Below are 57,671 nucleotides of genomic sequence, written 5' to 3'. Positions count from 1 at the left end.
CCCACCGCCCCTCGGTCACCGTCACGGCGTCGACCGGTCCACCCGCACCGGCCCGCCCGACCACCGTGATCGGCCGCTCCGGCCCGCCGTGATCGTTGGCCGGGGTGATCGTCGCGGTCGGGAACGGGCCGGCCGCCGCCGCGACCCCGGCGGCTCGCGCGGACGCCGACAGTTGCGCCGCCGCGGCCCTGGCTCCGTCGAACTGTACGGTCAGGTGCGCGCCGTTCTGCTGGGCGAACGCCCGCTCGAAGGGAGCCGTGGAGGCCACCATCAGCGACCCGCCGAGTACGGCGGCGGTCACCGCGATCATCACCACCAGCCCGACCACCACCGTCTGCACCCGGCGACGCCCCACGCCGGACCGGACCACCCCGCCCAGCGCACTCATCGGACCGGCTCCATCGTGCTGTCGGCGGCGACCCGGCCGTCGACGAGCCGGACGGTCCGGGTCGCGCACGACTGCGCCAGGGCCAGGTCGTGGGTGACCAGGACGATGGTCTGGCCCTCGGCGTGCAGGTCGCCCAGTAGGCGCCGGACCTCCTCGCCGGAGGCGGTGTCCAGCGCACCGGTCGGTTCGTCGGCGAGCAGCAGCGCCGGTCGGTTGACCAGGGCTCTGGCCACCGCGACGCGCTGTCGCTCACCGCCGGAGAGCCGCCCCGGGTAGGCGGCGGCGTGCCGGTCGACGCCGAGCATGCCGAGCAGTTCCATGGCGCGCCGCCGGGCGGTGCCACGGGCCGTCCCGGCCAACTGCGCCGGCAGCATGACGTTGTCGACGACGGTCAGGTCGTCGAGGAGGTTGAAGAACTGGAACACCATGCCGATCTTCGCCCGCCGGTACCGGGCGGAGCCGGCCTCACCCAACTCGTCGACGCGGACACCGGCCACGGTCACCGTGCCGCCGCTCGGCCGGTCCAGCCCGGCGACCAGGTTCAGCAGCGTGGACTTGCCGCTGCCCGACGGCCCCAGGACCGCGACCGATTCCCCGGCGGCGATCCGCAGCGACACGGCGTCCAGCGCCGGTGGCCCCTCGTCGTACCTGCGGCTCACGTCGTGCAACTCGATCACCGGTGCGGTCATGGCGGATCTCCTTCTGACTCGTGCGGCTCTGGCCGCTCGAAGCTAGGTCCGCACCGGGACCGCGGGCGTCGGCCACCGGAGTCAAATCCGGTACCGCCCCGGGATGAGACGGGTCCGGGTCATCCCTGCGGCGTAGTCCATCGAGGTAGCCCGGGTGGTTAGCTCGGCGGATGTCGCGAGCCGGCAACGGTGGGCAAGAATGACCAGGTGATGAAGGGGGCGACGGCCGGCCGGCTGTGGGCCTGGCTGAGGCTGCTGCTGCAGCCGTCGGGTCCGCTGCCGACGCTCTCGTGGCGCGGCCGGGCGTTCGACGTGATCGTGGCGCTGGGCCTCCTGCTCGCCGCGATCCGGGAGGGTGACAGCCAGGACCGGGAACACCGTGCACCCGCGGTCAGCTTCGACAACCAGGACCTGGCCGAGCCGATCCCGCCGCTGGAGCCGGATCCGCCCCGGGGCCCGGTCCCGCCGATGCCGGACCCGTTCCTGCCGATCGAGGACTACGAGATCGGCTCGACGGTCGTCATGCTCGTCGTGGTGGTGCTGCCGTTGGTGCTCCGCCGCCGCTATCCGCTCGCGGTGCTCTGGACCGTCCTCGTCACGGCCCCGCTGGCCAGCGACTACAACGCCGCGCTGCGGGTTTCCTTCTACGCCTGCGTCATCGCCGCCTACACGGCCGCCGTGTACAGCCCGTACCGGGTGCCGGCGCTGGCGAGCCTGCCCGTGGCGGCGTTCCTCTACACCCAGATCCGGGAATCGGCGGTGCCCACCGTCCCGGACAACGCCGTCCCGTTCCTGATTCTCATCCCGATCGTCCTCGCGGCCAATGGCCTGCGCCGGTGGAAACGGCGGGCCGACGAGGACCGTGCCCGGCTGTCCAGACTCGAACACGAGCAGGCCGAGGCGCTGCGTCGCGCCGCCGAGCACGAACGCGCCCGCATCGCCCGGGAACTGCACGACGTGGTGACCCACAACGTGAGCGTCATGGTCATCCAGGCCGGAGCGGCCCGCAAGGTCATGCGGACCAGCCCCGACCAGGCCCACGACGCGCTGCTCTCCGTCGAGGCCGGCGGTCGGGCCGCGATGGCCGAACTGCGCCACGTCATGGGGCTGCTCACCATGGACAGCGACGGCGGGGACCCGGCCGGCACGGGCGGCCTGACCCCACAGCCGGGCCTCGACCGGCTGGAAGCACTGGTGCAGCGGGTGCGCGATGCCGGGACACCGGTCGAGCTGACCGTGTCCGGCCAACCCCGTCCGCTGCTGCCGGGAATCGAGCTGACCGCCTACCGGGTGGTCCAGGAGGCGCTGACCAACACGGTCAAGCACGCCACCGGGGCGAGCGCGACAGTCCTGGTGGAGTACGGCACCGAGCAGCTCCGGGTCGAGGCCACCGACACCGGCGGCACCCCCGGCGTCGCGGCCGGCACCGGCAACGGGCACGGCCTGATCGGCCTGCGTGAGCGGTTGGCGGTCTACGGCGGGACCCTGCGCGCCGGGCCACGCCTGCGCGGGGGCTACCGGGTCACCGCACGAATCCCGCTGGAGGCACCATGACCGCGCGGCTGCGCGTCGTCGTCGCGGACGACCAGGCGCTGGTCCGTACCGGCTTCCGGATGATCCTGACCGCCGACGGCATCGACGTGGTCGCCGAGGTGACCAACGGTGCCGAGGCCGTCGACGCGGTCCGGCGTACCCTGCCGGACGTCGTCCTGATGGATGTCCGGATGCCGGAGATGGACGGGCTGGAAGCCACCCGGCGCATCCTCACCGGTGGCACCGGCGATCCACGCGTGATCATCCTGACCACCTTCGACCTCGACCACTATGTCTACGCGGCGCTGTCCGCCGGCGCCAGCGGCTTCCTGCTCAAGGACGTCACACCCGAACATCTGGTCGCCGCCGTCCGGATGGTCCGGTCCGGCGACGCGCTGCTGGCCCCCACCATCACCCGGCGGCTCGTCGAGCGGTTCGCCAGTCGCAGCGCCGATCCCGCCGCACCGCACCGCGACCTGTCCACGCTGACCCCACGCGAACTCGAGGTGCTGCGGCTGCTGGCGCAGGGCCTGAGCAACGCCGAACTCGCCGCCCGCCTCCACCTCTCCGAGGCGACCGTCAAGACCCACGTCGCTCGCATCCTCGGCAAACTCGGGCTCCGCGACCGCGTCCAAGCCGTCGTCGTCGCCTACGAGACCGGCCTGGTCAGCCCCGGCGGCGGATAGCACGGCCCAGGGCGCCGGTGAGGGTGCGGGCGGTGGTCTCCCGCCACCGGTTCGGCCCCCGGGAGTCGTTCCCGGGGGCCGGGTTCGGTCAGAGGTCCCGGCACTGCCCGGTGGCCGGGCCACGCACCGTGTTGGGTACGCCGTTGTCCACCGGTGCCGGGGTGTTGCCGGTGCAGACCAGCGGACCGCCGATGGTGTTGCCGGCGATCACCGGCGCCGGGCCGGTGCCGGTGCCGGTGACCACGAGCGGGCCGCCGACCCGTACGCCCTCGATGCCGAGTTGTCCGGTGGTGCCGGTGACGGTCACCGGACCGGCGACCGAGCCGCCGAGCAGTTCCAGGGTGGTCGCGCCGCTCGCCTGCACCGGCCCCCGGACCGACGCCGCGGTGGCGATCAGCGAGCCGCCCGGCCGGACGGTCACCGGGCCGGTGACGGTGGCGCCGGCCAGGCAGGTCACCCCGGCCCCGACCACCAGCGGGCCGCTGTGCCGGCCGGACAGCCGGCTGGTGCAGGTGTCGACGGTGACGCTGAACCGGGCGCTGCTGGTGACGCCGCCCGGCCGGGTCGCGGTGACGGTGGCCCGGTAGACGCCGTCCCGGGCGTACCGGTGGCTGGCGGTGGCGGTGTAGAGGCCGTTGACCCTGGTGACGGTGCCCGCCGTGCCGCTGACCGTGGCCGGGGAGCTGCTGCCGTCGCCCCAGTCGACGGTCGCGGTCACCTGGTCGGGCGCGACCCCCGGCGCGGAGATCGAGGCGAGCGCGCCGCCGACCGTACGCGTGTCGCTGTGCACGTCCGGCGCCGCCACGTCGACCCGCCACGGCACCTGCGGGGACGGGTGGAAGTTCTGGCCCTGGAGCTGCCAGCGCGGGCCGTGCCCGGCCAGCCGGTCGACGAAGGAGGCCAGGTTGCGTTCCGGGTGGACGTTCGGCGACCAGCCGATCTCCGCCGTCGCCGGCAGCCGGGGGAACGCCTGGAACTCGATGTCGGCGCCGGTGAGCAGCGTCTCGGACCAGATCGGCGCCTCGACGCCCAGGATGTGCGCGTCGGTCACCGCCGGCAGGGTCTCGCCGTTCACGGTGCGGGCCGGGATGTAACTGCCGGGGTCGCTGCTGGTACCGGACCAGTGGTAGAAGTGCGACACGTCCAGGGTGCCGGCCCAGCCGAGCCCGAGCGGGCTGCCCGGCCACTGCCGCATGTCCAGATAGGTGTGGTTGGCCGGGGACATGATGACCCGCATGCCCTTCTGCACGGCCCGGCGGGCCGTGTCGCCGCCGGCGCCGGCCGGGTTGCCGTTGTTCCAGAACTGGGCGATTGCCGGGGCGGCGCCGGGCCGGTCGAAGTTCGCCTGGGAGATCTCGGCCCAGCCGATCGCGGTCTTGCCCTGCGCCGTGACCAGGTCGGCCAAGCGGTCGACGAAGCCGACGAACCGGTCGTGCGAGAGTATGGACGCCGGCACCTCGTCGCCGCCGAGGTGGTAGTACGGCCCGGGGGTCAGGGCGCTGAGCTGCGCGACGATGTCGGTGAGGATGGCCCAGGTGTTCGGGCTCTCCGGGCAGAGCGCGCTGTAGCCGACGGCCCCGGTGAGGTTCCAGACCGGAGGCGTACGGTTGCTGCAGTTGACGTCCGGCAGCACCGGATCCGCCTCCGGGCCGGCGTACGACATGATGATTGCGTTGGTGTGCCCGGGCGTGTCGACCTCGGGGATGACGGTCATGAAGCGTTCCGCCGCATAGGTGACGACGTCGACGTACTCGGCCTGGGTCCAGTGGCCGCCCGGGTCGTTGTTGATGGAGAACTGCGCCCCGATCTCGGTGAGTTCCGGTCGGCCGTCGATCGCGATCCGGAAGCCCTGGTCGTCGCCGACGTGCAGGTGCAAGGTATTGATCTTGTATGCTGCGGCCTGGTCGATCAGCCGCTTGACCACGGCCGGCGGCTGGAAGTGCCGGGCGATGTCGAGCATCACGCCCCGGTAGCCGTACCGGGGGACGTCCTCGATCCGGACCCCGGAGACCGTCCACGGTCCGGGTCGGACCGTCCGGCTCTCGATCCACGGCGGAAGCAACTGCCGCAGCGTCTGTACGCCGTAGAAGAGACCGGCCGGGCGGGCCGCCGCCAGCCGTACCCCGGCGGCGGTGATGTCGAGCCGGTATCCCTCGTCGCCGAGTTCGGCGGCGGCCACCAGGCGCAGCTCGATGTCGCCGCGGCGCGGCGCGGCGGCGGTGACCGGTAGCGGATAGCCGGTGGACGGCCGCAGCAGCGCCGCCAGTCCGTCCGCGACTCCGGCGGTCTCCGCGTCGCCGTCGGGCCCGACCACGATCCGGCTCTGCGGAGCGAGCGTGAAGGTCTCGCCCGGCACCGGGACCGCGCTGGCCGGTACCGGGACGACCTGGGCCGCCCCGCCCGGCACGGCGACCGCCCGGGCCGCCGGGGCGGCGAGTTGGCCGGCCAGCGCGACGCTGGAGACCACGAGGGTGATGCCGAGGACGGCCCGGCCGAGCCGGCCCGGCCCGCTCCGGGCGGTACGCCTGGGTCTGGGTGGTGTCGACCAATCCGGCCGGTGCGTCGCACCTTTCTCGACCTCCCGGTGCGGTCGGCCGTGGCCGCAGGTAAAAGTCGGGGTGCGTCCGCCGCGCTGTCCAGGGTGGAAAAGGCTCATTGTCACGCCCTCCTGCTCCGGCTGGGCGGCGTCCGCCAGGCACCGGCACGTCCCGGTGACCCGGGACGTTGCGGGCGCGGACGGCGGTCGATCGCCACGGATCTGGGTCATCGACGAAAGAACGTTCGCCGAATGATAGGGACCGGGCGGCCATACTGTAAAGAGTCCTAACACTGTCGCACCGAGCACCGTCGATCGAGGACGGCGAGAATGTCGACATGGCCGAACCCCCGGCCCGGCGCGGGCCACTGACCTGGAGCCAACAACTGCTCTGGTCGGTGTACCAGGACGTGCCCGTGTCGCGGCGGCACACCATGAACCTGACGAGCATCGTGGAGATCCCTCCCGAGATCGCCATCTCGCCGGCGGCCGTACGCGGCGCCTTCGACGGACTGGTCGACCGGCACGAGACGCTGCGCACCACGTACGGGCTGGACGAGGCCGGCGAGCCGGTCCAGGTCGTCCAGCCGCCCGGACCCGCACCACTGCTGCTCTGTCGGGCCGAGGCCGGGGGCACGATCGAGGAACTCCGGCAGCGGGTCACCGGCACCGGCCTGGACATCGAGGCCGAGTGGCCGTTCTTCGGCGCCGCTCTGCTGGCCGGTGACCGGGTTGTCGCGATCGGACTCGCCGCCCACCACATCGCGGTGGACGGCTGGGGAATGGCCGCGCTCTGCCGCGAGCTGCGTGACCGGCTCGGCGGATCCGTTACGGCGGATCCGGACCCGTGGCAGCCGCTCGACCAGGCCCGGTTCGAGCGATCGCCGCGCGGGCGACGGCTCAACCGCCGGTCGCTGGCCTACTGGGCACGGGAACTCGGTCGGATTCCGCACCAGATGTTCCCGCTCGTCGACGACGAGCCACGGTTCCACTCGGCGGTGCTGCGTTGTCCGGAGCTGCCGACGGCGGTGGCCCGGCTCGCCGACCGAACCGGCGTCTCCTATCCGGCCGTGGTGCTCGCGGCCTTCGTCGCAGTACTGGCCCGGGTCTCCGGCCACCCGCGCTGTGCCCTGCTGACCATGTGGTCCAACCGGCGTACGCCGCGCAGCTATCCGGCGGTGGGCTGCCTCTTCCAGCCGGTGCTGCTCTCGGTCGAGGTGAGCGCCGAGTCGACGCTCGGACAACTGGTCGCGGCGACGGCCCGGGCCTACGCGACCGCCACCGCGCACGGACAGTTCGCCCTCGACGAGATGAAGGAACTCAGTGCCCAGGTCGCGCAGGCGCGCGGGATCGGGGGTTTCCGCACCGGTGTGACGTTCAACTTCCTGCCGGAGGACGCGCCCGCGCCGGCGGACGACGTACGGGACGCCGGGGCGGCGCGGCCGTACGAGTGCGAGGTGCGCCCGCTGGAGATGTCGGACGCCGCCACCGACCTGGCCCTGACGGTGCACCCCGGATCGAGCCAGCTCCGGCTCGTCGCCCGGGCCGACGTCCTCCCCGCGGACCGGGTGGACCGCTTCCTGCTCGACGTCCGTAAGCTGCTGCTGACCGCCGCCGAGCGTGAGGTGCGCCTCTCGGAGCTGGCTGCCATCGGGACGCTCGCACCACCCCGACGCTCGCCGGACTGGGTGTACCTGGACCACTGCTGGATCGACCTCCGGCAGGTGGAGGCCGCGCTCCGGTCCCATCCCGCCGTCACGTCGGCGACGGTCTTCGTCGACGGGCCGCCGCCCCGGGCCGTCCTCACCGCCGAGATCACCACCGACGGCCGCACGCCGACTCCGACTCCGCGCGACCTCGCCCTGCATGTGCTGCACGAGGCGCGGCACGGCGGCCCGATCCTCGCGCCCGCCCGATACACGTGCCGGCCCGGCCCACCGATCGGGACCCGCTCTTCGGGGCAGAGCCCTTCGCCGGTGCCCGAACCGGCGCGGGGCGGCGGAGCACCGTGGCGACCGGGGTCGGCGCCCGCGCCGGACCAGGCCGCAGCGCGGTGTGCGCTGCTGGCGGCGGTCGCCAGATACCACCCGGAGGTGACGCCGACGCTGGCCGCGAGCTATCTCCAGCAGGGTGGCCGGCTGCGACGGGCCGTGGCGGTCGTCCGGGAGCTGCGCCGGCTGGGCTACACCGGGATATCGGCCGAGGTGTTCGCCGGCCCCCGGCGCCTCGCCGACGTCGCCACCGAGCTGCACCCGAGCACTGCCGACCGGTACGGCGGAGTCGAAAGTCCACTATGGAGGAAATAGGGGCGCCTTGTCCGCGATCGGAATGGTATTTAGACTCGCCGATGTATATGGGCACTCGCCCATGGCCGTTGTGCTGACGTCGGAGGGGGACGGATGAGGCACGGCACGGCGCTGACCATGCCGCACTCCTGGCGTCACCCGACCGCCGCCCGCCGGGAGCGGCCGTGCCGATGATGCACGACCTGCTGGCCACCGCCGCCGCACGGTCGCCGTCGGCGCCGGCCGTCCGGGACGCCGAGGGCGGCTGGAGCTACCGTCAACTCGACGAGCACAGCCGGCGGTTCGCCGCCTGGCTGGGCCGGATCGGGGTGTCGGCCGGTGACCGGGTGGTGGTACAGCACGGACGCGACCGGCGGATCGTGGCCATGCTGCACGGCACGTCGTACCAGGGAGGGGTCTTCGTGCCGGTCAACCCGGCAGCGGGCGACCTGTGGCTGCCCACCGTGGTGGCCGACGCCGAGCCGGCGGTCGTGCTGACCACCGATGCCGGCGCCACCGCGCTGGCCGGTCGGGGCGGCGCCACGGTGATGACCGCGACGGACGCCTGGCGGCAGGCTCTCGACACCCCGGCCCTGCCGGTCGGCGCCTCGGTGCCCGGGGCCGACCAGGACGGCCTGGCGCTGCTGATGTACACCTCCGGCAGCACCGCGGCGCCGAAGGGGGTCATGTGTGCACACCGGCAGGTGGTCTTCGCCACCGGGGCCATCGGGCAACGGTTGGGCTACACCGCCGACGACCGGGTTCTCTGCGCCCTGCCGATGTCCTTCGACTACGGGCTCTACCAGGCGCTGCTCTGCGCACTCGGCGGCAGTGAGCTGCAACTCGCCCCCGAGGGACGCGAGGTCGAACTACTCCGGCGGATCCGGGACTGGCAGTCCTCGGTCGTTCCGGTCGTACCCTCCCTGGCCACCATGATCGTGAACCTGGCCCGACGTCGGCCGGACCGGAGCACCCCGGTACGCCTGCTCACCAACACCGGCGAGGCGCTCGGGCCCGGACTGCTCCGCGACCTCCGCGCGTCGTTCCCGGGCGCACAGGTCTGCCTGATGTTCGGCGTGACCGAGTGCAAGCGCATCTCCATCCTGGAGCCGGACGGCGACCGGGCCCGCCCCGGATCGGTCGGGCGCCCCCTCGCCGGCACGGAGGTGCTGGTGACCGACCCGGACGGCCGACCGCTGCCGCCGGGCGAGGTGGGCGAGTTCGTGGTACGCGGCCCGCACCTGGCGGCGGGCTACTGGCGTGCGCCGGAGCTGACCGCCCGCCGGTTCCCGCCCGGCCCGGACCAGGCACCTGAGCTGCACACCGGCGACTTCGGATACGCCGACCCGGACGGCTACCTCTATTTCGTGGGCCGCCGGGACGACATCTTCAAGCGACGGGGGGTACGGATGAGCGTCACCGAGATCGAGGCAGCGGCCGGCACCATCGACGGCGTCACCGGGGCGGGCCTGGTCCGGCCGGACGGCCGGTACGACCTCGCGCTCTTCGTGACCGGCAGCCGCAGCCCGGCCGAGGTGCTGCGGGAGCTGCGCCGGCTGCTGGAGCCGGCGAAGACACCGGCCGTCTGCCGTCGCCTCGCCGAGCTGCCGTTGACCGCGAACGGGAAGGTCGACCGACGCGCGCTGGCCGCCCTGCGCGAGCCGGCCACCGCCCCCGGTCCCGCGGCGGCATGAGCCGGGACGGCGTCGCCGACCGGTCGCACCTGGCTCGCCGGTACGGCACACCGCTGTACGTGTACGACGCGGCGCGGATCCACCGGGCCGCCGACCGGCTGCGCGCCGCACTTCCGTCTCCACACCGGCTGTACTACTCGGTGAAGGCCAACCCCAGCCCGGCCGTGCTGCGCCAGCTCACCGGGCTGGGCCTGCCGGCCGAGGTGAGCTCGGCGGGTGAACTCGCGGTCGCGCTGGACGCGGGTCAGCCGGCCGGGCAGGTCCTGTACACCGGCCCCGGCAAGACTCCGACCGAGGTCACCGAGGCGATCGCGGCGGGCGTACGGCTGTTCTCGGTCGAGTCGGCCGAGGACCACCGACGGCTGGCGGCCGCGGCGGCCGAGCACGGCACGACGGTCGAATACCTGATCCGGGTGAACGGTCTTCCGTCCCGGCCGGCCGGCGGCCTCCGGATGACCGGCCGGCCGTCGCAGTTCGGCATCGACCTCGACGCGCTCTGGTCCGTCCCGGGACTGTTCACCGGAACGCCGGCAGCCAGGCCGGTCGGGCTGCACTTCTTCCCGGTCACCAACATGACCGACGAGGCGGCGCTGGCCGCCGAGTTCACCGCCAGCGCCCAGACGGCGGCGGCCGTCCTGCACCGGTCCGGGCTGGACGCCACCGTGCTGGACCTCGGCGGCGGCTTCGCGGCGCCGTTCGCCCGGCCCGGAGAGTCTCCGGGATACCAGCGGCTCGCGGCCACCCTGGCGGAGACGCTCGACACCCGTCTCGCCGGTTGGCGGGCCGGGCGGCCGGTGGTCGCGTTCGAGGCCGGGCGGTACCTGGTCGCCGAGTGCGGCACCCTGCTGTCGACGGTACTGGACGTCAAGCGGAGCGGCGGACGGACGTTCGTGGTCCTCGACGCCGGGATCAACAACCTCGGCGGGGTCTCCGCCACCGGCCGGCTGCTGCCGCCGTCGGCGCAACCCACCGGCCCGGACGCCCCGGACGCCGAGCCGGTCACCCTGGTCGGACCGCTCTGCACCCCGCTGGACGTCCTCGGCCGCGACGCCCGGCTCCCGGACCCGCGGGTGGGTGACGTGGTGGCCATCCCGAACGTCGGTGCGTACGGGCTGACGGCGAGCGTGCTCGGGTTCCTCAGCCGGCCGCCGCCGACCGAGGTCCTCGTCGACGCGACGGACCGGGTCGTGGCCGTGACCACCTGGTCCGTCCGGGCCGTCGAGCAGCCAGGCCCGGCCGGCGGAGCCGCACCGTGAGCACCGGGCCGGAGACCCTTCCCGACCTGGTGCTGGTCGGGGTCCGGGACCACCCGGACCGGGCGGCGGTGGACTTCGGCACCCACCGGTTGACCTACCGGGAGCTGTGGGAACTGGCCGGGGTGGTCGCGGGGCACCTGCTGCACCGGATCGGCCCGGGAGTACCCGTCGGGCTCTGTGTGACACGCACGCCGCTGGCGTACGCCGGATATCTCGCGGCAGCCCGGCTCGGCTCCCCGGTGGTGCCGCTCCAGCCGACGCACCCGGTCGCCCGCACCACGCTCACGTGCCGGTCGGCCGGGGTCGGGCTGGTGCTCGTGGACGACGAGGCCGCCGACCGGCTGGTGGGCAGCGGCCTGCCCGTCGGCCCGTGGTCACAGGTACGCCAGGGCCACCCCGTCCAGCAGCCGGCGGACCGGCGGCCGGAGCCGGACGACACCGCCTACATCCTGTTCACCTCCGGATCGACCGGCACGCCGAAGGGGGTACCGATCCGGCACCGCAGCGCCGCCGCGTACCTGCGGCACGTCGTCGAGCGGTACGAGGTGGGGCCCGGCAGCCGGCTGTCACACACCTTCGACCTGACGTTCGACCCGTCGGTCTTCGACCTCTTCGCCGCCTGGAGCGGCGGTGGCACGCTCGTCGTACCGCAGGGCAACGAGCTGGTCCAGCCCGCCCGGCACATCCGGGAACGCGGCGTCACACACTGGTTCTCGGTGCCGTCCGCCGTCACCCTGGCCCGCGCGCTGCGGGGCATCCCGCCCGGCGCCATGCCGGAGCTGCGCTGGTCGATGTTCATCGGCGACCAGTTCAGCTGGGAACAGGCGGCGGCGTGGCGGGCCGCCGCGCCGGCCGGCGTCATCGAGAACGTGTACGGGCCGACCGAGCTGACCGTCGCCTGCACCGGTTACCGGGTGCCGGCCGACCCGGCCGACTGGATCGAGACCAGCAACGGCACCGTGCCGATCGGCCCGGTCTACCCGCACCTGGAGCATCTGGTGCTGGACGGCACCGGACGGCCGGCGGACGAGGGCGAACTCTGCGTACGGGGCGTGCAGCGGTTCGGCGGTTATCTGGATCCCGCCCACGACCGGGGCAGCTTCCTCGACCGCCGGGACGGCCGCACGGTGCGGTACGACGGGGCGGACAAGCTCACCGCCGGGCACTGGTACCGCACCGGGGACCGGGTCCGGTTCGAGCACGGCGAACTGGTGCACCTCGGCCGGATGGACCGCCAGGTGCAGGTCAACGGCTGCCGGGTGGAACTGGGCGAGGTGGAGGCGGTGCTGCGCCGGCACCCGACGGTGGCGGACGCGGCCGTGGTGCCGGCGGAGGGCCGGGCCGGGCTGTGGGCGTACTGCACCGGGTCGGCCGCGGATCCGGCGATGCTGTCGGCCTGGCTGCGGGACCACCTGCCGTCGTACATGGTGCCGTCGCGGATCCGGATCCTGGCCCGGCTGCCGTTGAACGAGAACGGCAAGGTCGACCGGCGGCAACTGCTGGCCCGGGACTGACCGGCCTCAGCGGACCAGCCCGGCGATCCGGCGTACGCAGTCGCGTTCCTCGGCGAACGCCTCGGCCAGCCGGTCGGTCAGCCGGCCCAGGTGTTCCCGGGGGCGGCGCCCGGCGGACGCGCCGAAGAAGAAGACGGCACGCAGCTTGTCCAGCCGCTCGGAGAGCGCCCGGAACCGGTCCGCCACCTCGGTCAGGTCCACCCCGGCACGGTCGCCGACCAGCTCGATGAAGAAGGCGTTCTGCCGCCGCTGCTTCGCCAGCGAGCCGAAGAAGCTCACCCCGTGCACGATGAGCGCGTCGCCGATCGCCGTCGCGGTTCCGGCGTACTCGCGCACGTCGGCCAGGAACCGGTCGGCCGCGTACCGGCCGGCCGGGGCCTCCGGTTGGTCGGAACCGGTCAGGTACGCCTCGACGTTCTCCACCAGCGCCGCCCGCAGCGCGGCCGTCGACGGCGGGGCGACCGCGGCCGGCCGGGGCAGGTCGACCGAGCAGTGCGACCCGCCGACGGCGGTGAAGTGTTCGGCGAGGGCCCGGCTGCCGATCGCCGCCGTCAACCCGTCGGTCTCCATCCAGCCCCGGAAGGGCCGGCCGGGCAGTTCGTCGAGGATGTACACCGCGCCGGGCCGGAGGTCGGTCACCACGACCCGGTGCAGGTGGTGGATGCGCTGGTGGAAGAGGGAGGGTGGATAGGCGAAGGTGTCCACCTGGAGGGCGACGTGCCGCCCGTCGTCCAGGGTGTGGCGGACGTGCTCCCACAGCGCGTCCATACCGGGATGGGTGATCCGGCGCTCGTCGATGCCGTACCAGCGGGAGATGGCCTCACCGTAGCTGTGCCGGTTGATGCGCAGGCGCATGAACGGCGCCTCGCTGCCGGGCTGTGCGGCGACGTAGCGGTAGCCCCAGTCGTCGCCGAGCACCCGGGCGTCGATGCCGAGGTTCGACAGCAGCAGGGTGTAGGTGTCGGCGAAGCAGTCCAGGCCGTTGTCGTAGGCCTGTAACCGGGGCATCGGGGCGGCGCCTCTCTGGCCCGTACGCTACGGCGCGCCGTCGACCGGGCCGCCCGGTGCCGCCGGGGGCAGCAGCTCGGACAGCGCCGCCCACAGCGAGCCGACGGTGGCGAAGGTTTCCGCGGTGAGCGCCTCGTCCGGGAAGCTGACGTCGAAGCCGCTCTCCAGCGCGACCAGCAACTCGACCGTGCCGAACGAATCCAGGCCGAGCTCGAACAGCGTGTCGGTGGCGGAGAGCGGAACATCGGTCGTGGTCTCCGGCAGATGCGCCCGCAGCACCTCCTCGAAGGCCGGTGGCCACTGGCCCGGTGCCCGGTGGGCCCGCGTATCGGTCATCACTGCGCCCCGTCGATAAAGTGCACACAGTTGCCGGCCCGGTCCCGGACCGCGAACTCCCGACCCCACGGCCGGTCGGAGATCTCCGTCATGGCCGGTCCCGACGGATCGGCGAAGCTGCCGGGCACCCCAACCGTCCACTCCGCGTGCAGCCCGTCCAGGTCGGCCACGCCGATCCACGCCTGGGTGCCGTCGGCGACCGCCTGGTCGTCCACGGCCGAGATGTAGAGCTGTACGCCGTCCCGCGCGACGCCGGCGAACCCGTCGACGCTGAACAGCAGGCCGAAGCCGAGCGTGTTGACCCAGAACGCGACGTCCGCCGGAACGTCGCGGGCGGCCAGTACCGGAATCGCGTGCAGAAGCTCGGGCACCACGCCTCCATCTCGACGGCCGCCGGCCTGGGCTATCCGGTGTCGTCCCCGACTTCCGTCGCCGATTGAATCGATGCACATCATATGGATCGCGCTCGGCCCCCGGCAAGCGTACGACCTCCGGCGCGGCCTCGACGAGGGGCGAAACAGTCGCAGTTGTTGACATGCGTCAATGCACTCGGGAAGGATGGGAAACACCTGACGGCAGCAATGCGCATCCGACACCACGCAGCGGTCGGAGAGCGCTCGGGGCCAGGCCCGGTCCGGACGAGCAGGCCGTCCCCGGTGCGTCGCGTTCGGACAGTCCACACCGGAGTCAGGGGGTCCTCCGTGTCGATCACACCCGACGGGCTGGCCGTGGAGTCGGCCGTCGTCACCACCTTCACCTGGGACTACACGTCGAAGGATCCGAAGCTGCGCGCGCTCTACGAGAAGGGCAAGGCCGCACAGTGGAACGCGGCCACCGACATCGACTGGTCGCCCGAGCTGCACTTCGGCGCGCCCCTGCCGGAGATCGACGATGTCACCGGGCTGAGTTCCCGGCGGCCGCCGAACTGCCCGGTGCCGCCGGAGCTGTGGAACGCCTACCGCTGGGAGTACCACTCCTGGATGACGAGCCAGTTCCTGCACGGCGAGCAGGGTGCGCTACTGGCCACGTCCCGCCTCGTGGAGACCGTCCCGGACCTCGACGACAAGCTCTACGCCGCCAGCCAGGTGACCGACGAGGCGCGGCACGTCGAGGCGTTCTCCCGGTACGTGCAGCGGCTCGGTTCGTCGTACCCGATCAATCCCGCGCTGCGGACCCTGCTCGGCAACGTCGTCTCCGAGCGGCGCTGGGACATCATCTACCTGGGCATGCAGATCATCGTCGAAGGGCTGGCCCTGGCCGTCTTCCGGCTCGGCCACGCGACCACCTTCGACCCGGTCATCCGGCAGATCACCGACCTGGTGGCCCGGGACGAGGCCCGGCACGTGGCGTTCGGCGTGCTCGCCCTGGAGGGCCTCCAGGACCAGCTGACCAGCCGGGAGCGGGCCGAACGCGAGGAGTTCATCAAGGAGGCGTCGCTGCTGATGTCCCGCCGGTTCCGGATGGAGGAGGTGTGGCAGCGGATGGACCTCGACGTGGCCGCCGGCGTCGAGTACGTCCTCACCGACTCGGCGATGCGGGACTTCCGCCGGCTGATGTTCGCCAAGATCTTCTCCAACCTGACCCGGCTGGGTCTGGTCTCCGACGAACTGCGCGCGCACTTCCAGGAACTGGCGCTGCTGCGGCCCGGGCAGGTCCGGGCGTGGCGCCGATGACCCGCCCGGCGAGGCTCGGCCGGAATCGAGAGGATGCCCCATGACCGACGAGGTACGCACCGTCGAGCCGGCGGCGGCGCAGCGGCGGATCACCGAGATCGTGCTCCGCGTGGTCGGTACCCTCGCGCCCGATCCCGTCGACCGGCCCACCCCGGCCCAGGCACTCGTGGCCGACCTCGGCTACCACTCGCTCCGGCTGGTGGAGCTGGCCTTCACCCTGGAGGAACTGTTCGGGTTGGACGCGATGGCGGTGGACAGTTCGCTGCCGATCGGCACCGTCGGCGACGTGCTGGCGTACGTGCTGGCCGAGGTCGGGCCGGACAACGTGCTGCCCACCACCGAAGAGGTCGACGACTATCTCAGGGACGCCTGAGCCGCCCGTGCCGGAGAACCCGACGATGACGGTCCGGTCGCCGGACGGGCCGGCCACGGCCGACGTGTCCGCGCTGGTGGCCAAGCTGCGCCGGATCCCGGACTCGGCCCGGCGGTTCGTGGAGACCCCGGCGTCGGCCCGGGCCCGGTTCCTGCTGCGTCCGGCAGTGCTGGACCTGCTGACCGACGCCGGCCTGCCGGTGCGGCGGATCGACGGGACACCGCACTACGACCGGCACGACCTGACGAACTGTTCGCTGCACCTCTCGGTCGGGGCGGCGGCCCGGACCGCCCGCCGGTTCTGGCCGGCGGCGCTACGTCGGGTGGCCGACGCCGGGCAGGCCCGCTACGAGGTCCAGTACCAGATCCGCTGCCCGGCTCCGGGACACGCCGCGACCTGCTCGTTCGTCCTCGTACTGCCCGGCGGTCGGGTGTTGGAGCGCACCGTCGCGGACGGCAGCGGCCTGCGGATCGCCGTGCAGGTGTCGGTCGAGGGGCGGTGGCCCGACCTGCCGGCCGCCGTCCGCAGGCTCCTCGACGACGCCGTGGCCGAGGTGGAGTTCATGATGCTGCCCACCGAGGTCCGGTACGACACGGGCTTCGTCCGGGCCAGCGGGCTGGGCGACTGTGCCGGCGTCACCAGGCTGCTGGTGCGGCGGGGCCGGGCCGCCGGGCTCGCCGCCCGTCCGGCGTTCGGGCTGATCGTGGCTCCGCCGTTCGCGGCCGAACACTTCTGGGCGGAGTTCCTGGTCGACGGGCGGTGGGTGCCGGTCGATCCGGTCCTGATCCGCACCATGCTCGGCTGGGGCGTGCTCGATCCGGCGGAGTGGCATCCGCACCGGTCCATCGGGGCGATCCTGTCCCGGATCGCCGACGACGGCGTGGTGCTCGCGGCCCACGACGGCTGGGCGGTGCCGTTCACGTTGCCGACCCAACTTCTTCCCGAGGAGCCCCGGTGAGTCCTCCGGCGACCCCTGACGACGCGGTACTGCGCACGCTGCGGGCACTCTCCGCCGAAGGTCCACCGGTGCCGGTGCCGGAACTCGTGACCCAGTTGCACCGGGTCAACGCCGCGCTGTGGCGGCTGGAGGACGAGGCCCGGGCCGCCGCCGACGACGAGCAGCTCGGCAGGGCCAAGCGGGAGGTGGATCGGCAGAACATGCGGCGGGCCGACCTGGTCTCGGAGATCGACCGGGTCGTCGCGGCGGTCCTGCCGTCCGGCAGGCCGGAGACGGCGCCGCTGTCCTGCTCGGTCGGCGCCTCGCTCGACCGGCTGACCGTGGCGGCCCTGCGCGTGGCGGTCTTCGCCGCCGCCGGAGACCACCGGACGGTGGACGCCCGGCGACAACTCGACGACCTGCGGGCGGCCACCGAGGCCGACTGGCTGGACCTGCGCCGGGGGCGCCGGCGACTGCCGCAGGCCGGCGTGCTCAAGCGGTACGCCCCGAGGCAGTCGTCCACGGCACCGGCGTGACGGCGCCGGATACCTGCGCGGCCGGTGCCCGGGCCGTCCGTCCGCCTCGCCGGCACCGGTGCGGACCGCGCGTCGGTCACCGGTCCTGCGGGCCGGTGGTGACCGTCCGGCGGACGTCGACGTAGATCGTCTCGTCGTTCCGGACGGCCCGGTCCAACGCCGCGAGGTGCGGCAGGGCGCTGCGACCGAACGACCGGACCGAGATCGCGTCCGGGTCGAAGCCCGCGGTGCCGAGGGCGTGGCGCAGCTCGTCCAGGTCGTAGATCCACTTGTGCCCGTGGAACTGGAAGATCTGGTTGACCATGAACGCCTTCCGCTCCGGAAGGTCCTCGGGCTTCGCGCCGAGGCTCATCAGCCGGCGCCGGTGCCGGGCGAAGAACCCGTTGGCGCCGTCGTCGAGGTATCCGGCCACGTACCGGTGCAGGTCAGGCGTGGTCAGCCGGAGCCATCCGCCGACGGCGAGGATCCGCCGCACCTCGCGCAGCCAGCCGATGCCCTCGGCCAGGGTCAGGTGCTCGATGAAGTGCTCGGCGTACGCCCAGTCCACGCAGCCGTCGGCCAGCGGCAGCGGGTCGCGGGCGTCGAGCCGCACGAAGTACGCGCGTCCGTCCACTCTGTACACCCGGCCCGGCTCGGTCCGGGTGTCCCCGGCCACCAGCCCGATCACGTCGGTGTTGAGGCAGCCCGGGTCCCGCCCGTCCCACGAGCCGAACTGGATGCCGGTCACGCCGATACCCGCCAGCCCGGCCCGGTCCAACGGCGACGTCAGCCCGGTCGCTTCCAGCCGGCGGCACGGCGCGTGCCAGCCGGGGTCGGGCTCGTCCCAGGTCCACTCCGCAGGCTCGGACCCGGTCTGCCACTCGGCGTTCTGCGTCAAGGACTGCACTCCCGGTTCGTCGCAGGGGTACGGGCGGGTCCGCCGGACGGGTACGAGCCCCCGGGCGGGTACGCCGGCCGGACCGGTCAGAGTTCCGCCCGTGCCGGTTCGGCTCCGGTCACCGGCGCCCGGCGGTCGGCCGCGACCAGTGGCTCGGCCAGCAGGACGGCGAGCGCGGCGGCGACCAGTACGCCGCCGACCAGTGCGGTGCCCCGGACGCCCAGCGTGGGCAGGATGCCGGCCCCGAGCAGCGATCCGCCGGCGATGCCCACGTTGTAGGCGGCGGAGTTGCCGGCCGCGGCCAGGTCGGAGCTGCCCGGGGCGACCTCCAGCACCCGGTTCTGCAGAGCCGGAGTCAGCGCACCCATGGCGAATCCCGAAACGGCCAGCAGGGCGGCGGCCACCAGCGCCACCTCGGCCAGCAGGAACATGCCGACCAGGGCGAGCGCCAGCAGTGACACCGCCGACACCATGGCGAGCCGCTGCCGGCGGTCGCTGAGGATGCCGCCGGCAGCGATGCCGGCGAAGTCCGCCAAGCCGCGGACCAGCAGCAGCACCCCGATGGCCGCCGGGGCGAACCCGCTGACCTCGGTCAGGAAGACGGCGGTGTAGGTGAAGGCGGTGAAGAGGCCGCCGACCGAGAGCACGGTGGCGACGACCACGATCCAGTACCGGCGGGCATCCGGGCTGGTCCCGGTCGCGGCGTGCGTCTGACCGACCGGGACCGACGGCATGAGCAGCACGATCGCCACGAACGCGAGCAGCGCGAGCCCGGCCAGCATGAGGAAGGCGGCCCGCCAGCCCGCCTGCTGGCCGATCCAGGTGCCGGCCGGTACCCCGAGCATCGGACCCAGCGAGGCGCCGGCGAAGACGACGGAGGTGACCCTGCCGCGTACGTGCACCGGGAACATCCCCGCCGCCGCCGGCGCCACCACCGCCCAGAACAGCGCCTGGGTGAACGCGACGACCACCCTGGCGGCGAAGAGCACCTCGTACTCCTGGGCTGTCGCGGAGAAGACCGTGGCGAGTACCAGCACGGCCAGCAGCCCGGCCAGCAGGCGTCGGCGCGGAATGCGGGCGGTGACGTACGTCAGCGGCACGGAGACGACCGCGACGGCGACGGCGTACCCGGTGACGAGCAGCCCGGTCTGCGACAGCGACACCTCCAGGTCGGCGGAGACCAGCGTGAGGATGCCGATCGGCAGGGTCTCCATCGCGACGTAGCAGAACGCCGAAACGGAGAGCGCGGCCAGCGCGCCGATCGCGCGCATCGACACGGTCGCACCCGGGGTGACCGGCGCCGGCTCAGCCATCCGACCTCCCCCGTCCCTCCGCCACCCGGTCGTACGCGGCCAGCACGATCTTCTCCGGCACCGCACTGAGCGGCTGGCCGCTCGCCTGTGTCACCGGTACGCCCGGAGCCGCCAGCAGCACCATCGGGATCTCCTCCGCGTCGCAGGCGAGATAGCCGCGCTTGTTGTCGCCCCGCAGTACCGTGCGCAGCGCCGTCCGGTCCACCGGCCCCAGCCTGGCGCCCGGCGGCGGGAGTCGCAGCCGCGCCAGCAGCCGGTGATGGCGGTCCACCTCGGCCCGGTCCAGATAGCCGAGCATGGCGCTCGCCTCCGCCGCGACCAGCATCCCCCAGGCGATCGCCTCACCGTGGCTGAAGTCCCCGTCGGTCACGATCTCCAGCGCGTGCCCCACGGTGTGGCCGTACTCGAAGATCACCGCCTCGCCCCGCTCCCGTGGGTCCCGGACGAGCATCGGCAGCTTCGCCTCGATGCCGAGCCGGCACAGCGCCACGAACGAGTCGACCGGCCGGTGCTCCAGCCCGGCCACCGCGCGGAGGAAGGTCGACTCCTCGTGCGGAACCATCGCCAGGACGTTCTTCGCCATCTCGGCGATCCCGGTCAGCAGGTCACCGCGCGGGATGGAGGTGAGCCAGGTCAGGTCACAGCCGATCAGCGACGGCGGCAGGTAGGTCCCGCCGAGGTTCTTCCCGGCGCTCAGGTTGACCGCCTGCTTCTGGGACAGTACGGAGTCGAAGGCGGCGACCGGGGTGGTGGGAAGGTGGACGAGCCGGATGCCCCGGAAGAGCAGGGCGGCGGCGAGCCCGGCGACGTTTCCGGTCAGCCCGCCGCCCATCGCGACCACCAGCGAGCGGCGGTCGGCGCCCCGGTCGACCGCGTACTCGAGAATCGCTTCGACGACGGAGAGCCGCTTGCGCCGCTCCGCCGCGTCGAGCACGAAACGGTGCACCGCCATCCGCCGCCCCAGTCCGGCCAGCACCGGTTCGGCGTGTGCCAGCACCTGCCGGTCGACGACGAAGACCACCGACTCGGCACCCTCGGCCAACCGGGTGACCGCCTCGACGATCTGGTCGACGCAGTCGACGCCGTACAGATAACTGGTGCCGCGCTCGCCGAACCTCACGTCCGCGACCTGCAAGGTGCTGCCTCCCCGTCGCTCATTCATCGGTGTCGCCGCCCGTGGAGCGGAAGCCGGCGAACAGCAGGTCCGGCCGGCGGAGCTGCACGGCAGCCACCACCGCGCCGGCATCGAACGCGTACTCCAGTGCCGCGCAGGCGACCGCGTCCGCGACACCGCGCACCGAGTCGCCCGGCCGGCGGCGCCGCCAGGCCCGCAGCCCGAGCCCCACTCCGGCGGTCAGCGGCACGAGCAGGGCGCTGCGCCCCCGGGTACGACCCAGCGTCGCCACCGCCACGCCGCCGGCCAGCCCGAGCACGGCCACCGGGTTACACCGCGTCGTACGCCGTTCCGGGTGGACGGTGGCGAGCCACTGCTCCGAGCGTCCGTAGCCGAACAACCGGCGCCAGATGGACCGGACGGAATCGCTGCTCGTCCGGTCGTGCGTCACCGTCGCGTCCGGGTCGGCGCGGATCGTGAAGCCCTGCCCCGTCAGCCGGAGTCCCAGGTCGACGTCCTCGCCCGACACCACGGTGAGGGACTTCTCGACGAATCCGCCGACCGCGCGGAAGGCGTCGCGTCGCAGCAACAGGTTGCTGGTGGTGGCCCACGGCAGCGACCGACCGGCCCGGGGCATCTCCAGGTCCCCGTTGAGCAGGTGCGAGCGCCGCATGATCCGGAACACCGCCGTCCGGCTCTCCTCCACCAGGGTGGGGCCGGCGATCCCGGCCACCCCGGCCGGGGCCCGCCGGATGCCGGTCACGTACCTGCGCAACAGCTCCGGCGAGACCCGGCAGTCCGAGTCGGTGAAGAGCAGCAGGTCGTGCCGCGCGTGGGACACCCCGAGGTTCCGCTTCGCCCCGACGTGCCGGGGGCCACGAACGTACCGGGCACCGTGCCGGGCGCAGTTGGCCCGGTGCGCCCGCGCGTCGTCCGGCATCGAGTCGTCCACGACCACGACGTCGACGGGTTCCGGGCACCGGGCGGCGGCGACGGCGAGGCTGCCGAGCAGCCGGGCCGTCTCGTCGACCCGGCCCCGCACCGGTACGACCACCGAAACACCCGGGGTGACCGTTGCGCGCTCCGCCTCCGGCGGCCGGTCCACCTCCTCAGTCGTCATTCCCGCCCGCCTTCCGCAAGGTGTCCGGCGACCTTGGCGATACCCCGTGCCAGGTCGAGCATGTCGCTCTCCGGCCCCAGGAACGCGCTGTGGTGCAGCAGCACCGCGTGCCGGGCGAGATGGTCCGCACCGGGGAAGTCCCGCCCGCGGTGCCGGGCGACGAAGCGCTCGGAGAGCGGTGCCAGCGCCGGCTTGGTCCACGGACGCAGCAGTGGACTGCGCTGCAGCGGCGCCCGGGGCGGATAGGCCCGCATCCCGACCTCCGCGGTGAGGGCCGCCGCCACCCAGGAGTTGTCCCGGTGCGGAGGCAGCGGGTCGAAGACCACCGGCACCTCGTAGAGCGAGATCCGGTCCTGTTCCGGCCGTCGGCTGAGCAACCGGACTCCCGGTACGTCGGCGAGCAGCTCGCGGAGCCGCTCGTAGTTCCGCTCCCGGACGGTGTTCTGCGCGTCGAGCTGCGGCAGTTGGGCGCAGAGCAGGGCGGCGCCGAACTCGCTCAGGCAGAAGTTCGAGCCCATCACCGTGGCGCTCTCCCGCAGGTCCAGTTCGCCCGGGCGGGCGTCGTCCCGCCAGCTCCGCGAGTCGGCGCGCAGTTCCTCCAGCCGGGTCAGCAGCGCGTCGTCGTCGGTGACGACCGCACCGCCCTCGCCGCAGGTGAGCACCTTCGAGTGCTGCATGCTGAAGCAGCCCAGCCGGCCGAGCGAGCCGGCCGGGCGGCCGAGCCAGCGGGCACCGTGCGCCTGTGCCGCGTCCTCGACCACCTCGACCCCCCGGGTGGAGGCGAACTGCTGGATCGCCGGGATGTCGGCCATCGTGCACGCCCAGTGCACCGCGACGACCGCCCGTACGTCGTCGTTGGCGCGCAGCGCCGACACGTCCAGACAGCCGGTCTCCGGGTCGACGTCCGCGAGTACCGGCAGCAGGCCGGCCCGCAGCACGGCGGTGGCGCAGGCCGTCCAGGTGAGCGCCGGCACCAGGACCGGGTCGCCGTACGCCAGGCCCAGTGACTCCAGGGCGATCACCAGGGCACTCGAACCGTGGTCGGTCGGTACGCAGTGCCGGGTGCCGACGTACTCGGCGAACATCCGGGCGAACCTGCGTTCGAAGAGCTCGCCACGGCGTGGACTGGTGATCGCCCAACGCCCTCCGTGCAGGACCTCGGCGAGGTGGCTCTCGGCGGCCGGTGCCGGTAGGGGCCAGTCGGGCCAGGCCCGCTCCGGACCGCGTACGGCGGGCCCACCGCCGATCGCCAGCGTCGTGCCGGGGTCCACCCGTACGCCCGTCAAAGCCCGAACCCGAAGGCACGGATCTCGCGGCCGACCCGCCGGGCCTCGGCCACGAGGTCGAGGTTCCACCGGTCCCAGAGCCCGGTCAGCCGGGACGTCATCAGCACGACGTCCACCGACTGCTCCGGCAGCGGGGTCCGCACGCCGATCGCGTGGTGGCCGACCCGGCCGCCTCCGGCGAGCGCCTGCCGCAGCAGCTCCTCGTCGAAGTCCACCAGCACCGCCGAGGAGAGTTCCGCGGGTACGCTGCCCCCGGAGCCGAAGACCGCCACCCGCTCGCCGGGGCGCAGTCCCGCCGCCGCCCCGCGCAGTTCCGCGGTCACGTCGAGGTCCCGGGCCCGCGCCGTCCAGTCCAGCAGCGCCTGGTAGTCGTCCTCCCACGGCCAGTACAGGTCCTTGGTGATCAGGGACCAGCCGATCTCCGCGACCGGTTCGGGGTGCTTGCCGAGCAGGACCCCGATGTTGTGGTGGTTGCCCTGCCGGTTGCCCTCCCAGTCCCGGTCGTGCGGCGCCTCGATGACCCAGGCGGACCGGCTGACCACGAACTCCACGCCCCGGCGGTGCAGGCGCAGGCCGATTTCCATGTCCTCGACGCCCCAGCGCTGGAAGTCCTCGTCGAAACCGCCGACGGCCCAGTAGTCCTCGGTGCGGATGGAACAGTTCGTGGCCCACAGGAGGATCCACGGCACCACCAGGCGGCCGGGATCGAAGCCGCACCGGAGGAAGGCGCCGTGCCGGATGTCGAAGATGGACGGATCGTTCGCGTACGCCGTCAGGACCCGCTCGGGCAGCAGCCGCCCGACCATCTCCGCCAGGCCGGGCGTCGGGTCCTCCGGCCGGTACGCGTACGCGTAGCCGATCACCGCACGGCGTGCGGAGCCGTCGCCGTGCGCCGCGAGGTGTTCGCGGAGGTAGTCCGGCCCGACCAGCGCGCCGGTGTCCAGGAACACCAGGATCGGTGCGCTGGCCAGCCGGGCACCGGCGTTGCGGGCGGCGGCGACCCGGAAGCCATGATCCTCCTGGAAGTGGTAGCGCAGTCGCAGCCGGTCGGAGAAGGACTTGACGACGGCGGCGGTCGCGTCGGAGGAGCCGTCGTCGGCGACGACGACCTCGAACTCCTCCGTCGGCAAGCTCTGTCGGGCAAGGCCCCGCAGGGCCTCGGCAAGCAGCTCACAGCGGTTGTAGGTAGGTAGGATGACGGAGACTTTCACGTCGCGGGACGACTCGGCAGAGATCGTTGCACCCCCGTTCAGGTAGCGGCGGATCGGCCGGACGAGACCGGATGTCAAGGAGTCGGAGGATCGCCCGCACGGCGGTGGCGCCGACCGGACCCATCGGGCACCGGAGGGCGCGAAGCATTGCCCACCATGGAACCCCCGTTCGCCGAACGCCTTCCGGAGGCGGCCCCGCACGCTGGGCGGGTGGCCGAACTCTCGTCCTGGACGACGTCCGCCGGCCGTTCGGCGGTAGGTGACCGGCCGGTATCTGGACCCTATCCAGAGTGGCGCGGTCGAATCAAGGGCGTCGATGCCCCTGCCGGGCCGGACGAACTATGACCCCGGTCTCTCTGCCGCATACCGCCGGGAGCGCCGATCCGCTCAGGCCAGCTCCGCCGAATCGCGTTCGACGAGCAGCGCGTCGAGCCGTTCCGCGACCCCGGAGCGCTCCTTCGCCGCGAAGTACCAGTCGACGGTGCGCCGGATCCCCTCGGTCAGGGTCACCCGTGGCGCGTAGCCGAGCAGCGCCCGGGCCCGGCCGATGTCCGCCGTCCGGCACAGCGGTCCGGTCGGCATCTCCGGTCGGGTCCGGATCGCCGCCCGGTGCCCGGTCGCCCGGAGCACCATCTCCGCCGCCTCCCGGACGGTGTGCTCCTCCTCGGTGGCCACGTTCACCGCCTCGCCGTCGTCGACCCGCCGCGCCGCCAGCAGGGTCATCCGGACCACGTCGTCGACGTGGATCCAGGTGCGGATCTGCTCGCCGTCGCCCCACAGCTCGAACGGGTCGGCCCGGACGAACGCGCGGGCGATCATCGCCATGATGGCGTGCGACTCGCCGCACCGGGGGCCGTACGCGGTGAAGTACCGGCAGACCGCCGCGCCGATGCCGTGCTCCCGGGCGAGGCTGCGCAGCACGAGTTCCCCGCAGAGCTTGGCCATCCCGTAGAGGCCGTCCGGGTCGTACGGCGGGCCGACGAGGTCCTCGCGCAGCCGGGTACGCACCGTCACGTCCCGTTGCAGCCCTTCCGGATAGACGCAGGCGGACGAGGCGAAGACGACCTTCGCCACGCCCGCGCGCACCGCCGCCCGGAAGACGTGCTGGTCGACGAGCATGTTCTCGGCACAGGCGGCGGGGTGGCTGTCGATGTAGCCCCGGCCACCGTGCGCGGCGGCCAGGTGGAAGACCAGTTCGGCCCCGGCACACGCCTCGGCGGCGGCCTCCGGCCGGCGCAGGTCGAGACGGCGGATCTCCACGTCGCGGGCTACCGCGTCGAGGTTCGCCATCGAACCGCTGGAGAAGTCGTCCGCCACCCGGACCACCGCACCGGCCGCCACCAGCGCCTCGCACAGATGCGATCCGATGAACGACGCGCCGCCGGTCACCGTCACCCGCCGCCCGGCGAGGTATCCGCCTCCGGTCACCGTCGCACCCCTTCCAGCACGGCCCGGACCGCCGCGACCACCTCGTCCTGGGCCGGACGGATGAACAGATGCGGTCCGGGAAAGAGCCGTTCGGCGAAGCCGCCGACGGTGTAGTGCCGCCACTCGCGGACCGCCGCCCAGGGAACCCGGGTGTCCCGGTCGCCGCCGAAGGCGGTCAACGGAGAGTGCAGCGGGCGGGCCGGGTCGGGAAAATACGCCTCGGCCATCCGCACGTCGGCGCGGAGCGTCGGCAGGAACAGCTCCATCAGCCGCGCCGACGCCGCCAGCTCGGTCGGCAGGCCGCCGTGCCCGCCGATCGCTGCCACGAAGTCGTCGTCCGGGAGGTGGCCGATGCGCCGCCGGGGCAGTGGGCGGTCCGAGGGCTGGCAGCCGGAGACGACGACGTGCGCGGCCGGCCGACCGGCCGCCGCCAGCAGCCCGGCGAGGGCGTACGCCAGCAGCCCGCCCATGCTGTGTCCGAAGAGGACCACCGGGGCCCGCCCGGCGCGGGCGAGTACGTACGGGGCGAGTATCTCGGCCGCGGTCGCCAGGTCGGTCAGCGGTCGCTCGCGCCAGCGCCCCTCCCGACCCGGGAGCTGCACCGCGTCGAGCGCGACGTCGCCCGGCAGCAGCGAGCGCCAGCCGGCGAAGTGGGACATCCCGGCACCGGCGTGCGGTACGCACACCAGCCGGATCGGCGCCTCGGCCGGGCCGAACGTGTGCAGCCAGAGTTGGTCGTCGGACAACGGGCATCCACCCTCTCGGTCAGCCGGGCCCGCTCACCACCAGCGCATGGCCCTCCGGCAGCCGGAGGCGGAACTCCGTCCGCCCCCACGGCATCTCCTCGGCCGGCCCGTCGAGCCGGCCACCGGCCGCCTCGACCCGGGCCTGTAGATCCCGGACCGGCGCACCGCAGTGCAGGTAGACCATGGCCGGGGCGATCTGCGGCCGATCGCCGGCCGAGATCAACTGGAATCCCAGGCTGCTGGTCCACGGCCCCGTCCGGACACCGGCCCGGAACGGCGGGTCACCGGCGACGAAGCCGACCTCACAGCCGAGCGCGGCGCAGAGGAACTCCAGCGTCGCCGACACGTCCCGGACCGGAAGGACCGCCTCGGCCGCGTACAACTGCTGTGGCCGGTCCGCCCGGAGCCGGCCCAGCACCACCGTCTCGTAGGGTCGCCCGTCCGGGTGCCGGGCGGCGAACCGTCCCCGCTCGGCGAGACCACAGCGCCGGGCCACCCGGATCGAGGCGATGTTGCCGCGCTCCGCCCAGGCCTCCACCCGGCCCAGGCCGCCCGCCCCGAGGAGGTGCTCCACCACGGCCGGCGCCGCCTCCCCCATCACCCCCTGCCGCCAGGCCGCCCGGCGCAGCATCCAGGACAGTCCCGGCGGGGTGGTGCCGCCGATCAGCTCGACCAGGCCGAGCACCGTCTCGGAGCCGTGCCGCCGGACCGACCAGAGCCGGGCGCCGTCCGCGTCGCGCCGTTCAACCAGTCGGCGCCGGGTCTCGTCGAGGTCGGCCGACGCGTCCTGGTGCAGCCACGCGCCCATCACCAGCGGGTCGGCGTACGCCTCGTGCAGGTCGCCCAGGTCGCGGTCGAGATCGAGCGAGGTCAGTCGAAAATGCTCAGTGAGCAGGTCCAACGCTGTCTTCCTCCGCCTGGTCAGGACAGAACTTCATACTGTACAGCTCGCCGAAGAGCGGCAGGACGTACGGCGGCTCACCCCGGCTCAGGGCATCGACGTCGGCGCGTACCCGGTCCGCCAGGCTCACCGCCGGACCGGGCCAGGTCAGCCGGACGACGTTCACTCCGGCACCGGTGACCGCCGCCGGCACGGCGAACTCGCTGTCGGACCAACCGGTGCCGGAGACGAACCGGCCCAGTTCCGTGCCGTTCACGTCGAGGCGTACCGGATCACCGGCACCGCCGCGCCGCCGGTGGGTCACCCGGAGCGTGCCGGCGGTCGGCGCCGGCAACGCGAACCGGACCTCGGTGGCCCGCAGGTTCGCCTGGAGGTAGCAGCGCGGCGCGGTGTAGTTGCGCACCGCGCCCACCCCCAGCATCGTGCTGGAGATGTCGAGCAGCTCGGCCTCCGCTGCCGCACCCGCCGCGGCCACGGTCACCGGGCCGGCGCCGAGGACCTCGGCCAGCGCCTCCCGCAGCGTCCACAGCCGGGACTGGTGCGGCCGGTAGTCGCTGAGCCGCTCGAACATCACCGAGGCGTTCGGCTCCCGGGCCAGCACCGCCAGGTCCGGGCTGGCCCAGACCGGCCCCGGGCGGGCCAGCAGCCGCTCCAGCGCCGCCATCAGCTCGCGCACCCGCCCGGAGGCGTCGAGCGCGCGGCGCAGATATCCGTGCACCACCTCCCGTGGCTGGCCGCAAAACGAGTTGTAGGTGGCGGCCAGCACCAGGCTCACCGCCCGGGTCCAGCCGTCCACCGGCGGCACAACGCCGGCCGCCGGACTCGGACGGCCGGTCAACCGCTCCGCCACCGCCGCCATCGTGCGCTCGATGCCGGTGTCGCTGAGATGGCAGTAGTCGAGGAAGTACTCCGGATCGGGCAGCTCGGGTGCGTCCGCCCGGCCCAGTAGCCGGCGCAGGTCGACGCAGTCGACGTCGTTGGCCGCGCAGAACTCGACGAGCCGGTCCTGCACCACCCGGGGAGTCCGGGGCAGGTACTTCACCACCAGCCCGCAGAGGCTGTCCCGGGCCTGCTCGTACGCGGCCCGGGCACCGCCGTGGTCGCCCTCGGCCGCCAGCGCGGAACCGAGCAGGTACCCCGGCACCGGGCTCAGCCCGCCGTCGAGTTCGGTCATCGCCGCCGCGGCGGTACGCACCTCGGCCCACGCCCCGGCACGTGCCGCCGACACCGCCCGGGCCCGCAACCCGTACCAGCCCGACAGCGCGTCGTCGGGCAGCATCGGCACGTCGACCGCATCCACCGGGCCGATCGGCGACCAGCCGGCCAGGTTGAACTCGGGTACCACGACGACGAGGCGGGTACCGGCGCGGTCCCGCAGCCGCAGCAGGTCGGCGAGCAGCTCGTCCACCTGCGGCAGCAGGATCCGGTCGAGGGTCACCCGGCGCATTCCCGGATAGCCCTCCCCGCGCAGTCCCCCGGCCAGCAGGGCCGGATCCTCCGGACCGGCGAGGTCGTACGCCGAGATCGTCCAGTTGTTGCCGGCGAACATCACCAGGACGTCGGTCTCCAGGTGCGCCGCCGACCGGACCAGGTGCCGCAGGTGCGCCACGTCGACGCTGGTGTGCGCGAGGTCGACACACTGGAACCCGGCCCCGTCCGGTACGGCGTCCAGCCGCCGTTGCAGAGCGAACGCGGGATTGAAGACCGGATCCAGCAGGTAGCCCCGGGCCGCCGACTCGCCCACCAGCACCACGCGCTGCCGGCCTCCCTTGCCCGGCACCTGCTCGACCGCCGACCAGGTGCTGCTCTCCCCGGGCGCTATCCCGGTACGGCGCCGGAGCCCCCGACCCAGGTCCGTCTCGACGATGTCCCAGACGCCGATCCGGCCGGGCCGGACCGGGAACCCGGGCCGCCCGATGCCGCGCCGCCCGCCGGAGGACCGCCGGTACGCGTCGGAGAACGTCCGCAGGGCCCGGATCGTCGCGGCACCCCGCTCGTCGCCCAGCAGCTCGGCCAGGTCGTCGGCGGCCCGGATCGCGTTCCGGTGTGGGTCCACACACGCCTCCTAGACGAAGAAGGTGTAGCTGTCGTTGTGGGTGTCGACCCGCCGGGGCCCGGCCGAGCGGCTCAGGTGCCGCGACCACACCGGGGGCACCGCCTCCCGCCGCACCAGCAGGTCACCGACGGCGAGGGCGTCCACGCCGGCCCGGACGAAGCAGGAGAGCGCGTCGACCTCGTCGCACACGATCGGCTCGCCGGCCACGTTGAACGAGGTGTTCAGCAGCAGCGGCGTACCGGTCAGCTCGCCGAACCGGATCAGCAGCCGGTGGAAGCGCGGGTCGACGTGCCGGTCGACGGTCTGCACCCGGGCGGAGCCGTCCACGTGGGTGATCGCGGGCAGCGCGGTGCCGGCGCGTACCGCGACGGTCTCCAGCATGAACGGCGACGGTACGTCCAGGTCGAAGAAGTCGGCGGCCCGCTCCGCGACGACGGCCGGCGCGAACGGGCGGAACTCCTCGCGCTTCTTCACCAGCCGGTTGATCCGGTCCCGCATCCCCGGATCGCGGGGATCGGCCAGGATCGAGCGACCGCCCAGCGCCCGGGGCCCGAACTCCATCCGGCCCTGGTGCCAGCCGACGATCGCGCCACCGGCGAGCAGCTCCGCCACCCGGTCCAGCAGCTCCGGCTCACGGCCGGTGAAGTCCTGGTACTCGACGCCGGCGGCGGTCAGCACCTCGGCGAGTACGGTTCCCCGGTGTGCCGGGCCCAGCCGGGCGTCGGTCAACCGGGCGAGCCGGCGGGTGCCGGTCAGGCGGTGGTGCACCAGCAGCGCCGCGCCGGCCGCGGATCCCGCGTCGCCCGGTGCCGGCGGGACGAACCAGTCGCGGAACTTCGCCCGCCGCCGCAGCCTGGTGTTCGCCACGCAGTTCAGCGCCACACCACCGGCGTAGCACAGGTTGTCCGAGGGTCGGAGCTGGTAGAGGTGGTCGAGCTTTTCCAGCAGCAGTTCCTCCAGCAGGGACTGGACGCTGCTGGCCAGGTCACGGTGCGCCGGGGTGAGGTCGCCGCCCGGGGCGCGCGGTGGCACGCCGAGCAGTTCCGCCAGCTCGGGGGTGTACAGCCGGCCGCCGGCCTGCGGGGCCAGGTAGCGGGTGTCCAGCCGGAACTGGCCGCCGGGACCGGAGCTGACCACCTGGTCCAGCGCGCTGCGGTACCTCGGCCGGCCGTACGAGGCCAGGCCCATCACCTTGTATTCGTCGCTGTTCACCGAGAACCCCAGATACGAGGTGAGCGCGCTGTACAGCAGGCCGAGCGAGTGCGGGAACGGCACGTCCTCGAGCAGGCGGATACCGTCGTCGTCGCCCGCGCCGTAGCTCGTGGTGGTCCACTCGCCGACCGCGTCGGCGGTGAAGAGCGCGGCCTCCCGGTAGCCGGAGCAGTAGAAGGCGCTCGCCGCGTGCGCCTCGTGGTGCTCGACGGCGAGGAACCGGCCGTCGTACCCGAGCCGTTCCCGGATCTGCCGCTCCGGATGGCTCGCGTCCAGCACGTGTGCCGGCCCGTCGCCAGCGCCCATTCCGGGCAGCTCCATCCAGAGCTGCCGGCTGAGTTTCCGGACCGGGTTCTCGTAGTAGGCGAGACAGTCGACGTCGGCCGGGCCGATCCCGGCCTCGTCCAGGCAGGAGCGGTACGCGTAGAGCGGCACGTCGCGGTCGTACCGGCGGCGGGTGAACCGCTCCTCCTGCGCCGCGGCGACCAGCCGGCCGTCCTGCACCACCGCCACCGCGGAGTCGTGGTAGAACGCGGAGACGCCAACGACGATCATCCGTCGCCCCCTCCCCCGGCCGGCGGCCCGCCGTCCCGGACCGTCTCCTGGTACTGGTCGATCAGTGTCTGCACGTACGGTGCGTCGAGCAGCCGTTCCAGGTCCACGTCGAGTTCCAGGTCCGTCTCCAACTGGGCGACCGCCCGGATGATCTCCAGCGAGGTGGCGCCGACCTCGAACAGGTTGGTCCGCAGGCCGAGGTTGGCCACTCCGAGCCCCCGGGCGACGGTCCGCAGGATCCGCGCCGCGCCGCTCCCCGCCGTCGGCCCGCTATCCGGCTCGGCGGGCGTGTCCGGGCCGGTCGACGTCGCCATGGCGGCGAGCCGGGCGCGGTCCACCACTCCGGACGGGGTCACCGGCAGGGTCGGGACGGCGACGACCCGGGCCGGCGACCACTCCGGTGGCACCCGGCCGCGCAGGTACCCCCGCAGCGCCCCGCCGTCCACCCGGGCACCGCTGGCGGTCTCGACGTAGAGCACCAACTCGCCGTCCGGCGCCGTCACGACCCGCGCCAGCCGGACGTCGCCCCAGGTCTCGGCCACCACCTCCACCTCAGCCGGGTCGGCCGGTCCGGCGGAGTGCTGGGCGTCCGGTCCGGCAGAGCCCGGGCCGTCCGGGCCGGCGGAGTGCTGGGCGCCCGGGGCTGCGGAGCCCGGGGCGTCCGGCAGGCGCCCGTGCAGCGGCCGGATCCGGCCGTCCGGCAGGACCCGGGCCGGAACCCCGGTCCGGTAGCGGCGTCCGCCGTCCGGACCGGTGTCGAAGTGGCGACCGTCCAGGTCGGGACGGCCGACGTACCCGGCCGCCACCGACGGCCCGACACAGCACAGCTCGGTGGAGCCCGCCGAGCTGTCCGGACCGACCTCGATCCGCTGTTCGCCAAGCGGCTCCCCGAGCACCTCGTCGAGGCCGCCGGTCGCCGCGATCACCCCGGCCTCGGCGGCGCCCCAGGCCACCACCAGCTCCCGGTCCCGCCGGGTGACCAGGTCCAACACCGCCGGCAGCCAGCGCGGTATCCGGTCCCGCAACAGCAGCACCAGCCGCAGGCCGGAGAGCTGGATGCCGTCGTCGGCGGCGGTCTCGGCCAGTACGCCGACCGCGCGCGGCGGCGCGGCCAGCACCGTCACCCGGTGCCGCTCGACGATCCGGCGCAACCGGTCACCCTCGACGACCGGCCGGCCGGCCGACACCGCCGTACCGCCGCGGAGCAGGATGGCCAGCAGGGTCAGCAGGGTGACGTCGGTGTGCGGCAGGGCAGCCGTCAGCACCCGGTCGGTGCTGCCGAGGCGGAGCCGCTCGGCCAGGGCGGCGACCGACGCGCCGAAGCCGTCCGGGCGGAGCACGACGACGGCGTCGTGCCGCTCGGAGTCGACCGCCACGGCCGTCCCGCCGCCCACGTCGGCCAGCTCGCCGCCCGGGGTCAGCTCGTCGAGCTGGATCACCGTGCGGTCGCCGAGCCAGTGCCCGGCGGGATAACCGGCGAGGACGACCACGCGGGCACCGACCAGATCCAGCCGCGCGGCGAGGTCGGCGCCGAGGTCCAGCGGGTACGGCAGCACCGCCAGCCCGGCCGCCGCGACCGAGGCGACCGCCACGTCGCCAAGGCTCAGCCCGGCCACCGGCACGATCTCGCCCGGGGCGACGCCCGCCTCCCGCAGGGCGCGCTGCAGCCCGGCCGCCTGCCCGGCCAGTTCCCGGTAGGTCAGCGCCATGCCCGGCTCGTCCACGGCCAGCGTGTCCGGGGCCGTCCGGGCGTACGCCGCCACGGCGCGCACCACCGACACCCGGTTCGATTCCGTCCGCATCCGCACCCCCACTCCCGCCTCCGGCCTCAGCCCTCGCCGCCGGGCGTGGCGGCCGCCCGCACCCGCAGTACGCCCTGGCGCAGCTCCACCGACTCGAGCTGCCGGGTCTCCAGGTACGACCGGATGAACTCGACCATCGACGGCGCGAAGGTGACCTTCACGTCCGCGCCCACCCGGGTGATCCGGCGCAGCCGCATGGCGGTCATGAAGGTGAGCATCTCGTCCGCCCGGTTCGCCTGCTCCTGCCGCACCACCCGCTCGCCGTCGACCAGGTACGGGTTCGGAGCGTCGAGGATCAGCACCACCCTCGGCACCTCGCCGTCGTGCCAGACCTCGTGCTCGTACGAGTCGTCGAAGACGAAGCACCGGCCCTCGTCCCAGCCGCGTACCTGGTCGCCGACCCGGATCCGGGCCCGGGCGTCACCCCGGACACAGAAGTGGGTCCGCGCCTTCACGTTCGTCGGTCCGCAGTGTGGTGCGATCCAGGTGCCGGGCTCCAGCCAGGACACCATCACGAACCCGGTCCCCCGGGCGGTCACGTCCGGGATCGCGGAGAGCACCTCGGCGGTACCGGGCAGCAGCCCGCAGGCCCGCTCGAACCGGCGCCCCCGGTCCCAGAGCATCAACTGGTGCCATCGGCCACCCCGCACGCTGGAGCCGTCCATTCCGGCGGTGGAGAAGCCCGCGCGGGCCGGTTCCTCGATCGCGTCGATCTCGGCCCGGATCAGGTCCCAGTGCCGTTCCAGGTGCGAGGTGAACCAGAAGTCGGCCGGGTCGAGGAAGGGCCGGCTCTGCGTGGTCGGATGCAGTTCGATCGGCCGGTGCAGCCGCTCCGGCCACAGACCCTGCGCGACGGCCGTGTCGGCGACCGCGTACCCGGAGTCGGTCAGTCCCTCACCGAGCAGGTCGCTGATCAGGCCCTCGTACTGCTTGCGCAGCCGGGCCACCAGCTCCGGCGCCATCGGCCGGTCCGCCTGCCGCGCCGCCGATCGGCGGTCAGTCGCCGGTTCCATCGGACTCACCCTCGTCGTCGACGGCTGCGTGCGGGACGGCCAGGCTCAGGTCGTCCGGGACGACGAATCCCAGGCTCTCGCGGCAGTACCGCGCCCACTCCGGGGAGGTGCTCGCGAAGAGCACGTCCTCGCCGTGCCAGCCGGAGCGGGTGACCGTCAGGTCGTCGTGGACGTACACGACCTCGTCGTCGTGCTGCCCGTCCGGCCAGCCCGGAAAGCCCGCCAGCTCGCCGCGGCGGTACGCCCGGCAGTACGGCCGCCACGCGTGGTCCGGCGCGGTGCCCGGCTCGGAGGGCTCCGCCGCGCGCAGTGCGGTGGCCGCCGCCAGGTGCCCCGCGGCGAGCGCGATGTCGTACGCGGTCCGGCCGTCGGGCCCCGCGTCGAGCGGGTCGGCCCCGTCCGCCAGCAGCCGGCCGAGTCCGGCCAGGTCCCCTCGGCCGGCCGCATGGTCCAGCGCGCTCCAGCCGGCGGCGTCCCGAGAGGCCGGGGCGCCACCAGCCTGGCCGCCCCCGGCTCCGCTCACCGGTCCACCGCCGTCCGGTCCTCGCCGGCCGCCGCACTGTCGGGCTGGAACAGCAGTCTGCCGTCGCGCAGCTCGACGCTGTCCGCACCGTAGCCGCGCAGATAGCGGCTGACCTGGCGGGCACTCGGCTGGTCGAGTTCGACCCGTACCTCCTCGGCGTCCCCGAGCTGCACCCGGGACAGGCCGTGCTCGGCGAGGAACCTGGTGGCCCGCTCCTCGAACGAGATCCGGCCGGCCAGCATCACGTCCCGGTCGGCCGGGTCGAGTTCCGGGTGGCACACGTCCATCAGCAGCACCACCCGGGGCCGGTCTCCGTCGTGCCACACCTCGTGCTCGAACGAGTCGTCGAAGACGATGCACCGGCCCTCCTGCCAGCCGAGGACCTGGTCACCGACGCGGAGCCGGGCACCGTCCGGCACCTGAAGCCCGAGGTGGACCCGCAGCCGGGCGTTGGATCCGCCGCAGTGCGGCACGATCCGGGTGCCCGGGTACAGCCAGGAGAGCGTCACCACGCCGATGCCCGCCGCCGCGGCCTCCGGGATGCCCTCAACGATCGACGAGGTGACCGGAAACCTGGCGCAGGTGTCGTCGAACCGGTGCCCCGCCTCGTAGAACGTGATCTCCTCCCAGCGGCCGGCGCCCAGCATCGACTCCTCGACCGGGAGGAAGCCGGACGCGGCGGGGTCGGTGACCGCGTCCAGCTCCGCGCGGATCTGCGGGTAGTTCTCTTCCAGGTAGGCGCAGAACCAGAAGTCGGCCGGGTCGTAGACCGGGCGGGGCGGCAACGACGAGAGGTAGTGCACGGGTCGTTGCAGCGGGTGGCGCCAGACACCCTGCTCCACCGCGAGGTCGGCGCACTGCCGGGCGACCTCGGGCGCGCCCTCCGTGCTCAGGGCGTCGACCAGTTGCGAGTAGGACCGGCGGACGACCTCCGGCCATCGTACGGTTGTGGTTGCCATCGGTACTCCTTCCTGCGCCGTCGGGCCACCGCTAACCCCGGGCCAGCGCCAACCCGTGCGACATCGTGTACGCGAGGTGCGTGATGTACGCCTCGTGGATGACCTCGCGATCCATCCGGAACCCGACCGCGTCCTCGACGAACCGGCCACCGCACTCCGCCAGCAGGCCGAGCCAGGAGGCGAAGTGCGGAGTCTCGCGCAGGTCTGCGAAGTGCAGCCCGGTCAGCCGGTGGAACCGGCCGTAGTCGACCCCCTCCCGGGTCATCAGTGCCCCGCCGACGAGCGCGGTCAGCCGCTGCGGCCGGGCCAGCGAAAACCTCTCCACCAGCCCGAACTCGCGCGGCGCCCGCAGGTAGTCGGCGTACCGGGCGTTCTCGTTGAGCAGCAGGTGGTGGCCGAGGATGGACTCCGTCCCGCTGCCGAAGCCGATCTTGTCGCCAGCCAGGTCGTACTTGTAGTTGCCGTCGAGGTCCTCGTGCTCCGGGTGCCGCACCCAGTACCCGTGGCAGTACTCGTGGTACCCGGCCTCGGTCAGCATCCGCATCGCCAACTCGTACGCCCGGACCATGCTCCGGACGTCCCAGGCACGCAGCCGGTCCCGATCGAGCTGCATCGCCATCACCGTCTTCGGAGTGGCCCGGTACGGATAGACCGAGACGTGCGGCGGGTCCATCCCGAGCACCTCGTCCAGCGTCCTGGCCAGCTCGTCCGGCCCGCTCTCGGTGGGGAAACTGCTGATCAGGTCGATGTTGAAGTTGTCGATGCCGGCCCTGCGCAACGCCCCGACCGCCGCCACCGCCTGCTCCCGGGTGTGCCCCCGGCCCGCCCGGCGGAGCTGGTGCGGATCGAGCGACTGCACCCCGACGCTCACCCGGGTCACCCCGAGCGCCCGCATCGCCGCGAGCCGGTCGTCGGTGAGGTCGTTGGGGGTGGTCTCCACCGACCACTGCACCAGGTCGGAGAGGTCGAACGCCTCGTCGAGCGCGTCCCGGACCAGGCGCATCTCGGCCGGCTCCAGCCGGGTGGGCGTGCCGCCGCCCCAGTACATCACCTGTGGCCGGTAGCCGAGCCCGGTGAGCAGCGGCCCGTAGAAGCCGATCTGCGCGCGCAGGGCCGCCAGGTAGGGGCGGCGACCGTCGACATCGGAGCGGAGCTGCCGGACCGGTATGTCGGTCACCCAGTCGCAGAAGTGGCACTTCGTCGCGCAGAACGGCACGTTGACGTACAGCTCCAGCGACCGGTCGGTGCGGTCGGCGACCGCCTCGGCCACCGCCTCCATCAGCCGGGCCGGTGTCGGCGGGCCGGACCGCCCGCCCGGGTCCTGGCCGGTCATCCCGCCGCCCTCCGCCGGACGACGTAGCCGGGCAGCACCAGGTAGTCCAGCCGGGAGTTGAGCAGGGTACGCAGCGCGTCCCCGGGTGTCTCGACCATCGGCTCCCCCCTGGTGTTCAGGCTGGTGTTGAGCAGCATCGGCACTCCGGTACGCCGTTCGAAGGCGTGGATCAGGTCGTAGTAGGCGGGGTTGTCCGACCGGGCGACGGTCTGCAACCGGGCGGTGCCGTCCACGTGGGTGATGCCGGGCACCCCGGGCCGGAGCACCGGTGCCGCCCGCAGCATGAACGGGCTGTCCCGGATGCCGAACCACTCGGTCGACCGCTCGTCGCGCACCGCCGGCGCGAACGGCCGGAAGTGTTCCCGGAACTTCACGGTCGAGTTGATCCGGTGCTGCACGCCGGGATCGCGGGGATCGGCCAGCATGCTGCGGTGGCCCAGCGCCCGTGGGCCGACCTCGCCGCCGCCGTCGAACCAGCCGACCACGGCCCCCTCGGTCAGCAGCGCGGCCGCCCGGTCCACGTACCCGCCGAGCTGCTCGACCTCGATCTGGTCGGCGTACTCGTCGAGGGCCCTCCGCACGACCGGCGCCGGATACTCCCGGGCCGAGTACATCAGCTCGGCGGCCGTGTACTCCGCTCTCGGCTGGTCGAGCACGTGGTGCCAGTACCAGAGCGCGGCGCCGATCGCCGTGCCGTCGTCGCCGCAGGCGGGGTGCAGGTGCATCCGGTCGAGGTCGGATCCGGCGAAGGCCAACTGGTTGGCGATGGCGTTCAGCGCGGTACCGCCGGAGAGCGCGATGGCCGGCTCCACTCCGTTACGGCGGGCCAGCCCGGCCAACTCCCGGAACACCGCCGACACCTGCCGCTCCAGGCCGGCCTGGATGTGGTAGGCGAGCGTCGCGTTCAGTTCCCGGCCCTGCACGCTGACGTACCGCGGCTCCTTCTCGGCCAGCTCCAGCAACTGCCGGAACGACCGGGGGCGCTCCGGCTCCGGGACGTCCGGCTCCACCCCGTCCGGCCGGCCGTACGGGGCGAGTGCCATCACCTTGCCGGCGCCGACGATGCTGGACCCGAAGAGGTAGTTCGCCACGTCGCAGTAGCCGACGTTCGTGTTGAACCACGAGTCGAAGTCCGACAGCATCGGATAGAGCCGGTTTCCCCGGCCGAGGAAGGCGCGGCAGCCGGTGGGATCGATCGCCAGCGCCACCCCCGACTCGAACGGCGCCGTGAAGTACGCCGTCGCGGCATGGATCAGGTGGTGGTCCGGGTTCACCGTGCACCGGATGCGCCTGCCCCGGATGTCGACCAGGCTGTTGTCCTGGTTCACCCAGAACTCCAGCCAGGTGTCCTTGAGGTCCGAGCCGTGCAGTGCGGCGATGTCCGGGGAGTCCATGTTGTGCAGGTTGCACAGCAGCACGTGGTCGACGTCGGCGAGCGTGACTCCGGCCTGGTCGAGCAGCTCGTCCAGGTCCGCGGAGCGCAGCCCGGGGTGCTTCTTGATCCGGGAGAACCGTTCGGTGTTCACGTACGCCCGCAGCCGCCCGTCGGCGAGCAGCGCGGCCGAGCCGTCGTGGTTGAAGTTGATCGACAGGATGGTGCGGACCGCTCCCGTCGAGGGCCGGTCACCGGACATGGCCGCCTCCTGACCTCTGCTGGGCTCGCAGTTGAGCCGTGGTCGCCGCCCACACCCGGTCGACGTCGAGGTCCACCAGGCACCTCGGGTACGGGCCTCGGGGCCCCTGGTAGCGCACGACGCACCCGTGCGCGCAGCGCCGTCCGGCCGCCTGGTCCGGCTCGTGCCGGATCGCCTGACAGGGGTAGTGCAGCGAGACGCCGCGGTGGCGCGGGTAGACCCGGGCCCAGAGCGGTTCCGTGCCGGTCGGTCCGTAGAGCACCACCGTCGACGTGCCGACCGCCGCGGCCAGGTGGGCCAGACCGGAGTCGTTGCCGACCAGCAGGTCCAGCCCGGCCACCAGGTTGGCGGTGCGGTTCAGCGCGCCGCCGGCCTCGACATGCGGCACGGCCGCCGGAACCGCCGCCGTGATCCGGTCGCGCAGTTCGGCGAGTTCCGCCCGCTCCCCGTCCGCGCCGAGCAGGTACAGGCTGGCGCCGAGGTCGGCGACGAGCCGGACGCAGAGTTCGGCGTACCGGTCCAGGGGCCATCGACGGTTCCAGTGCGGCTGGCCGCCGGGATGCACCCCGATCCGCGGCCCGGGAGCGTCCAGCTCGGGGACCTTCTCCGGCTGCCGGGGCAGGTCCGGAACCACCTCCGCCGGACGCAACGGCCGGGCCCCGAGCGCCCGGGCGAAGGCGTTGGCGTACTCGTACAGGTCCGAGACGCCGAGCAGTGGTGGCGGCAGCCGTACCGGATGGCTGAGCTGCCGGTCCGACGCCCGGCCGCGCGCTACGCCGACCCGCCGGGGAATCCTGGCCCGCTCGGCGTGCCCGGCGCCGAGCGTGTGCGACCCCGGGTCGACCACGCACAGCTCGAACCGCCGGTCGGCCAGCTCGGCCAGGAACGCCCGCCAGTGCTCCGGTGTGGTGTCGCCGGGGTCGGGACAGCGCATCAGGTCCTCCGCGTACACGTGCCGGGGCAGCAGGTCGGCGTACCGCTCGGCCAGGCCGGTGCCGACCACGAGGGTCACCGAGGCGCCTGGATGGGCCCGCCGGAGCACCCCGAGCAGGATGTTGCGCTGCACGAGGTCGCCCAGGCCGGGTAGCTGCAACTGGGCGAAGAAACATGTCCGACGCACGGGTACCCCTCTCCGCTCGCGACCGTGACCCGGCTCAGGACTCTCCGAGTCGCTCCAGGTGGCCCTCGCCGTCGAGCGTCGCCAGGTCGATCCGGGTCAGGCAGCGCACCGGCTCGAAGTCCAGGTTCAGCGTCCCGACGATCCGCACCTGCCCGGTGCCCGCCGCGAGGTCGCCACCGGTCAGGTCGGTACGGTCCGGATCGACCCGGACACCCAGTTCCGTCCCGCCCTCGGTGCCGACGAAGCGGACGAAGACGTACCCCTGGTCCAGCGCCTCCCGCAACGCGGCGGGCCCGGCCTCCGGCTCCAGGCTGAGCCGGAGCGGGTGGCTGCCGGAACAGAGCCGGTCGACCAGCGTCGGCCGGTCGTCGTCGACCGGGTCCGGCTCGACCGGCGCGTCGTCGGCGTGTTCGGCCATGTACCGCCGCAGGCTCAGCGGGCGCATGTCGGTCCACACCTCGTCGATGTGGGCCAGGCACTCGGACTTCGGCCCGGTCCGGCCCTCGGCCCGCCAGCCGTCCGGCAGGTCCTGGTCGACCGGCCAGATCGAGTACTGCTCCTCGTCGTTGACGACCACGTGGTAGATCTGCTCGTCCTGCTCCGTCGTCCGGGTCACCGTCTCTCCTCCGTGTCGGGTCACGTCGTCTCCAGCGGGGCGTCCGGGTCCGCCGCCGCGGTGCTCATCGCCCGGCGCAGCCCGTCGAGCAACTCGTCGGCCGAGTAGCCGGGTTGCCGTCGGTTCGCGTCCAGCACCAGGGCCATGTCGCCGCCGGCCAGCGCACCGATCCGCAGGTCGAGATTGGTGCCGTCCCAGCCGTCCGGTCCGGGCCGGGCACCGACGCCGAGTAGTTCGGCCTCGCCGAAGTGTTCGACCCCGATGCCGAGCGGTTCCTCGCCCCGGCTGCGGCCGGTGGCCGACGGATGCCGGCACAGGTGCACGTGGGCGTCCCAGAGCGCGGCCGTGCGGGGCGACCTGAGCCGGCCCAGCCGGGCGCCCAGCTCCACCAGCTCGGGGTACGGCAGGTAGTGCGTCGCCGCCCGGATCAGGCCCACCTGCGCCGCCCGGAGCACCGCGCGGAACGACGGCGCGGCGGTCCCGGGCTCCTCGATCCGGAACACGATGCGGTCCGTCAGCGGGCCGACCATCGGTCCGAGGTCGAAGTACTCCCGCAGGTCGAGCACGGTGGAGAAGGCGGCGCTGTCCGGTCGGCCGGCACGGCGCCGCAGCCACCAGGCGACCAGTGCCGCGACTCCCAGCGAACCATGGTCGCGCACCGCGCCACCGGCGTCGCCCAGCGCCCGCCACTCGTCGGCCGGGACCACCATCCGGCGGACGGCCCGCTCGGATCCGGCCGGACCGGGCGCGGGCGGCATCGGGTAAGCAGTGAACCACCGGCTCCACCATCGGCGGCGGCTCTCGGCGGCGGCCGGGTCGAGCGGGTGGAAGTCGCCGAGCTCGGTGAAGTCGCGGTAGGCGTCCCGGCGGAACCGGCCCCGCAGCGCCTCCATCACCGCGCCGAGCACCAGGTAGAGGGCGCGTTCGTCGAGTACCAGCTCGTGCCCGACCAGCCCCAGCACCAGGTCCCCGGGATCGAGCCGTACGACGTGGAACCGGGCCAGTGGCTCCCGGACCGGATCCGGCTGCCGGTCCCGGTCCGCCAGCAGCAGCCCGACGCACCGCCCCTCCCGGGCCGCCGGCTCGGCCCCGGAGACGTCGTGCCGGCGCAGCGCCAGCTCCCCGTCGCGGCGCAACCCCGGCCGACCGTCCACCTCGAACAGGCCGACACCCAGCGCGGGCAGCGCGGCGTGTACCTCCCGGACGGCGGCGCAGAGCCGCTGCTCGGAGACCGGGCCGGTGACCCGGACCGCCCGGGCGGTGAATCCTCCACCCTGCCACCCGGACCGGACCGCCGGCAGACGTCCCCGGTGCAGGAAGGTCGCCGGGACGAGGATTCCGGCGCCCGGCCGCGTCCCGCTCACCCGACACCGTCCGGGCTCGCGGCCACGTCCGCCCAGCGGATCGGCCCGGCCATGGTGACCGCGACACGTCGTTCGCCGGAGAACGGCTCCCGCCCGTGCGCGGCCAGCAGGTTGTCCACCAGCAGCACGTCGCCGGCTTCCCAGGGCACCGCCACCTGTTCGGCCGCGTACGCCGCGACCAGCTCGGCCAGCACACCGCGCGGTATCCGGCGCCCGTCACCGTAGCGGGCCACGTTCGGCAGGTCCTCCTCGGCGACCTGCCGCAGCAGCGCCTCCCGCACCTCGGCCGGTAGCGCGTACGGGTGGAAGAAGGCCGCGTGGTTGAACCAGACCCGCGCACCGGTACGGGGATGCACGGCGACGGCGGGGCGTACCTGACAGGTCCGCAGGACGCCGTCCGGCCGCCACTCCACCTCGATGTCCCGGCTCCGGCAGTAGTCGGTCACCGCCGAGCGGCTCGCCGTCTGGAACACCTCCTGCCACGGCAGTCCCAGCCCGGCGCCGAAGGTGCGCACGTACCGCACTCCGTGCTCGGCGAACGGCCGCAGCACGGCCGGCGGGATCCGGGCCAGTACCCGGCGGGTGTCGGCGACCGGGGTGGCCCCGCCCGACGTGGCGGGACGCAGGCAGCAGAAGGCCAGCAGGCCGGGGAACTGCCACTGGTAGGAGTTCTCGTTGTGCAGCGGGATCCGCTGGTCGGCGGGGTGGTCGGTGGCGGTGTAGACCCGGTCGGCGAGTTCGGTACGCGGCGTCGACCGCTCGACGTACGCCTCCGGGGTACCGGCCAGCGCCGTGGTGACCGGTCCGAGGCCGTCCAGGGTCACCCCGAAGCCCCGGAACATCACCGCACCGGCCCGGTCCAGCCAGCGGCGTACGGCCTCCGGGTGCGTCCGGACGTACTCGACGAGCGGGACTCCGGGCCGCTCCGGCCGGGCCAGCAGCGGAAGCCCGAATCCGGCCGGCGCCGGATCGACGCGTACCGCCGACTCGTCCAGCCGCACCGGAACAGCACGCCGCTGCCCGGCGGTCGGTCCGGGGCCGGGAGCCATCACCGGCCCCCGTCCGCCGGTACGCCACCGAGCAGGGCGTGCACGAATCGGTCCTGGTCGGCGAGCCGGAACAGCGCCGGCAGCGGCCCGCTGTCCATCGTGCCGACCGGGCAGAGGCCCAGGCCGCGTTCGGCGGCCACCAGTCCGAACGCCTGGGTCAGCGCGCCCGCCTCGAAGACGGTGAAGTCCCAGGACAGCTCGGCGTAGAGCGGCCGGATCGCGGTCATCCGGCCGATCAGGTATAGCGAGAAGGCGCTCTGCCGGAACGCGGCCCGGTTGAGGTCCAGGTGGGCGGAGGCCGGCAGCGCGGCGTCGGGGTCGATCGGCACCAGCGCGTTACGGTCCGGGTGGTAGTAGTAGCTGCCGCCGGGCAGGCCGCGGACCCGACCGGGTGCGGCGAGCAGGTACACCTGGACCGGGTAGGCGCCACCGGCCGACGGATACCAGAACTTCGGCTCGCCGCCGCGCCGGATCGCCCGGGCCGCCCCGAGCAGGCCGGCCAGGTCGGCCAGGTCCACCGGATCGGGTTCGAACGACCGGACGGTACGGCGCGCCCCGATCCGCTCGTCGGCCGGGGTGGCCAGGTCGACCGCCGTCCCGTCGTCGAGGTCGGTGCGGACGCCGTACCGGGCGTCCTTGAACGCCTGGCGTTCCAGCAGGCCGGTCAGGGTCCCGCCGCCGGCCGCTCCCTCCGTGCCGGCCGCTTCCTCCGTGCCGACGCCCGCGACGGCGGACGCCGACCCGGCGGGTGGCCCCGGCACCGGCGGCACCGACTCGGGCAGCGCGGCGAGGTGGCTGCTCACGATCACGGCGATGGACGGGAAGCGCAGTAGCTCCTCCACCTCGACCACCACGCCCAGGCTCTCCTCCAGCACGGTGGCCAACCGGACGAGCTGGTACGAGGTGGCGCCGATGTCCAGCAGGTTCGCGTTCGGCTCGATGTCACCGACGTCGAAGAGTCGGCACGCCACCTCGGTGACCCGCCGGATCAGCTCCCGCTCGTCGGCGGTAGGCGCCGGGTCCGGCCCGGACGGTGCCGTCCGGGCGGCCGGTGGGGGCGAGCCGAGTGCCCTGCGGTCGACCCGCCCGTCCGAGGTGAGCGGCAGCGCCCCGACCACCTCGATCCGGGCCGGCATCAGGTACGGCGACACCTTGCGCCGGAGGTACCCGGTCAGCTCCTCGGCGCTGACCGCCCGGCCGGTACGCGGCCGGACGTACCCCACCGATTCGGTGCTCTCCGCCACCGGTACCACCACGGCCTGCCGGACGTCCTGGTGCGCGTCCAGCGCCGTCTCGGTGTCCCGCAGGTTCAGCGGGCGGCCGTGTACGACGATCCGCGACGAGTCGTCGCCGACCGCCTCGATCACGCCCTCGGGGCGCAGCCGGCCGAAGAGCGCCGTCGGCACCAGTGGCTCCCCCGTCTCCGGGTGCGGCACCGACGGGCCGGGGGCGGCCCAGTCCGGGTCGTCCGAGGTCCGGGCCGCCAGACCGCCGACGTGCAGCCGCCCGGTCACCCAGACCGGACACGGCGCGAGGGTCTCGGTGAGCAGGTAGAGCCGGTTGTTGGCCAACGGCCGGCCGATCGGCACCGACCGCCAGTCGTCCGCCGGCTCGGTCAGGTCGCACAGCGCGACCCAGCCGTCCTGCGGCGCGGCCGCCGTCGCGTACGCCACGGTCAGGTCGCGGCCGGCGACGGAGCGCAGCTCGCGGAGGCGGTCCGGGTGCAGGGGCTCGCCGGAGAGCAGCACCGTACGGAGCGTCGCCGGCCACGACTCGCCGGTCGCCGCCAGGTGATCGAGCAGCATGTTCAGCAGGGACGGGGTGGGCAGCCACGCGGTCACCGCGTCCCGCCGGAACTGCGCCAGCCAGGCCGCCGGATGGCGTACGTCGACGTCCTGGCCGAACACCAGAGTCGCGCCCGCGAGCACCCCGGTGAACATCTCGTGCAGGGAGAGCACCGACTCGACCGGGGCCTGGGCGAACACCCGGTCGTCCGCGCCGAGGCCGAGTCGGCGGGCGACGTCGGTGACGGCGTTGAGCACGGTGGTGTGCCCGACGGCGGTGCGGGCGGCCCGGCGGGCGCCGTCCGGGGCGACCGGGTCGAGCGGGAGCACCGCCGCGGTGGCGCCCTCGTGCGGCCCGCCGTCGCCGAGCCCTATCGTGCCGGTGGGCTCCTCCTCCGGTGAGAGCACCGTCGTCCCGTCCGGCCACTCGATCCGGTCGGTGAGCCACCACTGGGTCACCACAACGGTCGCCTTGACCTGGCTGAGGGCCTCCCACCGTACGGTGCGGGGCAGGTTCGGCGGCACCGGCGCGTACGCGGCACCGACCCGCATGATCGCCAGCGCTCCGGCCAACTGCTCCCAGCCCAGCTCCACGGAGAGCGCCACCCGACTGCCCGGACCCACGCCGGCGGCACACAGCCGGTCCGCCAGGTCCGCCACCTGGTCCAGTAGTTGTCCGTAGCTCAGCGTCTCCCGGGGCGACACGACGGCGATCCGTTCCCGGTGCGCGGCGGCCACCGCGAGCGCCCGCTCGGCCAGCGTCCCGGGCGGGACCGGCGCGGTACGGCTGTTCATGGTCTCGATCAGCTCCCGTTGCTCGGCGGGGAGCGTGACGGACGCTGGCTGGGGACGGGTCACCTCGGAACACCTCCGGGCTCGCGGGTGGACGTGGTCTGCCGGGCGGTCCGGTCCACCGGCGGGTCCCCGGTCGACGCCGGCACACCGGCCTGCCGGGACCTCGTCGGTCCCTCGGCCAACGAGCCCGGTCCGGAGCCGACACCCGACACGGAGCCGGCGCCCAGCGCAGAGCCGGCACCCGGTCCGGAGCCGACACCCGACACGGAGTCGGCACCCAGCGCGAAGTCGACAGCCAACACGGCCGGTGCCGGGGCGGCGGCCTCCTGGGCCAGTACCCGGAGCAGCCGGCGGTAGGCGGCGAACATCGTCTCCACCAGGCCCGGCGGAAACGCGCTGGGCACGTAGTCCCAGCTGAACACCAGCCGCCCGGCCCGCTCGCCCACCTGGTGGTCCAGCAGGACCTGCGGAGTCTGGCTGATCGCGTAGACCGGCCGGGCTTCCCAGCCACCGGCCGGCAGGGGTTCCGCCGGCTCCGGGAAGAGCGTGCTGGTGAACACCACCGGCATGATGACGTCCGCCCCGCCGCCCCGGACCCGGCGCAGCATCCGCTGCACCTCCACGCCGCTGACGATCCCGTGCTCCAGGTCCTGCCAGATCCGCTCCTGCACCCGCCGCGCCTCGTCCGGGAACGGGCCACCGGTGCACTCCACCGCCAGCAGGGTGGTGGTGGTGAAATCGCCCACGAGTGAGTCGACGTCGGGATGCACCGGCAGCCGCTGGAACGTCGTCAGGTTGACGGTGAACCGCGGCGACTCGCTCCAGCCGGCGATGCTGCGGCAGAACGCCGCGCAGAGCAGTCCGGACGGCGTCAGGTCGGTCGCCGCCGCCCAGTTCCGCAGCGCCCGCCACGCCGGCTCGTCCAGCTCGGCGGCGAGCCGGTGGAACGCGGCTCCGCGCAGTTCCTCCGGCCGACGGGCCAGCGGCAGTGCCGGTGCCGGCGGCAGGTCCGCCAGCCGGTCCCGCCAGTAGTGCAGCGCCTGGCGGTACGGCTCGGTCTCCCGCAGCCGCTGCACGGCCAGTACGTAGTCCCGGAAGGTGACGTCCGGTCCGGACGGCTCGGCGGCCGGGTCGGCGTACCGGGCGAGCACTTCGCGGGTGAGCAGCCACATGCTGCGGGCGTCGACGGTCAGCAGGTCGAAACTCAGGTGCAGCCGGGTCTGCCCGCCGTCGAGGCGCTGCGCGCGGAGGTCGAACAGCGGCCAGTGCGCGACGTCGCGTACCTCGTGCGACATCCGGTCCCGTAGCCGCTGCCGGGCGGCGCCGGCCCGCTCCGGGTCCAGGCCCCGCAGGTCGGTCACCGGGATCCGGTACGCCGGTACGGTGGGCAGGACCTGCTGCCGGCCGTCCGGCCGGATCACGGTACGCAGCGCCGGGTGCGCGTCGACGAGCCGGCGCAGCGCCTGCTCCAGCCGGGGCAGGTCGAGGTCGGCGACCTCCAGCTCCAGGTAGCTGTGCGTCGCCACCCCGGTGAGCCCGGCACCCGCCCGGCGGCCGAGCCAGTACGCCTGCTGGATGTCGGTGAGCGGGAACGGCTCGTACGCGGCGTCCGGCTCCGGCCGCAGCGCGACCGCCGGCCCGGCCACCGGCTCCGTCGACCGGGACGCGGCGGAGATCGCCTCGGCCAGCGCCGCCACGGTGGGCGAGTCGAAGAGCTGCGGCAACGGGATCCGTACCCCGAAGGACTGTTCGAGCCGGGTGAGCATCCGGATGGCGACCAGCGATGTGCCGCCGAGGGCGAAGAAGCTGTCGTCCGGACCGACGGACTCGACGTCCAGGGTTTCCCGCCACAGTGCACAGAGCCGTTCGGTCAGCTCGGCGGAGCCGGCGCCGCGGCCAGATGGCGGCCCGCCGCTCCCGGTCTTCTCCAAGCCCTCCGCCCGCTCGGTACGCCGGGACAGCGCCCGCTGGTCGACCTTGCCGTTGCCGGTGAGCGGCAGTTCGTCCAGCACCGTCCAGGTGGTCGGCACCATGTAGTCCGGAAGCACCGCGCGGAGCCGTACGCGGACATGGTCCAGGTCGAACCGCCGGGGATCGGCCGGCACCAGGTGGGCGGCGAGTCGCCGGTCGCCGCCGGGCCGCCCGACGGCGGTCACCGCGGCCGCCCGGACCAGGCCGGTGCGGTCCAGCGCCGCCTCGATCTCGCCCAGCTCCACCCGGAACCCGTTGATCTTGACCTGGGCGTCCTCCCGGCCGAGGAATTCCAGGTTGCCGTCCGGCAGGTACCGCGCGATATCGCCGGTGCGGTAGAGCCGCCGTCCCGTCGCCGGGTGCACCGGGAAGCTCCGCCGGGTGAGCTCGTCGTCCCGCCAGTACCCGCGAGCCACCCCCAGGCCGCCGATGTACAGCTCACCGGCCACCCAGTCGGGCCGGTCGCGCCCGGCGTCGTCCAGTACGTGCAGAGTCTGGTTGTCCATCGGCATCCCGTAGGGGATGCTGCGCCAGTCCGGCCGGACGGCCCCGACCGGATACCAGACCGACCAGATCGACGCCTCGGTCGCGCCACCGAGGCTGACCACCCGGGCACCGGTCAGCGCGCGGATCCGGTCGGGCAGGCCGACCGGGATCCAGTCCCCGCTGAGCAGCACCAGCCGCAGCGAGGTGAGCGCGTCCGGGTCCACCGCCTCGGCGTGGCCCACCAGCAGTTCGGCCAGGGCCGGCACCGAGTTCCACACGGTGATCCGGCGCTGCCGGACCAGCTCGGCCCAGTGCGCCGGATCCCGCCGCCGGCCGTGCTCGGGCAGCACCACCGCCCCGCCGGCGGCGAACATCCCGAACAGGTCGTACACGGCCAGGTCGAAGCTGAGCGAGGAGACGGCCAGGATCCGGTCGTCCGGGCCGATGCCGTACCGCCGGTTGACCGTGTCGACGGTGTTGGCCGCACCCCGGTGGTCGATCGCGACGCCCTTCGGCTCACCGGTCGACCCGGAGGTGAAGATGACGTACGCCAGGTCTGTCGGCTCGGCGGGGGCTGCGTCCGCCGGTTCGTCGCTGTCGGGCAGCTCCGGTCGCTCGACGGCGACGACCCGCACCCCGGGCAATGCCGGCAGCGCGGCCAGCAGGTCGGCCTCGGTGAACAGCAGGGTGATCTCGCCCCGGCGGGCCAGCAGGGCGAACCGCTCGGCCGGCAGTTCCGGGTCCAGCGGCAGGAAGGCGGCGCCCCCCGTCAGTACCCCGAGCGTCGCCACCACCTGCGGCCAGCCGCGTCGGGTGGCCACCCCGACCAGGGTGTTCGGCCGGACGCCGGCCCGGCGCACCACCTCGGCCACCGGGCGGGCCAGCGCCGCCAGCTCGGCGTAGCTGAGCCGGATCGTCCCGTCCAGCACCGCGACCCGGTCCGGATGGCCCGCCGCGACGGTCGCGACCGGTTCGTGCAGGCACCAGGCCGGCACCGGGGACGCGGTGTCGTTGACCGTCCGGCGCCGGGCGGCCTGTGCCGCGGGCAGCTCCGGGAGGGCCGGCCGGGACCAGGCCGCCGGCTCACCGGCCAGCCGCGCCAGCAGTTCCCGGTACGCCGTGAACATCTGGTCCAGCACGTCCGGTGCGAACAGCTCGTCGACCGCGTCCCAGTTGAACAGCAGTTCGCCGTGCTCCTCGCTGACCTGGTGGTCGAGCTGGACCTGCGGGGTCTGGGTGATGGCGTACGCCAGCTCGCCGAGCCCGCCGTGCCGGGCCCACCCGGGCGCCGGATCGGCCGTGCCGGCCGCGACCGGCAGGTTGGAGGTGAAGACGATCGGCGTGCTGAGCTGTGGCGACAGCCCCCGGGCCAGCGCCCACTCCCGCATCACCTGCACCGCGCTCACCGCCGAGGCGTCCAGATCGGACCAGAGCCGGCGTTGCAGCGCCACGGCGCGGTCGAGGAACGGACCGGGCCGGGTGTGGTCGACCTCGAGCACGGAGAGCGAGGTGAAGTCCCCGACGATCTCGGCGACCCGGGGATGCACCGGCTCCCGGTCGAACACGGTGAGCACCAGGCTGTAGTGCGGGCGGCGGCTCCACGCGGTGAGCACCTCCGCGAACGCGGCGAGCAGTACCCCGGACGGGGTCAGCCCGGCGGCGGTGGCCCGCTGCTTGAGCACCGTCCAGGCCGCCACGTCGAGTCGCCCGTCCCGCCGGGTGAACCGGTGCGGGCCGGGTCGGCCGGCGGGACCGCCCGCCGGCAGTTCGGGGCCGGTCGGCAACGCCGGCAGCCGCTCCCGCCAGTAGGCCAGCGCTGCCGCGTGCTCCGCCGAGCCACGCCGGGCGACCTGGTGCAGCACGTAGTCCCGGAACGAGACGTCCAGCTCGGCCGGGCGCAGCGCCGGGTCGCGGTAGCGGGCGGCCAGTTCGTCCATCACCAGCCCGAAGCTGAAGGCGTCGCAGATCAGCGCGTCGATGCTCACGTGCAGCAGTACCCGGTCGCCGGCCGGTCCGCCGTCGACCGGCGGCAGCAGCGAGGCCCGTACGTCGAACAGCGGCCACTGGTGCGGTCCGAGGAGCTGGTGCGACATCTCGTCCCGTACCGTGGCCAGCCGCCGCGCCCGCTCCGGCTCGGCCACCCCACGCAGCGGATACACCGTCAACCGGTACGGCGGCACCTCGGACAGCACCTGCTGGGTACCGTCCGGCAGCATCACCGCCCGCAGCATCGGATGGCGCGCGATGACGCCGCGCAGCGCCGTGCTGAACCGGTCGAGGTCGAGGTCGGCGACCATCAGCTCCAGGTACGCGTGCGTGGAGACGCCGCCCAGCCGCAGGTCCTCGCCCCGCCCGACGTAGTACGCCTGCTGCACGTCGGTGAGCGGGAACGGTTCGTGCCAGCCCTGCGGGTCCGGAACGAGCACCGCAGGTGCGGCCGAGCGGTCCCGGGGCAGCCGGTCCACGGTGCCGGCGAGGGCGGCCGGCGACGGGGCGGCGAACAGGTCGGCCAGGCGCAGCCGGACACCGAGCCGGTCGGAGAGCAGCCGGACGAGCGCGGTGGCCAGCACCGAGTGGCCGCCGGAGAGGAAGAAGTCGTCCTCCCGCCCGACCGTGGGTAGGCCGAGGACCTCGGCGAACGCCGCCGCGATCACCTGCTCGGCCGGGTTCGCGGCGGGCCGGGCCGCCGGTCGGGGCGCCGGTCGGAGGGCCGGCAACGCCAGTCGGTCGACCTTGCCGCTGGCGGTGCGCGGCAGGGTGTCGACCGGCACCAGCCGTGACGGCACCAGGTAGCCCGGCAGCCGGTCGCCGAGGAAAGCCCGCAGTTCCGCCACGTCGGCGTCGGCCACCACGTAGCCGACCAGGGTCGACGAGTTCCCCTCGTCCGGCCGGACCACCACCGCCGCCGCCCGGACCCCGGGGTGGCGCAGCAGCGTCTCCTCCACCTCGCCCGGTTCCACCCGATGACCGCGTACCTGCACCTGCCGGTCCCGCCGCCCCAGGTATTCGAGGTCGCCGGTGGCACGTTGCCGGGCCAGGTCACCGGTGTGGAAGACCCGGGCGCCGGCCGGGCCGTACGGGTCGGGCCGGAAGACCTCGGCGGTCCGGCCGGGCCGGCCGTGGTAGCCGCGCGCCAGGGCCGCCCCGCCGACCAGGATCTCGCCGGGCACCAGCGCCGGGACCGCCCGCCCGCGCCCGTCGGCGACCACGGCGGTCACCCCGGACAGCGGTCGGCCGACCGGCACCTTCGGCGGTGCCGGCACCGGTACCTCGACGGCGGTGGCGTCGGCGGAGACTTCGGAGCAGCCGTACAGGTTGAGCAGGCGGGCGCCGGGCAGTTCGCGGTGGAACCGGTCCGCCAGGTCGGGCCGGATCTCCTCGCCGCTGGTGATCCAGGTCCGCAGGTACGGCAGCCGGTCGGCCAGTCCGGGTCCGCTGTCGAGGAGTACGCCGAGCAGGGCCGGCACCACCACGATCCGGGAGACCCGCGCCACGGCGAGCTGCTCCACCAGCAGATCCGGATCGAAGGTCCCGGCGTCGGGCAGCACCACCAGCCGGGCACCCGCGCGCAGCGGCCCGAACGTCTCCCAGACCGAGTCGACGAAGGTGAGCGGGCTGCGCAGGGCGCAGACCTCGCGTGCGCCGACCGGGTGGTGCCGGCGCATCCACTCGGCCCGGTTCACCGCGCCCCGGTGCAGCCCGACGACTCCCTTCGGCCGCCCGGTGGAGCCGGAGGTGTAGACCAGGTACGCCGCCTGGTCCGGGTGCAACGGCAGCCGCAGGTCGGTGTCCGGACAGCGGGCCAGCCGCGCGGCGGACGCGTCCAGCGCGATCGTCGGTACGGAGTCGTCCGGTCGGGCCCGCAGCAGCGCGCCGGTGGTGACGACCGCTCGCAGGCCGGCGTCGGCCAGGATCTCGGCGTGCCGGGCCGGCGGGTGGGCCGGGTCGAGCGCCACGTACGCGCCACCCGCCTTGAGCACCGCGAGCATCGTCGTCACCGAGGACGCCGAACGCGGCAGGCAGATCCCGACCCGGTCGTCGGCACGGACGCCGAGCGTGCGCAGGTGCCGGGCGAGCTGGTTCGCCCGGGCGTTCAGCGCGCGGTAGGAGACCTGTTCGGCGCCGTCGACCAGGGCCACCGCATCAGGGCGGTGGGCGGCCTGCGCCTCCACCGCCTCGTGCAGCAGCCCGGCCGTCCCGGGCTGCTGCCCGGCCGGTCCCCGCCGGGGCGGCGCCGGAAGCAGGTCCGGGCAGGACGCGTCGGGATCGGCCACCGCCGCGGCCAGCACGTCGCGTAGGTGTTCGCCGAGCAACCGGACGGTCGGCTCGGTGAACAGCCCGGTGTCGTACTGGAACGCCATCCGCAGCTCGTCGGGCCCGTCGTGCACCTCGACGACCAGGTCGAACGGGGCGTTACCCAGGTCGACGTCGTGCACCTGCGCGACGACACCGGCCAGCCGTACCGGTGCCGGTGGCAGGTGCGGCACGCAGAGCACCCGGATCGGGGTCGAGGCGCCGGCCACCCCCTCGGCGCGTAGCTGTTCGAGCAGCTTCTCGTACGGCATCTCCTGGTGCGCGTACCCGGCCTGCACCTGCTCCCGGACCAGCGCCCAGAGCTGGCGGAACCGGGGCCGGTCCGGCAACCGGAAGCGCAGCGGCAGGACGTTGACGAAGTAGCCGATCAGCCGCTCCAGTTCGGGCCGGGTCCGGCCGGTGGCGAGGGTGCCGACGACCAGGTCGGACGCGCCGGTCACCGCGCTCAGCACGACCACCAGGGCGGCGAGCACCAGCATGAACCGGGAGCCTCCCTCGGCCCGGCGCAGTTCCTCCAGCCCGGCCCGGAGGCGCGGATCCACCCGTACCACCAGGTTGGCACCACCGGCGCCCGGTGTGCCGTTCACGTCGACCGGCAGCTCCAGCCGGGGCAACTCCCGGAGGGTCTCCGCCCAGTAGCGGGTCAGGGCGGCGAGTTCCGCCCCGGCCAACCGCTCTCGCTGCCAGCTCGCGTAGTCGCGGTACTGGATCGGCAGCGGCGGCGCCGACCACGGTCGGCCGGCCAGCAGGTCCTGGTACCCGGCGGCGAGTTCGGCCACCAGCACGCCGTGTGACCAGCCGTCGGTCACGGTGTGGTGGATGCTCAGCATCAGGCAGTGGTCGTCCGGGCCGAGCCGGTATGCGGTGACCCGCAGCAGCGGGCCGGTACCCAGGTCGAGCGGCCGGCGCGCCTCGGCCCGGATCAACCGGCGGAGCGGCTCCGGCAGGGCGCCGTCGGGGGTCGGAGGCAGCCCGCCGAGGTCGACCAGCCGGACCGGGATGCTGGCCCGGGGCGCGATCCGCTGGGTGAGGCGGGCCCCGTCGAGCCGGAAGGTGGTGCGCAGCGTCTCGTGCCGCTGGGCCACCCGGAGCAGACTGGCGCGCAGGGCCGGCAGGTTCACCGGTCCGCGCAGCCGCACCGCGGTCGCGTAGGTGTTGACCGACGGCGCCAGGTCGCTGCCGATCCACATCCGTTCCTGGCCGAGCGACGCCGGCCATGGCCCGGGGCCGGACGCCGGCTGGATCGTACCGTCCTCGGCGAGCTTTCGGCGCAGGATCTCCTCGAACCGGGCACGCTGCTCGGCGGAGAGCCCGTCGATCCGGGCCCGCTGCTCCGCGGAGAGCCCGTCGATCCGAGCCCGCTGCTCCGCGGAGAGCCCGTTGGGCGCCGGCAGTGGCAGGACGGGCCCGTCCGTCGCGGCGGGCCGGATGCGCGACGGCCGTTCCGGCTCGGGACCGAGGCGTCCGGACCCGGCGATCTCAGGCATTGCCGGTCACCGCCTCCGCATTCGCCGGGGCCGGCACCCGGTCCGGGTCGGGAACGGAGAAGAGCAGCGCCGCCAGGGTTCCGGCGCCGTCGTTACGGATGATCGGCACGGTGTCACCCGGAAAGACCAGGCAATCGCCGGGCCGCCAGTCGACCGGCACGGCGCCGACGCGCGGTCGCGCCGGCTCCGGGACGTGCAGACCGAGACAGACCGACACCGTCGCGTCGCGGATGCCCGGATCGGGTACGGTCGCGGCGCCCGGGCCGAGTAGCACCAGTTCGACCCGGCTGCCGGACGGCACCGTCGCCTCCGGTACGGCGAGCAGGACGTCGACCAGCACCGGCAACGTCTCGCCGGCGGTGCCGGTCCAGGCACCGTCGGCGAAGAGAACCACCCGCCGTGTTCCGTCCGCCGGCTCGGAGCCGGCCGACCAGGCGGCCACCTCGGCGGCCATCCGGTCCCGGTGCTCGGCGAGGAAGCCGGCGAACCAGAAGCCGGTGGCCGGTACGGTGCCCGTACCACCCCGGACAACGGCCCGCAGCCGATCCGCCTCCGCCGCCCGCACCGAGCCGGTACGCAGGAACAACGCGTGGTCGGCAAAGGACTTCTCCCGGGTCAGCCGGTGCCGTTGGTAGGTGGCGTCGAACGGCGCCTTGTAGTCCTGGTAGTGCAGGTGCTCGACGAAGACCCCGGACACCGGGTACAGCCGCCCCGCCCGCTCGGCGACGTCGAACACCCAGGTCTCCACTTCCCACTGCGAGAAAGCGGTGGGAACGAAGTAGCCGAGCGCCTCGTACCAGCGGCGGGTCACGATGGGGAAGTCCCGGCCGCCGTCCGGATACTGGCCGGCGTCGAAGTAGAGGCAGAGCAGGCCGTCCGGATGTCCCGTCTCCAGCGCGGTGAGCCGGGCGTCGAGCGTCACGTCCCAGCCGTGGTCCACATACAACTGGTCGTCGTTCGCCATCAGCAGCACGTCCCCGCCGGCCCCGGCGGCCAGCCGGTTCCAGGCCGCCGGCACGCCGACCGGCTCGCCGACCAGCAGTACGCACCGGACCCCGCCGAACCGCCGCCCGGCGAACAGCTCCCGGTATCCGGGCAGCGCCGGATCGTCGCTGTCGACGTAGCAGAGCACCTCGACCCGGTCCGGTTCGGCCGCCGTACGGGCCACGCTGGAGACCATGCGCGCCACCTGGGCCACCCGGTCCCGGGTCGGGCAGAGCAGCGAGATCGTCCGGCGCGGACCGGCCGGGTCGGGCCGCCGGAACAGCAGGCGGGACCGCAGCCGGCGCGGTTCCAGGACCAGCCGGTAGTGCAGCCAGCGACGCGCCCGCAGGGTCAGGTTCAGGATGCCGACGACCCAGGCACGGTCACCGTCCGGGGCCCGCAACGCCCCGGTCGCCACGTCCTGGAGCGTGCGGCCCCGGAACCGGCTCAGGTGACCGAGCAGCAGCCGTACCAGGTCGGCCGTTGACCCGCGCCGGCTCATCGGCGTTCACCCTCCTCGGCCGATGCCGGCGCGGCGCGGGGCCGGTCCTCCCCGGCGGCACCGGACCCGGTCCCTGCTCGTCCGGAGCCGCTCTCCGCTACTGGGTTCCGCCCGGAGACCGGTGCGGCGCGGCGGCGGGCACCGCCGAGCCGGCGTCCGGCCTCGCCGCGGAGTGCCCCGCGCTCGTCGTCCAGGTTCGCCCGCCACGCGGCGGCGATCCGGGCCCGCAGCTCCCCGACCCGCTGCGCCGGATCGGCCAGCACCGCCTCGAGCAGCGTCGCCAACGCCCGGAGCGTCGCCGTGACCGCCGGTCGGTCGAGCCGGTTCTGGTCGTAGCGCGCCCGCAGCACCGGGTCGGCGCCGCCGGTGAACTCCAGCACGAGGGGGTACCCCTCCTCGACGACCACCGACAGCCGCTCGATCCGCAACCCGGCCACCTCGTCGCCGCCCCGGATCCAGGTGGGGAAGTTCTCCACCACCACGATGCTGTCGAAGAGCCCTCCCCCGTAGGTCAGGCCGACGGTCCGCTCGATCCGGCTCAGCGCGACGTGCTGCCGCTCGCGCAGTTCGCCGAGCCGCCGCTGCACCTCGCCCAGCCACTCCAGTGCGACCGCGTCGGCCGGAGCCGGGACGCGCAGCGGAAGGGTGTTGACGTACATCCCGACGCTCTCGGTCACGCCGGGCAGCTCCGGCGGCCGGCCGGAGAGGGTGGCGCCGTAGAGCACGTCGTCCCGACCCGTGTGCACCCCGAGCAGCAACGCCCAACCGGCGTGCACCAGCGTGCCGGCGGTCACGCCGTGGCGCCGGCCGAACGCCGCCAGTGCGTCCGCGACCGGCGCCGGCAGCACCAGGTCGACCTGCGGGCGTTCGGCGGTCACCAGTTGCCCGTCCACACACCCCGGACCGGCCACCCGGGTCGCCGCCGGCAGGTCGCCGAGCCGGCGCCGCCAGAACTCCCCGTCCGGCTCCGGCTGCCCGGCCAACCAGCCCAGGTACGTCTCGAACGACGGCCGCTGGCGCGGCGCCGCCGGCTGCCCGGCCCGGAGGCGGCGGTAGTTGTCGAAGACGTCCCGCAGCACCAACTGCTGCGACCAGCCGTCCAGGACCAGGTGGTGGTACGTCCACACGCACCGGTGCGCGGACGGTCCCTCCGGCACCAGGACGAGCCGCATCAGCGGCCCCTGTTCGAGGTCGAAGCCGCGCCGCCGGTCCTCCGCCAGCAGTTCGGCGAAGGCGTCCTCCCAGGCGGCGCCGTCGAGCCGACCGAACTCGACGAACTCGATCGGCATGCTCAGCCCGGGCACGAACGCCTGACCGGGGCGGTCGCGGTCTGTCCAGCGCACGACCATCCGCAGGGCCCGATTCGCCGCGAAGACCGCTTGCCAGGCCGACCGGAACGCCTCCCGGTCCAGTTCGCCGACGAGCCGGCAGCGTAGCTGCACCAGATACGCTCCGGGCGTACTGCCGCCCACCGAGTGGTAGAGCATGCCCTGCTGGAGCGGGGTCAGTGGGTGCTCCGTCCCGGCGACCTGGCCGGCGGTGTCCGGCGCTTCCGGCGTACCGGTCGGCTCGGCGGCCGCGGCCAGTCCGGCGACGGTCCGGATGGTCCGGCCGTCGAGCAGATCCTGGGTGCCGATCCGCAGCCCGGCCTGCTGTGCCCGGGCGACGACCACGATCGCGTGCACCGAGTCGCCGCCCAACTCGAAGTAGTCGTCGTCGATGCCGACCGGGTCGACCTCCAGCACCTGCTGCCAGATCTCCACCAGAGCGTGCTCGGCTCCGGTGCGCGCCGGTGCGTACGCCGCCGTGGCCGGGCGTTCCTCGGCGGCGGCCAGCCACCGCGACAGGAGTTCCCGCTTGGCCGGTGACAGTTCCGCGATCCGGTCGTCAGGTCCGGTCATCTCCACCTCCCGGGGACGTCGATCCGCCGCCGTGCCCGGCGAGCAGGGCGGCCGCCCGCTCGTCGGAGAGGCCGCGGACCCGTTCGAGCAGTCGGTCCAACCGGTCGATCCTCGCGTCGGCCGCAGCGCTGCCCGGCGGTACCGGTGGCGGCGTGACCCGGGCCGGCCGGTGCGGGTCCACCGCCGCCGCCGCGACCGCCCGCCGGTAGCAGTCGCCGATCGCGGCCACCTGGGCCGGGCCGAACTCGCGCGGGTCGAACTCCAGCAGCAGCCGTAGCCGGCCGGTCCAGGCGTCCAGGTTGAAGTGCGCGGTCAGCGGCAGGTACGTCTGGTCCGGCGCGTACAGGTCGCCGACCACCAGCCCGGTCGCCGAGGCGAGCCGCTGGTAGAGGTGGAAGTGGGTGAAGACGAACAGGGTGTCGAACAGGCCCGCCGCGCCGAGCCGGCGATGCGCCTCCACCAGCGGATATCGCCGGTACAGCGCGAGCCGGCCCTCGGTGTGCCGCATCGCCCGGGCCAGTTCCGCCCAGGTGCCGGCGTCCGACGGTGCGCGCAGCGGCAGGACGTTGTTGAACATGCCCACCACCCGGTCGCCGTCGGGGCGCTCCAGCCGCCCGTTGGCCTGTAGCCCGGTGACGACCTCGTCCCGCCCGACCAGCGCCCGCAACACCGCCACGTGCAGGCCCAGCAGGACGTGTTTGAGGCCGACGGCGAGTTCGGTCGCCAGCCCGGCCAGCCGGGCGGCGTGCCGCTCGTCGATGCCGACCACGT

41 protein-coding genes and 1 pseudogene (2 of these 42 cut by a window edge) are annotated in these 57,671 nt (G+C 73.8%); 10 read left to right on the top strand and 32 right to left on the bottom strand.

Features of this window, described 5'->3' with window-relative positions; translation table 11 throughout:
- Positions 1-388: the beginning of an FtsX-like permease family protein gene (locus R6Y94_RS13720; protein WP_318396206.1), read on the bottom strand. It extends 1,994 nt beyond the left edge of the window; only the first 388 of its 2,382 coding nucleotides appear in the window; the start codon lies at positions 386-388; the stop codon falls past the left edge of the window.
- Positions 385-1,077: an ABC transporter ATP-binding protein gene (locus R6Y94_RS13715; protein ID WP_318396205.1), complete on the bottom strand. Its 693-nt coding sequence runs from the start codon at positions 1,075-1,077 to the stop codon at positions 385-387. The genes R6Y94_RS13720 and R6Y94_RS13715 overlap by 4 nt, the downstream gene beginning before the upstream one ends.
- Positions 1,078-1,287: 210 nt before the next feature.
- On the opposite strand from R6Y94_RS13715, the gene R6Y94_RS13710 reads away from it, so the two are divergent.
- Positions 1,288-2,631, top strand: a complete 1,344-nt coding sequence (locus R6Y94_RS13710) for a sensor histidine kinase (protein ID WP_318396204.1) — start codon at positions 1,288-1,290, stop codon at positions 2,629-2,631.
- Positions 2,628-3,296, top strand: a complete 669-nt coding sequence (locus tag R6Y94_RS13705; RefSeq protein WP_318396203.1) for a response regulator transcription factor — start codon at positions 2,628-2,630, stop codon at positions 3,294-3,296. The genes R6Y94_RS13710 and R6Y94_RS13705 overlap by 4 nt, the downstream gene beginning before the upstream one ends.
- A gap of 88 nt (positions 3,297-3,384) precedes the next feature.
- On the opposite strand, the gene R6Y94_RS13700 is transcribed toward R6Y94_RS13705, so the two are convergent.
- Positions 3,385-5,763 carry a family 20 glycosylhydrolase gene (locus tag R6Y94_RS13700; protein WP_318396202.1) on the bottom strand — a complete coding sequence of 793 codons (2,379 nt, stop codon included), beginning with the start codon at positions 5,761-5,763 and terminating at the stop codon, positions 3,385-3,387.
- A gap of 407 nt (positions 5,764-6,170) precedes the next feature.
- Between R6Y94_RS13700 and R6Y94_RS13695 the strand changes: the two genes are divergently transcribed.
- From R6Y94_RS13695 to R6Y94_RS13680, 4 genes are all read left to right on the top strand, one after another.
- Entirely contained in the window at positions 6,171-8,138 is a 1,968-nt protein-coding gene (locus R6Y94_RS13695; protein WP_318396201.1) for a condensation domain-containing protein, read from the top strand.
- A 170-nt stretch (positions 8,139-8,308) separates the two neighbouring features.
- Positions 8,309-9,811, top strand: coding sequence for a class I adenylate-forming enzyme family protein (locus R6Y94_RS13690; protein ID WP_318396375.1), 1,503 nt, complete (start codon positions 8,309-8,311; stop codon positions 9,809-9,811).
- On the top strand, positions 9,808-11,067 hold the full coding sequence (locus R6Y94_RS13685; protein WP_318396200.1) for a type III PLP-dependent enzyme: 1,260 nt from the start codon (positions 9,808-9,810) through the stop codon (positions 11,065-11,067). The genes R6Y94_RS13690 and R6Y94_RS13685 overlap by 4 nt, the downstream gene beginning before the upstream one ends.
- Positions 11,064-12,581 (top strand): amino acid adenylation domain-containing protein, encoded by a 1,518-nt coding sequence (locus R6Y94_RS13680; protein WP_318396199.1) that lies wholly within the window; start codon positions 11,064-11,066, stop codon positions 12,579-12,581. The genes R6Y94_RS13685 and R6Y94_RS13680 overlap by 4 nt, the downstream gene beginning before the upstream one ends.
- 6 nt (positions 12,582-12,587) lie before the next feature.
- On the opposite strand, the gene R6Y94_RS13675 is transcribed toward R6Y94_RS13680, so the two are convergent.
- Genes R6Y94_RS13675 through R6Y94_RS13665 form a run of 3 tightly spaced genes read right to left on the bottom strand, consistent with a single transcriptional unit; the run spans position 12,588 to position 14,296 of the window.
- Positions 12,588-13,589, bottom strand: a complete 1,002-nt coding sequence (locus tag R6Y94_RS13675) for a BtrH N-terminal domain-containing protein (protein WP_318396198.1) — start codon at positions 13,587-13,589, stop codon at positions 12,588-12,590.
- A 27-nt stretch (positions 13,590-13,616) separates the two neighbouring features.
- Positions 13,617-13,925, bottom strand: coding sequence for a phosphopantetheine-binding protein (locus R6Y94_RS13670; protein ID WP_318396197.1), 309 nt, complete (start codon positions 13,923-13,925; stop codon positions 13,617-13,619).
- Positions 13,925-14,296, bottom strand: coding sequence for a VOC family protein (locus R6Y94_RS13665; RefSeq protein ID WP_318396196.1), 372 nt, complete (start codon positions 14,294-14,296; stop codon positions 13,925-13,927). Before R6Y94_RS13665 ends, R6Y94_RS13670 begins: the two co-directional genes overlap by 1 nt.
- 330 nt (positions 14,297-14,626) lie before the next feature.
- On the opposite strand from R6Y94_RS13665, the gene R6Y94_RS13660 reads away from it, so the two are divergent.
- The 4 genes from R6Y94_RS13660 to R6Y94_RS13645 are packed head-to-tail and all read left to right on the top strand — an operon-like array spanning position 14,627 to position 17,444.
- Positions 14,627-15,598 carry a ferritin-like domain-containing protein gene (locus R6Y94_RS13660; protein WP_318396195.1) on the top strand — a complete coding sequence of 324 codons (972 nt, stop codon included), beginning with the start codon at positions 14,627-14,629 and terminating at the stop codon, positions 15,596-15,598.
- A gap of 40 nt (positions 15,599-15,638) precedes the next feature.
- On the top strand, positions 15,639-15,971 hold the full coding sequence (locus R6Y94_RS13655) for an acyl carrier protein (protein ID WP_318396194.1): 333 nt from the start codon (positions 15,639-15,641) through the stop codon (positions 15,969-15,971).
- 25 nt (positions 15,972-15,996) lie between these two features.
- Positions 15,997-16,929, top strand: a complete 933-nt coding sequence (locus tag R6Y94_RS13650) for a transglutaminase domain-containing protein (protein WP_318396193.1) — start codon at positions 15,997-15,999, stop codon at positions 16,927-16,929.
- Entirely contained in the window at positions 16,926-17,444 is a 519-nt protein-coding gene (locus R6Y94_RS13645) for a DUF4254 domain-containing protein (RefSeq protein WP_318396192.1), read from the top strand. Before R6Y94_RS13650 ends, R6Y94_RS13645 begins: the two co-directional genes overlap by 4 nt.
- Positions 17,445-17,520: 76 nt before the next feature.
- Here the strand turns inward: R6Y94_RS13645 and R6Y94_RS13640 are convergent, their stop codons facing one another.
- The 26 genes and pseudogenes from R6Y94_RS13640 to R6Y94_RS13515 form a co-directional block, all read right to left on the bottom strand.
- A complete protein-coding gene (locus R6Y94_RS13640; RefSeq protein ID WP_318396191.1) occupies positions 17,521-18,321 on the bottom strand; it encodes a class I SAM-dependent methyltransferase in 801 nt (266 codons plus the stop codon).
- 86 nt (positions 18,322-18,407) lie between these two features.
- A complete protein-coding gene (locus R6Y94_RS13635) occupies positions 18,408-19,634 on the bottom strand; it encodes an MFS transporter (RefSeq protein ID WP_318396190.1) in 1,227 nt (408 codons plus the stop codon).
- Entirely contained in the window at positions 19,627-20,796 is a 1,170-nt protein-coding gene (locus R6Y94_RS13630) for a hypothetical protein (protein WP_318396189.1), read from the bottom strand. The genes R6Y94_RS13635 and R6Y94_RS13630 overlap by 8 nt, the downstream gene beginning before the upstream one ends.
- The gene (locus R6Y94_RS13625) at positions 20,789-21,868 is read right to left on the bottom strand and encodes a glycosyltransferase (protein ID WP_318396188.1); all 1,080 of its coding nucleotides are present in this window, start codon (positions 21,866-21,868) and stop codon (positions 20,789-20,791) included. Before R6Y94_RS13625 ends, R6Y94_RS13630 begins: the two co-directional genes overlap by 8 nt.
- Positions 21,865-23,154: a DegT/DnrJ/EryC1/StrS family aminotransferase gene (locus R6Y94_RS13620; RefSeq protein ID WP_318396187.1), complete on the bottom strand. Its 1,290-nt coding sequence runs from the start codon at positions 23,152-23,154 to the stop codon at positions 21,865-21,867. The genes R6Y94_RS13625 and R6Y94_RS13620 overlap by 4 nt, the downstream gene beginning before the upstream one ends.
- On the bottom strand, positions 23,151-24,365 hold the full coding sequence (locus tag R6Y94_RS13615) for a glycosyltransferase (protein WP_318396374.1): 1,215 nt from the start codon (positions 24,363-24,365) through the stop codon (positions 23,151-23,153). Before R6Y94_RS13615 ends, R6Y94_RS13620 begins: the two co-directional genes overlap by 4 nt.
- Positions 24,366-24,752: 387 nt before the next feature.
- The gene (locus tag R6Y94_RS13610; protein ID WP_318396186.1) at positions 24,753-25,793 is read right to left on the bottom strand and encodes an NAD-dependent epimerase/dehydratase family protein; all 1,041 of its coding nucleotides are present in this window, start codon (positions 25,791-25,793) and stop codon (positions 24,753-24,755) included.
- Positions 25,790-26,539 (bottom strand): thioesterase II family protein, encoded by a 750-nt coding sequence (locus tag R6Y94_RS13605; protein WP_318396185.1) that lies wholly within the window; start codon positions 26,537-26,539, stop codon positions 25,790-25,792. The genes R6Y94_RS13610 and R6Y94_RS13605 overlap by 4 nt, the downstream gene beginning before the upstream one ends.
- 19 nt (positions 26,540-26,558) lie before the next feature.
- Entirely contained in the window at positions 26,559-27,440 is an 882-nt protein-coding gene (locus tag R6Y94_RS13600) for a GNAT family N-acetyltransferase (protein WP_318396184.1), read from the bottom strand.
- On the bottom strand, positions 27,424-29,496 hold the full coding sequence (locus R6Y94_RS13595) for a hypothetical protein (protein ID WP_318396183.1): 2,073 nt from the start codon (positions 29,494-29,496) through the stop codon (positions 27,424-27,426). The genes R6Y94_RS13600 and R6Y94_RS13595 overlap by 17 nt, the downstream gene beginning before the upstream one ends.
- 9 nt (positions 29,497-29,505) lie before the next feature.
- Positions 29,506-31,263, bottom strand: a complete 1,758-nt coding sequence (locus R6Y94_RS13590; protein WP_318396182.1) for a carbamoyltransferase — start codon at positions 31,261-31,263, stop codon at positions 29,506-29,508.
- On the bottom strand, positions 31,260-33,065 hold the full coding sequence (locus R6Y94_RS13585; protein WP_318396181.1) for a non-ribosomal peptide synthetase: 1,806 nt from the start codon (positions 33,063-33,065) through the stop codon (positions 31,260-31,262). Before R6Y94_RS13585 ends, R6Y94_RS13590 begins: the two co-directional genes overlap by 4 nt.
- A gap of 26 nt (positions 33,066-33,091) precedes the next feature.
- Positions 33,092-34,078: an aspartyl/asparaginyl beta-hydroxylase domain-containing protein gene (locus R6Y94_RS13580; protein WP_318396180.1), complete on the bottom strand. Its 987-nt coding sequence runs from the start codon at positions 34,076-34,078 to the stop codon at positions 33,092-33,094.
- The gene (locus R6Y94_RS13575; protein WP_318396179.1) at positions 34,062-34,601 is read right to left on the bottom strand and encodes a hypothetical protein; all 540 of its coding nucleotides are present in this window, start codon (positions 34,599-34,601) and stop codon (positions 34,062-34,064) included. The genes R6Y94_RS13580 and R6Y94_RS13575 overlap by 17 nt, the downstream gene beginning before the upstream one ends.
- Positions 34,598-35,560 carry an aspartyl/asparaginyl beta-hydroxylase domain-containing protein gene (locus R6Y94_RS13570; RefSeq protein ID WP_318396178.1) on the bottom strand — a complete coding sequence of 321 codons (963 nt, stop codon included), beginning with the start codon at positions 35,558-35,560 and terminating at the stop codon, positions 34,598-34,600. Before R6Y94_RS13570 ends, R6Y94_RS13575 begins: the two co-directional genes overlap by 4 nt.
- A gap of 31 nt (positions 35,561-35,591) precedes the next feature.
- Entirely contained in the window at positions 35,592-36,893 is a 1,302-nt protein-coding gene (locus R6Y94_RS13565) for a coproporphyrinogen-III oxidase family protein (protein ID WP_318396177.1), read from the bottom strand.
- Complete coding sequence (locus tag R6Y94_RS13560) at positions 36,890-38,527, bottom strand: carbamoyltransferase C-terminal domain-containing protein (RefSeq protein ID WP_318396176.1); 1,638 nt, start codon at positions 38,525-38,527, stop codon at positions 36,890-36,892. The genes R6Y94_RS13565 and R6Y94_RS13560 overlap by 4 nt, the downstream gene beginning before the upstream one ends.
- Positions 38,517-39,647, bottom strand: coding sequence for a glycosyltransferase family 9 protein (locus R6Y94_RS13555; RefSeq protein WP_318396175.1), 1,131 nt, complete (start codon positions 39,645-39,647; stop codon positions 38,517-38,519). Before R6Y94_RS13555 ends, R6Y94_RS13560 begins: the two co-directional genes overlap by 11 nt.
- Before the next feature lie 403 nt (positions 39,648-40,050).
- Positions 40,051-40,263, bottom strand: a pseudogene (locus R6Y94_RS13550) (MbtH family protein); the annotation flags it as partial.
- A gap of 20 nt (positions 40,264-40,283) precedes the next feature.
- Positions 40,284-41,627 carry a hypothetical protein gene (locus R6Y94_RS13545; RefSeq protein WP_318396174.1) on the bottom strand — a complete coding sequence of 448 codons (1,344 nt, stop codon included), beginning with the start codon at positions 41,625-41,627 and terminating at the stop codon, positions 40,284-40,286.
- Positions 41,624-42,628, bottom strand: coding sequence for a TauD/TfdA family dioxygenase (locus R6Y94_RS13540; protein ID WP_318396173.1), 1,005 nt, complete (start codon positions 42,626-42,628; stop codon positions 41,624-41,626). Before R6Y94_RS13540 ends, R6Y94_RS13545 begins: the two co-directional genes overlap by 4 nt.
- A 47-nt stretch (positions 42,629-42,675) precedes the next feature.
- The gene (locus R6Y94_RS13535) at positions 42,676-45,318 is read right to left on the bottom strand and encodes an AMP-binding protein (protein ID WP_318396172.1); all 2,643 of its coding nucleotides are present in this window, start codon (positions 45,316-45,318) and stop codon (positions 42,676-42,678) included.
- Positions 45,315-53,513: a non-ribosomal peptide synthetase gene (locus R6Y94_RS13530; RefSeq protein ID WP_318396171.1), complete on the bottom strand. Its 8,199-nt coding sequence runs from the start codon at positions 53,511-53,513 to the stop codon at positions 45,315-45,317. Before R6Y94_RS13530 ends, R6Y94_RS13535 begins: the two co-directional genes overlap by 4 nt.
- Positions 53,506-54,999, bottom strand: a complete 1,494-nt coding sequence (locus R6Y94_RS13525; protein WP_318396170.1) for an aspartyl/asparaginyl beta-hydroxylase domain-containing protein — start codon at positions 54,997-54,999, stop codon at positions 53,506-53,508. Before R6Y94_RS13525 ends, R6Y94_RS13530 begins: the two co-directional genes overlap by 8 nt.
- On the bottom strand, positions 54,996-56,900 hold the full coding sequence (locus R6Y94_RS13520; protein ID WP_318396169.1) for a condensation domain-containing protein: 1,905 nt from the start codon (positions 56,898-56,900) through the stop codon (positions 54,996-54,998). Before R6Y94_RS13520 ends, R6Y94_RS13525 begins: the two co-directional genes overlap by 4 nt.
- Positions 56,887-57,671 carry the 3' portion of a non-ribosomal peptide synthetase gene (locus R6Y94_RS13515; protein WP_318396168.1) on the bottom strand. The gene runs 6,058 nt beyond the window's last position, so only the last 785 of its 6,843 coding nucleotides appear in the window; the start codon falls outside the window, past its right edge — the gene reads right to left on this strand; it ends in the stop codon at positions 56,887-56,889. The genes R6Y94_RS13520 and R6Y94_RS13515 overlap by 14 nt, the downstream gene beginning before the upstream one ends.

The sequence above is a fragment of the Plantactinospora sp. KLBMP9567 genome, from assembly GCF_033446045.1.
Taxonomy (GTDB): domain Bacteria; phylum Actinomycetota; class Actinomycetes; order Mycobacteriales; family Micromonosporaceae; genus Plantactinospora.
The sequence above is the reverse complement of the archived record's forward strand: the minus strand, read 5'-3'. Positions and strand labels throughout refer to the sequence as shown.

Bases quoted from the DNA above. Each gene is read 5' to 3' on its own strand.
- R6Y94_RS13715 (WP_318396205.1), bottom strand. From the start codon at position 1,077: ATGACCGCACCGGTGATCGAGTTGCACGACGTGAGCCGCAGGTACGAC.
- R6Y94_RS13710 (WP_318396204.1), top strand. From the start codon at position 1,288: ATGAAGGGGGCGACGGCCGGCCGGCTGTGGGCCTGGCTGAGGCTGCTG.
- R6Y94_RS13705 (WP_318396203.1), top strand. From the start codon at position 2,628: ATGACCGCGCGGCTGCGCGTCGTCGTCGCGGACGACCAGGCGCTGGTC.
- R6Y94_RS13695 (WP_318396201.1), top strand. From the start codon at position 6,171: ATGGCCGAACCCCCGGCCCGGCGCGGGCCACTGACCTGGAGCCAACAA.
- R6Y94_RS13690 (WP_318396375.1), top strand. From the start codon at position 8,309: ATGATGCACGACCTGCTGGCCACCGCCGCCGCACGGTCGCCGTCGGCG.
- R6Y94_RS13685 (WP_318396200.1), top strand. From the start codon at position 9,808: ATGAGCCGGGACGGCGTCGCCGACCGGTCGCACCTGGCTCGCCGGTAC.
- R6Y94_RS13675 (WP_318396198.1), bottom strand. From the start codon at position 13,589: ATGCCCCGGTTACAGGCCTACGACAACGGCCTGGACTGCTTCGCCGAC.
- R6Y94_RS13670 (WP_318396197.1), bottom strand. From the start codon at position 13,925: ATGACCGATACGCGGGCCCACCGGGCACCGGGCCAGTGGCCACCGGCC.
- R6Y94_RS13655 (WP_318396194.1), top strand. From the start codon at position 15,639: ATGACCGACGAGGTACGCACCGTCGAGCCGGCGGCGGCGCAGCGGCGG.
- R6Y94_RS13650 (WP_318396193.1), top strand. From the start codon at position 15,997: ATGACGGTCCGGTCGCCGGACGGGCCGGCCACGGCCGACGTGTCCGCG.
- R6Y94_RS13635 (WP_318396190.1), bottom strand. From the start codon at position 19,634: ATGGCTGAGCCGGCGCCGGTCACCCCGGGTGCGACCGTGTCGATGCGC.
- R6Y94_RS13630 (WP_318396189.1), bottom strand. From the start codon at position 20,796: ATGAATGAGCGACGGGGAGGCAGCACCTTGCAGGTCGCGGACGTGAGG.
- R6Y94_RS13625 (WP_318396188.1), bottom strand. From the start codon at position 21,868: ATGACGACTGAGGAGGTGGACCGGCCGCCGGAGGCGGAGCGCGCAACG.
- R6Y94_RS13590 (WP_318396182.1), bottom strand. From the start codon at position 31,263: ATGATCGTCGTTGGCGTCTCCGCGTTCTACCACGACTCCGCGGTGGCG.
- R6Y94_RS13585 (WP_318396181.1), bottom strand. From the start codon at position 33,065: ATGCGGACGGAATCGAACCGGGTGTCGGTGGTGCGCGCCGTGGCGGCG.
- R6Y94_RS13580 (WP_318396180.1), bottom strand. From the start codon at position 34,078: ATGGAACCGGCGACTGACCGCCGATCGGCGGCGCGGCAGGCGGACCGG.
- R6Y94_RS13570 (WP_318396178.1), bottom strand. From the start codon at position 35,560: ATGGCAACCACAACCGTACGATGGCCGGAGGTCGTCCGCCGGTCCTAC.
- R6Y94_RS13565 (WP_318396177.1), bottom strand. From the start codon at position 36,893: ATGACCGGCCAGGACCCGGGCGGGCGGTCCGGCCCGCCGACACCGGCC.
- R6Y94_RS13560 (WP_318396176.1), bottom strand. From the start codon at position 38,527: ATGTCCGGTGACCGGCCCTCGACGGGAGCGGTCCGCACCATCCTGTCG.
- R6Y94_RS13530 (WP_318396171.1), bottom strand. From the start codon at position 53,513: ATGCCTGAGATCGCCGGGTCCGGACGCCTCGGTCCCGAGCCGGAACGG.
- R6Y94_RS13525 (WP_318396170.1), bottom strand. From the start codon at position 54,999: ATGAGCCGGCGCGGGTCAACGGCCGACCTGGTACGGCTGCTGCTCGGT.
- R6Y94_RS13520 (WP_318396169.1), bottom strand. From the start codon at position 56,900: ATGACCGGACCTGACGACCGGATCGCGGAACTGTCACCGGCCAAGCGG.